A 56644-nucleotide genomic window follows, 5' to 3' on the forward strand; every position below is an offset into this window, starting at 1 on the left:
CCCGTCCGGCGACACATGCGCAGGCGCACCCCCACCGGCAACCGGCGGTATGTACTGCGTCGCGCCGTCGTCGGCGGGCGGCAACGGTGCCCCGAAGCTCCCGGATCCGGCGGGCGGCAGAGGCGCGGAGGCACCGGAGCCGTACGCGCCCGGGGCCGGGCTGCCGTAGCCATCGGCTGCCGCCGGGGGCTGGGCGGCGGGCTGGGCAGCCCCCGCATTCCCGTACGTCTGGGCACCGGCGTGCGGCGGCAGGGGTGCGCCCGCCGCCGGAGGGCCGTAGCCGGGTGTGGGCGGCTGCCCCGTACCGGGGGAGGGGGAGGCACCGTATCCGCCCCCCGGCGCGGGCGGATGAGCGCCCTGACCGCCGTCCAAAGCCTGGCCGTTCGGCGCGTACGACGACTCGGCGGACGGCGCGTGAGGGGTGTACGACGACTCGGCGGACGGCGCGTGAGGGGTGTACGACGACTCGGCGGACGGCGCCTGCGAGGTGTACGACGGCTGCTGTGCGCCCGGCGCCTCGGGTGCCTGCGCGGGCGATGTGTACGACGACTGGGGTGCCTGCGGGGGTGGCGTGTACGACGGTTGGGGTGCGGGCTCCGGCGGCGCATACGTCGGCTGCGCACCCGATCCCGGCGGCATCTCACCGCCGTATGCCGCCTCCTGCGCCGGCTGCGGCTGGGCCGGGATCGCGTGGGCCTGGTCCGGTGTGCCCCAGGCGGCCGGCGCCGTCTGCTGGTACGGCTCCGGGGAGCCCCAGCCCTCGGCGGGGCCGGAGCCCCAGCCCTGGCCCGACGGCGGGGGCGGGGACTGGTTCTGGTCGGGGCCCCAGGGGGTGCCCCACACCTGGCCCTCGGGCGGCGCCGAGGCGGGAGTCGGCGGGACGGGGCGGCCGTACTGCGGACCGCCCTGTCCGCCCGTCATGCCCGGCAGCAGGGGCTCGCCACCGTCCGATGGCAGCACGATGCCTTCGCGCGCTTGCCGCGGCGAGGGCTCCTCGCCCTGTCCACTCTGCGTCACCGGGACTCCTACGAATGGGGGACCTTCGGAATCGTCGGTTCACGCTACCGGGTCGCCTGAGCCCGGTGCCACGCAGCACAGGACCTGACCTCCTTCCCTGTGACCGCCATAACAAAACCGGCCCCTCATCCGCTTCGTACGCCCCTCCTTACGCCCCTCCTTCACCACCGGTGCCTTCGTTTCCCACGCGCCCCATCGCGGGCGTATCCGCTTCTTTCAGGCCGCCGCCTGCAAGTCCAGCCGCGCCCCGAACTCCCGTACCACGGGCTCGTCCCGGAACGGCTCCAGCCGCTGCTGGAAGTCCTCCAGATACTCGGCGCCGCGGTTGGAGCGCAGGGTCTCCAGCAACTCCACGGCCTTCAGTCCCGTGTGCACGGCCTGTTCGACCTCGCGCTGCTGGACCTGTGCGGTGGCCAGCAGGACGTAGCCGATCGCCCGGCGCCGCGCCCGCGACTCGGGCAGCCCGGACAGGCACTCCTCCGCCCGCCGTGCCGCCGCCTCGGCCTGTCCCAGGTCACGGTGGCAGTGCGCCAACTCGTCGGCCAGATACGCCTCGTCGAAGTGCGCGATCCACGCCGGGTCGTCGCCGGAGGACGGGTCGGCCGACTCCAGCGCGCTCACCGCACGCCCCGACGCCGCATGGGCGGCCCGCGCGTCCCCCATCAACGCATGCCCCCGGGCCTCGGCCGCGTAGAACATGGCCTCCGCGCGGGGGGTCACGCGCCCCCGCGCCCCCTCCTGCGCCGCCCGCGCCAACTGGGCGATCTCCCGCGGGTTTCCGAGCTGCGCGGCGAGATGGCTCATGGACGCGGCGAGCACATACCCGCCGTACGCCCGGTCGCCCGCCGCCTGCGCGAGCCGCAGCGCCTGGATGTAGTACCGCTGGGCCAGGCCCGGTTGGCCGGTGTCGATGGCCATATAGCCCGCCAGCTCCGTCAACCGGGCCACCGCGGCGAAGAGTTCACGCCCCACGGCCTCCCGGTACGACCCCGCCAGCAGCCCGGAGACGACGCTGTTCAGGTAGTGCACGACCACCGGGCGCACATGCCCGCTGCCGTACTGGTGGTCCAGGTCGACCAGCGCCTGGGTCATGGCCTTCACGGCCGCCACGTCGGACTCCCCCACCCGCGGGCCCGCCGAGCGCGCCACCTGCGAGTCGGGCGAGGAGATCAGCCAGTCCCGGCTCGGCTCCACCAGTGCGGACGCGGCGACGGAGGAGCCGGAGAGGAAGTCCCGCCGGCCGACGTCGCTGCGCCACAGCTCACAGACCTGCTCGATGGCTCCCAGTACCGTCGGCGAGAACTGGAGGCCGACGCCCGAGGCGAGGTTCTTGCCGTTGGCCATGCCGATCTCGTCGATCGTGACCGCGCGGCCCAGCTTGCGGCCCAGCGCCTCGGCGATGATCGCCGGAGCGCGTCCGCGTGGCTGCTGTCCGCGCAGCCAGCGGGCGACGGACGTCTTGTCGTAGCGCAGGTCGAGGCCGTGCTCGGCGCCGCACATGTTCACTCGGCGGGCCAGCCCGGCGTTCGAGCAACCCGCTTCCTGGATGAGCGCCTGCAGCCGTTCGTTCGGCTGCCGCGCGACGAGAGGCCTTGCGGCCATGGCGTACCCCCTGTGGCTGCGGTGCCTGCCCACGCACCGAGTTGATGTGTCTTCCCCGGCCGGGCGCCTCCCGATGAGCGAAAGGATCCGGCCGTGAAGATCAATGCCCCACGGTCATGACGAAAATGCGAGGCTTACGAGGATTGCCGGGGTAAAGGCGGAAGCCGACCCCACTCGTGGCTACCCCGCTGCGGCCAGGGATCCTCCTGCGCGCCCCCGCACATGCACCCATGCGCCCCAGTTGGGAAATCGATGCTCCTCCCCCGCGCGCGGGTCCTGTCGCCGGACTGGCTCCGTCCGCCCGGAGGGCGGGCCTCGCAGAAGTCGGTGCACAAGTCGGTGCACAAGTCGGTGCACAAGTCGGTGCAGAAGTCGGTCCGACGACAGGACCTGGCCGTAACCGGAGTTGGGTGCGGGAGTTGTGATGAGCGTGGAAGAGACGATCGCGAGCACCGAAGCCGCCCAGATTCCGAAGCAGCGCGGGGAATCGCTGCTGGAGACCGCCGTTCGCTACGCCGAGGAGCGCCATTGGGACGTCTTCCCGGGCACCTGGCTGGAAGCCGTCGACGGGGTGCAGCGCTGCTCGTGCGGCGACGTCGCGTGCGCCGCGCCCGGCGCGCACCCGACACGGCCGGACTGGGCGACGCAGGCCACGGGCAGTGCGACCGTCGCGCGCCGGATGTGGCAGAAGCAGTCGACGTCGTCGATTCTGCTGCCGACGGGGCGCACCTTCGACGCGATTTCCGTTCCGGAGACCGCGGGGTTCCTGGCGCTGGCCCGGATGGAGCGGATGGAGCTGACGCTCGGGCCGGTGACGCTGACTCCGGATCGGCGAATGGAGTTCTTCGTGCTGCCGGGCGCCGCGGTGAAGGTGCCCGACCTGGTGCGCAAGCTGGGCTGGGCGGTCGCCTCGCTGGATCTCGTGGCGCTCGGGGAGGGTGGATGGGTGGCCGCGCCTCCCACCCGGTTCGGGTCTCGCGGAGCCGTGCAGTGGGCCTGCCGCCCCACGCCGGCGAATCGATGGCTGCCGGATGCGGAGGAGTTGATCTCGCCGCTCGCCTATGCGTGCGGGCGGGACCGGTAGGCCGGCGGCTGCGGGTCGTCCGTGGCTGCTCGGGCCCATGCGGAGGAGCCGCACATCGATGCAGCCCCGCGCCTCTGAAGGGCGCTACCGCACTCTTGTCCAGTGCTCCACCCTTCAGGGCGGAGGTGTAGGACATCTTGACCCCCGCGGCCCGGAAAGGCGCAGCGCACTGCTGAAGCCGCCTTGTCCGACAACGTAGTTGGGCGACCTACCGCCGGACGGGCGGAAAGTGACGCCTGTGGAGGCCGTGTAAGACCGATCTCCCCGGAGACCGGCAGGCGTCTGTGAAGCAGGAACCCGTGGTGGTACCGCGAAGCGGTACGGACCGGAATCTCCAGCCTCGGGCTGGAGAGGGCGTCAATCGCGCCGAGAGTTCTGCCGTGACGCCCGCCGCGGGGGTGGTGCGGGCAGGACCACGCCCTTCTCGGGAGTCCCGCAGGAGGGCCTGGCGGCGGTGGGCAAGGGCTGAGGGGACCGCGGCAAGGGCGGGCGCGGCTTGGACAGCGTCCTCAGGGGGCGGGGGGTGGCTCCGCCGCGATGGGGGTCCCCCGGGTTCGAGCGAAGCCGCGAACTCGGGGGAGCGACCAGCCAAGCACCGCTCGCAGTCGCCGACGCGGGCAACCCGGCGGACGAGAAGCCGCTCGAAACTCACAGCGCGTTACTCACAGCGCGTTACTCACAGCGCGTTACTCACAGCGCGTTCAAGAACGGCTCGATCGCCGCACGCCACCCCTCCGGCTGGTCATAGTGGACGAGGTGCCCCGCATCGGCGATCTCCGCATACTCGCCGAGAGGCAACACGCGCACCATCTCCTGAGCCTCCGCGCGGCCGAGCTCCCCGTCGAGCCCACGGACGACAAGGGCCGGGCACCGCACCTGAGCCAGCTCCTCCCAGTGCGCGTCATACACCCACGTCGCCCGGGACTTGAGCATCTGGCCGGGTTCGAAGACGGGCCGCCAGCCGTCGGACGCCTCATGCATCGCCTCGGCGTAGAACTCGCCGCGGGACGGATTGGGCCGCTCCACCCAGGGGTCGTCCTCACCGAACCACTTGCGGACATCGGCGAGCGTGGCGAACGGCACGGGCCAGGACTTGAACCACTGGTCCCACTCCCGCTGCGAGGCCGAGCCGAGCGCGGAGGCCCGCATATCGCAGATGATCACTCCGCGGACCAGATCGGGGCGCTTGGCGGCGAGCTGCCAGGCGGTCAGTCCGCCCATGGCGTGGCCGATGAGGACGGCCGGCCCGAGGCCGAGTTGTTCGATGGCGGCCTCGGCGTCCTCGACGTATGCCTCGCGGGTGAAGGAGGCCTGTGGGGGCTTGTCACTCTGGCCGTGGCCGCGCTGGTCGAGCGCTACGGCGCGATGGCGTCCGGAGAGCCAGCGGGCGGTGGAGGCCCAGTGCGAGGCGCGGCCCATCAGGCCGTGCAGTAACAGCACGCCGGACATGCGGTCCTGTTCGCCGGGGCCGGGCGGCTGGCCCGTCGCGGGGTGTGGTGCTTGGCCGGTGTGCCCGCTCGTGTCCCGCGCCGGGTCGGGCTTGGGAGGGTCGCCGAACTCCCAGGCCGCCAGGCGTACGCCGTCCGCCCCGGTCACATCGATGCGTCGCGCCATGGATCCTGGCACCCCCCTAGCTCCGCTCGGACCGCTCGCTCCCGCTTGAGCCGACCGGTCCTGTGAACCGTGTCCTGCCTGCCGTGGTACCGATCTCTGCCGGGGCCCACCGGGGCCCTCGCTCGTCTGCCGACACGATGCCGCGCCTACTGGTGAAGCGCAGGTTCCGCATGCCGTGTCACCCTCAGGCTATCGAATACACATTCGAAGATGCGGGGTCTGCCGGTAACACCCCTCGTACGAGTGACCTCGGTCAGGGATTGACCGCCCGCGGCGAGGGGAGATCTTCTGCGGGAGGCGGACCGCTCGGGGAAAACGGTCCGAGGGGAATGACCCTGAGAGCTCGGGGCTCCGGGTCAGCACAGGGGAGGACAGGCCCCGGCGCCACACGGCGCCGGGGCCCTCTCCACGTCTACGCCCACTTCTCCTTCTACGGCACATCCTCCCGCCCCTCCCCGGCCGGACGACATCGCTGTCGCTTGTCGCTGTCGCACCACGGCCAAGAGCCCCTCAGGTCATATGCCTCATGCGACAGCCTCGCACGTGAACCGTCCGCGCGCTGCGATTCGGCTCAGTGAATCCTGGAACCGGCAAGATCACCGCGGCCCCGCGGACCGCCTCTCCACCCCCGGCAGGCGACCGCACCCGGCGCCGGTCAGCGCTTGGCGACGAACACGTGGGAGGCGACGTCCGACTCCAGCTCGGCCGCCTCGCCGCCGCTGCCCACCAGCACCCCGCCGGCCGCCTCCGTCACGCTCACCACCGACCCGGGCTGCACGCCCGCGCGACGCAGCGTGTACATCAGCTGCGCGTCCGTCTGGATCGGCTCGCCGATACGGCGCACGACGACCGTCTTGCCCTCCATCCCCGGATCCAGGTCGGCCAGCGACACCATGCCCTCGTCCAGGAACGGATCGGCGCCGTCCTTCTCGCCCAGCTCCTCCAGGCCCGGGATCGGGTTGCCGTACGGCGACTCGGTGGGGTGGCGCAGCAGTTCGAGCACCCGGCGCTCCACGGCCTCGCTCATCACGTGCTCCCAGCGACACGCCTCGGCGTGCACCTGCTCCCACTCCAGCCCGATCACATCGACGAGCAGGCACTCCGCGAGGCGGTGCTTGCGCATCACGCGCGTCGCCAGCCGGCGGCCCTCGTCCGTGAGCTCCAGGTGCCGGTCGCTGGCGACGGACACCAGTCCGTCCCGCTCCATCCGCGCCACGGTCTGGCTGACCGTCGGCCCGCTCTGGTCGAGCCGCTCGGCGATCCGGGCGCGCATGGGGACCACACCTTCCTCCTCCAGCTCCAGGATGGTGCGGAGATACATCTCCGTGGTGTCGATCAGTCCGGACATACGTGCCCCTCGATTAGCTTGCCGATTCCGCCGAAAGCACCAGGCTTCACGGCGCGTGCGCTGGCCCTGATTTCAATTCTGCCGGATACCACTGACAAGCGTGCCGTGCCGGTGAAACCAGGGGGTTGCGGCGGCGTATCCGGTGGGCTGACAAGCGTGCCAGGACGGTGATCTCGGCACTCGACGCGGCGACATCCGGTCGCATACCGTTCGGTAGTGGATGTGCGCTGCGCGCGGGTCCAGCTCGCGGCTGCCGGACGGTGAGGAGAGGTTCACGCCGAGTTTCCGGCGTGCAACGATTCTCTCAATCTTGCGGGAACTCGATGTGTGCTGCGTCACGTTCGAGTTGAATGATTGTTAGTGAGCGAACCGACGTGCCGTACGTGCGGACACAGCCTGCAGGGGGTCCAGGTGAGTGCTTCCCGGCGTAGTGGGACCACCGACGAGCTGGGGCCGGACGAGCCCGAACGGGACGGTCCGGAGGGCTCGGGCGGTTCCGATCTGCTGGCTGCGCTGCTCGACGGCATGGACGCGGCCCTGTGCGCCTTCGATGCCGACGGTGTCGTCACGCACTGGAACCGCGAGGCCGAGCGGATTCTCGGGTGGACCGCGGGCGAGGCGGTGGGCCGGCACGGGTTCGCCGGGTGGGCTGTACGGACGGCGGACGCGGAAGAGGTCGAGTCCCGGCTGATGGCCACCATGCACGCGCCGGGACGCCAGGTCCATGAGTTCGCGCTGCTCACCAAGGACGGCGGCCGGGTCCTCGTACGGACCCAGTCCGCGGCCGTCCGCGGCCCCGACGGAAAGCCCGCCGGACTGTACTGCGCCTTCAGCGAGGTGCACACGCAGATCGATCTCGAACGGTCCATCGCGCTGAGCGAGGCCCTCTTCGACGACGCGAGCTGGGGCGTCGTCCTCGTCGACGTCGACCTGCGGCCCGCCGTCGTGAACGCGCACGCGGCTCGCGCGCTGGGCATCGGGCGTACGTCGGTGCTCGGCAGACCGGTCGGTGAACTGCTCTCCCAAGGCGTCGAGGAGCTGGAGAGCGCCCTCACCCATGTGCTCGCCGAGGGCACGCCGCCCGCGCCCGCCGAGATCTGGGTCGGGGTACGCACGCCGGAGGGCGAGAAGCGGCGCTGCTGGCGCTGCGGCTTCGTACGGCTGGCCTCCCCGCTCGCCGAGGAACCGGTGCCGCTCGGCGTCGGCTGGCTGTTCAACGACGTCACGGAGGCCAAGCAGGCCGAGCAGGAGGCGGCGCTGCTGCGGTTCCGCACCAATCAGCTGCACCGTGCCGGGCGGGCCGCCGCGGAGTGCGAGGACCCGGCCGAGGCCGCCACCGTCCACCTGGACTTCGCGCTCGCCGGGTTCGCCGACCACGCGCTGATCGACCGCGCGGCGGGCGGCGCGATCACCGACGCGGAGGCCGCCGAGCCGGTACGGCTGGTGCGTATCGCCGCCACACCCGCGGGCACCCCCGGGCCGAGCCTGGTCACCGGCCAGGCCGGGCTGCCGGTCCGCTACGGCGAGGGACACCCCGCGTTGCAGTGCGTGGGGCGGGCCGGGTCCGTGCGGGCCAGCATCGGATCGGTACCGCCCGAGCAGGCGCGCGCATGGGCGCGGGCCCGCCAGTGGCCGCCGGACGCCGTGCACGCGCTGTGCGCGGTGCTGCGCAGCCGGGGGCGGACGCTGGGCGTCGTGACGTTTCTGCGCGGGGGCGGGCGCAGCGCGTTCGAACGGCCCGACGCGGCGTACGCGGAGGATGTCGCCGTACGGATCGCGGCGGCGCTGGATCTGGCGGGGACGGTACGCGGGGACTGGCCGCCGGGGACTTCCGCCTAGTCAGGCCGCCGGGGGGCGATGTGCGGCCTGCGCCCCGTGCGCGCCGCCGGGCGATGTGCGGCCTGCGCCCCGTGCGCGCGACCGGCCACGACGGCCCCGGCACGATCGACTCCGGCTCGACTCCGGCTCGACTCCGGCTCCAGCGGCGCGTTCAGCGGCCTGTTCGGTGGCAATAGAAGATCCGGTCCCCGTACTCCGCCATCACACGGCCGTTCCAGTCGTGGCCACCGTCGACGTTGCCGGAGCGCAGCAGAGGCGGTTCGACGCCGCGGGCGGCCAGGGCGGCGGCCGTTTCGGCCATGACCGCCTGGAGCAGGGCCGATGTGACGACCGTGGAGGCCGGGGCGAAGGGCGCCGGGACGGTGTCGAGGGTGAGTTCCGCGTCACCGACCGCGATCTTCGAGTCGAGGACGATGTCGCAGTGGTCCTTCAGATACGTCCCCGAGGAGTGCCGGGACGTCGTCTCCGACGCGTACGCCACCGAGGTCACGCCGATCACCTTCACGCCCAGGGCACGGGCGCTCATGGCCATCTCCACGGGCAGCGCGTTGCGCCCCGACAGCGAGATGATCACCAGGGCGTCGCCCTCGCGGACCGGGGACGTGTCGAGCACGGCGCTCGCGAGACCGCCGACCCGTTCCAGGGCGGAGCCGAGTGTGGCCGGAACGACATCGACTCCTACGACCCCGGGAACGGCCAGCAGGTTCATCAGCGCGAGGCCGCCGGCGCGGTAGACGACGTCCTGCGCGGCCAGCGAGGAGTGGCCGGCGCCGAAGGCGAACAGACGGCCACCGCAGACGACGGTGTCCGCGAGGAGCGACCCGGCCGCCGTGATCGCCTCGCCCTCCTCGTCCCGTACGCGTTGCAGCAGCCCGATCGCGGCATCGAAGAACTGACCGGACAGCTTGCTGTCGCTCATACGAGGTCCCTTCGGGCACGGACGTGGTGGCGTGCGCGGCGATGTGTCGCGGATCACGGTGCGGTCTGGACCAGTGCGGTGTCAATACGGCCGTTGCCGTGTGACGGTGCGTGTTGTGCTGGGTGGGTTGCGCGGTCCGGCGCCGCGTGACACTGCCCTTGCTTGGGGGGCGGACGGCGCCCATCGGCACGACTGCCCTGGGAGGGAGCCTCCATGCGAGCCGCGGTGATTCGACAGGCACGGCCTGATGACGCTTCAGCGGTCGCCGGCGTCCACGTGCGCTCCTTCCGGGTGGCCTTTGCCGGTGTGGTCCCGCAGGACTACCTCGACGCCATGGACCCGAGCCGTAAAGAGTCCGGCTGGCGGGCCGGCATCGCGGAGACGCAGTGGCCGCAGTCGGGAGTACTGGTGGCCGAGACCGAGGCGGGGATCGTCGGGTTCGCAGGCTTCGGCCCGTCCCAGGAGACCTCTTCCATCGCGGAAATCGGCTCGCTCTACACGCTGCCCGAGGTCTGGGGCACCGGCGTCGGAAAGCAGTTGATGCTGGTCACGCTGACGACTCTCGGCCAGGCCGACTACGCGCAGGCCACGTTGTGGGTCCTGGAAGCCAATCAGCGCGCGCGGCGCTTCTACGAGTCCGTCGGCTGGCATGCGGATGGCGCGGTCGTGGAGGACGCAACTGGCGGGGTCGCCCTGGACAAGTTGCGTTACCGGCGCGCGCTCGGTCGGCCCGGCCGGGGCCGGTGCCGTCAACATCTCGGAAAACCGGTTGATCCGTGACCAACGGCTTCTTAGTGTGGCTGCTACTTCGGAGAGGAGGTGGTTCGGCAGATGTATGCATACCGGACGGAAGAGGTGGCTGCGGGCTAGCGGCCCGTCACCACACCCAGTGCGGTGCCGGGCCGGCGTGTGAGAAGCACGCAGCCGGCCCAATCCAACGCAGTCACCCGACCCGCGAGCTCGCCGGTACGTCCGGCCGGCTCCCCCGCCGTGAGGCGGAGGGACCAGAGCTCGCGGGTCGTCTGCGTGCGGGGGCTATGCGGAGACTCAGTGCGCCATGTCGCCGTAGCCCTCGATCTCCCGCGGGTCTCGGGAACCCGGGCCGATGTAGCGGGCGGAGGGGCGGACCAGGCGGCCGGTGCGCTTCTGTTCGAGGATGTGGGCGGACCAGCCGGCCGTGCGGGCGCAGGTGAACATGGATGTGAACATGTGGGCCGGGACCTCGGCGAAGTCCAGGACGATGGCGGCCCAGAATTCGACATTGGTGGCGAGGACGCGGTCGGGGCGGCGGGCGTGCAACTCCGCCAGGGCGGCCTTCTCCAGCGCCTCCGCCACCTCGAAACGCGGGGCGCCCAGTTCGCGGGCGGTACGGCGGAGCACGCGCGCGCGGGGGTCTTCCGCGCGGTAGACGCGGTGGCCGAAGCCCATGAGGCGTTCGCCCTTGTCGAGGGCGTGTTTGACGTAGGCCTCGGCGTCGCCGGTGCGCTCGATCTCCTCGATCATGCCGAGCACGCGGGAGGGGGCGCCGCCGTGCAGGGGGCCGGACATGGCTCCAACGGCGCCGGAGAGGGCGGCGGCCACGTCCGCGCCGGTGGAGGCGATGACGCGGGCAGTGAAGGTGGAGGCGTTCATGCCGTGTTCCGCCGCGCTGGTCCAGTACGCGTCGACCGCCGCCACATGCTTGGGGTCGGGCTCGCCGCGCCAGCGGATCATGAAGCGTTCGACGACGGACTGCGCCTTGTCGATCTCCCGCTGGGGGACCATGGGCCGGCCCTGGCCGCGGGCGGACTGGGCGACGTAGGACAGGGCCATGACGGCGGCGCGGGCGAGGTCCTCGCGGGCCTGGGCGGAGTCGATGTCGAGCAGCGGCTTCAGGCCCCATACGGGGGCGAGCATGGCCAGTGCCGACTGGACGTCGACGCGGATGTCGCCGGAGTGCACGGGGATCGGGAACGGTTCGGCGGGCGGCAGGCCGGGGTTGAAGGCGCCGTCGACGAGCAGGCCCCAGACGTTGCCGAACGAGACGTGGCCGACCAGGTCCTCGATGTCGACGCCTCGGTACCGGAGTGCGCCGCCTTCCTTATCCGGTTCGGCGATCTCCGTCTCGAACGCGACGACTCCTTCGAGTCCGGGTACGAAGTCGGACATCAGGCGGCTCCTCGTGATGTGTGCGACGGGTGGCGTGTGTGGTGTGCCGTGTGCCGTGTGCCGTTGGTTCGTGGTGGTGTTCCGCCCGGTGGATCCGCGGTCGGTGCGCTGCGAGACTCGCGGTCCTGGGCGTTTTCCCTGTGATGCCCTGTGCGGCCGGCGGTCACCCAACCGGAACGACATCTGAACGATATCTCCGAGTGCCACCCTTGGGGAGGGTTCGCGGCACTCAGTGCCACTCAGTGATGAAGGACACCATGCCGAACGGCGCGCGCGGATACGGCAAGATGACCGCGTGAACGATCGTGACGCCGTGTCCGCCGTCCCCCTCGATCCCGCGTCGATGCGCAAGCAGTACCGGGCCGAGGGTCTGGCCGAGTCCGATCTGGCCGCCACGCCGGTGGCACAGTTCGCGCGCTGGTTCAAGCAGGCCGCGACGCAGGCCCATCTCTTCGAGCCGAACGCGATGGTCGTTTCGACGGCGGACGGCGAGGGGCGGCCCAGCTCTCGTACGGTGCTGTTGAAGCAGTTCGACGAGCAGGGTTTCGTCTTCTACACCAATTACGACTCCCGCAAGGGCCGTGACCTGTCCGAGAACCCGTATGTGTCGCTGCTGTTCCCCTGGCATCCGATGGCCCGGCAGGTCATCGTCTGCGGGGTGGCGCGGCGCACCGGCCGTGACGAGACGGCCGCCTATTTCCGTTCCCGGCCGCACGGTTCGCAGCTCGGGGCGTGGGCCAGCGCCCAGTCCTCGGTGATCGCCACGCGTGCCGATCTCGACGCGTCCTACGCCGAGTTGGCGGCCCGCTATCCGGAGGGCGAGCAGGTGCCGGTGCCTCCGCACTGGGGTGGTTTCCGGGTGGCTCCGCAGTCGGTGGAGTTCTGGCAGGGGCGCGAGAACCGGCTGCATGACCGGTTGCGGTATGTGGCGGAGGCCGACGGGAGCTGGCGGGTGGAGCGGCTCAGTCCGTGAGCACCTCCTCCAGTAGTACGGCCCACTGGGCGACCACTCGTTCCCGGCGCGGGCGGTCGTCGGTGAGCAGGTTGGCCAGGCCCAGGCCGCGAGCCATGTCCAGCAGCCCCTGAACCGTCTCCCGTACGCCGGCGCGCGACTCGTCCGCGTCGAGCAGTTCGATCGCGATGTGGTGGGTCTCGCGGCCGACGCGGGCTTCGAGTTCGGTGACGCGGGGGCGCAGCTGCTCTTCGTTGGACGCGGCGACCCACAGGTGGAGGGCGGCGCGGAACAGGGGACCGGTGTAGAGGTCGACCAAGGCTGCCACCACCGCGCGCCGGTCGCCCGCCGCGCCCTGCGGGAACAGCGCCCGCAGCGCCGTCGAGCGCTCCTCGGCGACGTACTCCACCGCCGCCGTGAAGAGGTCCTCGCGGGTCGGGAAGTGGTGCTGGGCGGCGCCGCGGGAGACGCCGGCGCGTTCGGCGACGACCGAGACGGTGGAGCCTGCCCAGCCGTGCTCGGCGAGGCAGGACACGGCGGCTTCGAGGAGCCGTCGCCGGGTGGCCCGGCTGCGGTCCTGCTTGGGTGCGCGGTCGACCGTGCTCACAGCGCCCATGGAGGTTCCCGTCGTTCCAGGAAGGCCGTCATGCCCTCGCGGGCGTCCGCGGAGGCGAACAGCCGGGCGGAGAGCGCGGTCAGGTCGGCCGCGTCCCGGTCGAAGGCCTCCAGCACCCTGGCCGTGAGCAGCCGTTTCGTCTCGGCCAGGGACTGTGGGGAGGCCCGGCGCAGGCCGTCGAGGACGGGTTCGAGTACGGCGTCGACGTCGTCGCCGGAAGCGGTCAGCAGGCCGATTCGGGCCGCCTCGGCCGCGTCGAAGCGCTCGCCGGTGAGGCAGTAGCGGGACAGGGCGCGCGGATCGGTCCGGGGCAGCAGCGGGAGGGTGATGGCGGCGGGGGCCACGCCGATCCGTACCTCGGTGAAGGCGAAGGTCGCCCCGGTCGACGCGGCGGCGATGTCGCAGGAGCCGAGCAGTCCGAGGCCGCCCGCGCGGACGTGTCCGGTGACGCGGGCGACGACCGGTTTGGGCAGTCCGACGATCTGCCGGAGGAGGCCGACGAGGGCATCCGGGGGCGGTGGGTCGCGCAGGTCGGCGCCTGCGCTGAAGGTGTTGCCGGTGTGAGTGAGGACGACGGCGCGAATGTCGCCGTCCTTGCCGCAGTCGGTGAGCGCGTCGGCGAGTTCGCCGACGAGGGCCGCCGACAGGGCGTTGCGGTTGTGCGGGGAATCGAGGCCGATCGTTTCGACGCCACGCGCGCGCGTACGGCTGATCAACGTCACGTGCGCTCCCTGAGTTCCCGGCGCAGGATCTTGCCGGTGGCGGCCCGTGGCACGCCGTCGATGAAGGTGACCTGCCGGACGCGCTTGTAGGGGGCGACGCGTTCGGCGACGTACATCATGACCTCTCCTTCGGAGAGGTCGGTGGCGGTGGGCCGGCGGACCACGTAGGCGTGCGGGACTTCGCTGCCGTCGTCGTTGAGGGCGCCGATGACGGCGGCGTCGGCGATGCCGGGGTGGGTGAGCAGGAGGGCCTCCAGTTCGGCGGGGGCGACCTGGAAGCCCTTGTACTTGATCAGTTCCTTGACGCGGTCGACGACGAACAGCCAGCCGTCGGCGTCGGCATGGCCGACGTCGCCGGTGTGCAGCCAGCCGTCGGGGTCGATCATCGCGGCGGTGGCGTCGGGGCGGCCCAGGTAGCCCTTCATGATCTGGGGTCCGCGGATGAGGATCTCGCCGGGTTCGCCGACGCCGAGGTCCTTGGCGGGGTCGTCGAGGGAGACGATGCGCATCTCGGTGCCGCCTATGAGCTTGCCGACGGTGCCGGGGGGCGCGTCGTGCATGGCGCTCAGGGGGACGACATGGCTGCCGGGCGACAGTTCCGTCATGCCGTAGGCCTGGCCGATCGGCGGCAGGTTCAGGCGCTGGGAGCAGGCCGCGGCGAGCTGGGCGTCGAGCGGGGCGGCGGAGCTGATGAGGTACTTCAGGGACGACAGGTCGTACTCGGCGACGAGCGGGTGCTTGGCGAGGGCGAGGACGATCGGCGGGGCGACGTACAGGCCGGTGATGCGGTGGTTCTGGATGGCGGCGAGGAAGGTCTCCAGGTCGAAGCGCGGCAGGACGACGACGGTGGCGCCGATCCGCAGGGGCCCGTTCATCAGCGCGGTGAGCCCGTAGATGTGGAAGAAGGGCAGGACGGCGAGGATGCGGTCGCCGGGGCCCGCGGCGATGGCGGGTTCGAGCTGGGCGAGATTGGTGGCGATCTGGCGGTGCGTGAGCATCACGCCCTTGGGGATGCCGGTGGTGCCCGAGGAGTACGGGAGGGCCGCGACGTCCGCTGCGGGGTCGATGTCGACCTGCGGTTCGGGGGCGGTCGAGGCGAGCATGTCGATGAGGGAGCGGTGCCCGGGCGCGCTGTCGCAGACGAAGATCTCCTCGACGCCGCCGGCCAGTTCGGCGGCCCTGCGGGCGGTCTCCAGCAGCGGCGAGACGGTGACGATCCAGCGGGCGGCCGAGTCCCGCAGCTGCTTGGCGAACTCCTCGGCGGTGGACAGCGGGTGCACGGTCGTGACGGACGCCCCCGCGCGCGTGGCGGCGTAGAAGGCGGTCGGGAAGGCGAGGGTGTTCGGGCTGTGCAGGGCGAGCACATCGCCCTTGCGGACTCCCGCCTCGGCCAGCGCGGCCGCGACACGCCGGTGGAACTGGTCCACCTGCGCATACGTGAGGGTCATGCCGTTGGTGCCGTCGATCAGCGCGGGCGTGTCACCGAACTCGGCGGCCCGGCCCAGCACGGCGTCGTGGATGGGCAGTTCGACGGGCGGGACGTCTGCGTACTCGCTACGGAACACGGTTCCTCCAAGACGGCGAGGGGCCCTCAGTACGACTTGGGCAGGCCCAGGGTCTGGTGGGAGACGTAGTTGAGAATCATCTCCCGGCTCACTGGAGCAATACGGGACACGCGGGCGGCGGTTATCAGCGAAGCGAGGCCGAATTCCCGGGTGAGGCCGTTTCCGCCGAGGGTGTGCACGGCTTGGTCGACGGCTTTCACGCACGCCTCCCCGGCCGCGTATTTCGCCATGTTGGCGGCTTCTCCCGCGCCGGCGTCGTCTCCGGCGTCGTAGAGGCAGGCCGCCTTCTGCATCATCAGGCGGGCGAGTTCGAGTTCGATGTGCGACTGGGCGAGGGGGTGCGCGATCGCCTGGTGGGCGCCGATGGGGGCCTTCCAGACGGTGCGCTCGCACGCGTAGGCGACGGCTCGGTCGAGGGCGTACCGGCCCATGCCGATCGCGAAGGCGGCCGTCATGATGCGTTCGGGGTTGAGACCGGCGAAGAGCTGGAGGAGCCCCGCGTCCTCGTCGCCGACGAGGGCGTCGGCGGGGAGCCGTACGTCGTCGAGGGTCAGCTCGAACTGCTTCTCGGCGGCGTTGAGTTCCATGTCGATCTGGCGCCGCGCGAAGCCTTCGGCGTCTGCCGGGACGATGAACAGGCAGGGTTTGAGGCTGCCGGTGCGGGCGTCTTCGGTGCGGCCGACGATGAGGGTGGCGTCGGCGATGTCGACGCCGGAGATGAAGACCTTGCGGCCGGTGAGCAGCCAGTCGGTGCCGTCTTTGCGTGCCGTGGTGGTGATGCGGTGGCTGTTGGAGCCGGCGTCGGGTTCGGTGATGCCGAAGGCCATGGTGCGTTTGCCTTCGGCGAGGGCGGGGAGCCATTCGCGTTTCTGGGCCTCGGTGCCGAAGCGGGCGATGACCGTGCCGCAGATCGCCGGGGAGACGATCATCATGAGGAGGGGGCAGCCGGCGGCGCCGAGTTCTTCGAGGACGATGGAGAGTTCGGCTGTGCCGCCGCCTCCGCCGCCGTGTTCCTCGGGGAGGTTGACGCCGAGGTAGCCGAGTTTCGCGGCCTCCGACCAGAGGTCTTCTCGGACGAAGTCGCGGCCGTGGCGTTTGCCGAGTGCGGCGACAGCCGCTCGGAGGGCTTTGTGTTCTTCGGTTTCGACAGTGGTCATGTCACTCCTTCGTCGATGGCTGGTCGCGCTCACACGGCGGAGCCGCATATCGATATCGATACGGCCCCCGCCCCTTCAGGTTTCTTCCACCACCGCCAGCAATTGGCCGACCGTCACCTGTTGTCCAGGTACTGCGTCCAAGGCGCTCAGCGTCCCTGTGACCGGCGCGGACACGCGGTGCTCCATCTTCATCGCCTCCAGCCACACAAGCGGCTCTCCGGCCCGTACAGCCGCTCCTACGGCCGCCCCCTCGGCGATCCGCACCACCGTGCCCGGCATCGGTGCGAGCAGGGACCCCGGCGGGTGCTGGGGCGTCGGGTCGGGGAAGCGGGGCAGGGCCTTGAGGGCGGTGGCACCGACGAAGATCTCGTCGCCGTACCGGGCCACCTCGAACTTGCGCTGTACGCCGTCCACTTCGAGTACGACCAGCCGGGCGTCGGCGCGGACGACCCGCACGCCGTCCGCGGCCAGGCCCGTCCTGGTGTGCCGGTAGCGGACCTCGTGTTCCTCGCCTGCCGTCTCGTAGCGCTTGGTCTGGGGCTGGGACGGGACGTTGCGGAAGCCGCCGAAGCGGGAGCGGGCGTGGGTGTCGGCCAGGGCCGCGGCGAGGGGGGCGTAGGGGTCGGGGGCGGGGGCGGTGAGTTCGGTGAGGTGGCGGTCGTAGAAGCCGGTGTCCATGCGGGCGGTGGTGAACTCCTTGTGCCGCAGGGAGCGGACGAGGAGGTCGCGGTTGGTGGGCGGGCCGTGGACGGCGGCGCGTTCGAGGGCGCCGGCGAGTCTGCGGACGGCCTCCGCGCGTGTGGGGGCGTGGGCGACGGCCTTGGCGAGCATGGGGTCGTAGTGGACGCCGATGTTGTCGCCGTCGGCGTAGCCGGTGTCCAGGCGGATGCCGTCGGGGACGGCGAGATGGTGCAGGGTGCCGGTCTGCGGGGCCCAGTCGCGGGCCGGGTCCTCGGCGTAGAGGCGGGCCTCGACGGCGTGGCCACGCGCGCGTGGGGGGTCGGTGTCGAGGGCGTGGCCTTCGGCGACGCGGAGTTGGAGGGCGACGAGGTCGATGCCGTACACGGCTTCCGTGACGGGGTGTTCGACCTGGAGGCGCGTGTTCATCTCCAGGAAGTGCGGTGTGTCACCGGCGACGAGGAACTCGACGGTGCCGGCGCCCGTGTAGCCGACGGCGCGGGCGGCGCGTACGGCCATCTCGTACAGGGAGTTGGTCAGTTCGGGTTTCAGACCCGGTGCGGGGGCCTCTTCGACGACCTTCTGGTGGCGCCGCTGGAGGGAGCAGTCCCGGGTGCCGAGCGCCCACACCGTGCCGTGCGCGTCGGCGAGGATCTGCACCTCGACGTGGCGGCCGTCCTCCACGTAGGGCTCGATGAAGACCTCGCCGTCACCGAAGGCGCTGTGGGCCTCGGCGCGGGCCCCTTCGAGTGCCGCGGGCAGGTCCGCGAGGCGGCGGACCACTCGCATCCCGCGGCCCCCGCCGCCCGCCGCCGCCTTCACCAGCACCGGCAGGTCCGCCTCGGTGACCTCGCGCAGGGGCTCGATGCCCATCAGCTCCTTGGCGCGTGTCTTGGACGCCATGGCCTCGATCGCTTCCGGGGGCGGGCCGATCCAGGTGAGGCCCGCGTCGATGACCGCGCGGGCGAAGCCGGCGTTCTCGGAGAGGAAGCCGTAGCCGGGGTGCACGGCGTCCGCGCCGGCCGCGAGCGCCGCATGCACGATTCTGTCGCCGCGCAGATACGTGTCGGAGGGCGCCGCCCCCGGCAGCCGTACCGCCGTGTCGGCCACGCGCGCGTGGAGGGCGTTTTCGTCGGCGTCCGAGTGCACGGCGACCGTCCGGATTCCCCACGCACGGCAGGTGCGGAAGACCCGGCAGGCGATCTCGCCCCGGTTGGCCATCAGGAGGGTTCTGATCACGAGGAGTGCATTCTCTTCCACTAGATCACCGCAGCCATCAATTGAGGAACCACCACGTCGAGCAACCAGGTCCGCGAGAGCGGCGGCGGTTTGGCCGCAAAGGACAGCGCCTCACATCCGGAAGACGCCGAAGCCGCCGCGGGCGCCCTCGAAGGGGGCGGTGTGGACGGCCGACAGGCACATGCCGAGGACGGTGCGGGTGTCGCGCGGGTCGATGACTCCGTCGTCGTACAGCCGCCCGGACAGGAACGCCGGCAGGGACTCGGACTCGATCTGCTGCTCCACCATCGCCCGCAGGGCCGCGTCGCCCTCTTCGTCGTACGGCTGCCCCTTCGCGGCGGCCGACTGGCGGGCGACGATCGACAGCACGCCGGCGAGCTGCTGCGGGCCCATGACGGCGGACTTGGCGCTGGGCCAGGCGAAGAGGAAGCGGGGGTCGTAGGCGCGGCCGCACATGCCGTAGTGCCCGGCGCCGTACGAGGCCCCCATGAGCACGGACAGATGCGGCACCGTCGAGTTGCTGACCGCGTTGATCATCATCGCGCCGTGCTTGATGATGCCGCCCTGCTCGTACTCCCTGCCGACCATGTAGCCGGTGGTGTTGTGCAGGAACAGCAGCGGGATGTCGCGCTGGTTGGCCAGCTGGATGAACTGGGCGGCCTTCTGGGACTCCTCGCTGAACAGGACCCCTCGGGCGTTCGCCAGCACCCCTGTGGGATAGCCGTGGAGCGTCGCCCAGCCGGTGACCAGGCTGGTCCCGTACATCGGCTTGAACTCGTCGAAGTCGGAGGCGTCGACGATCCGGGCGATCACCTCGCGCGGGTCGAAGGGGGTGCGCAGGTCGCCTGGGACGATCCCCAGCAGCTCGTCCGCGTCGTACTCGGGTGGCGCGGCCGGGCCCGGATCGCCGTACGCCTTGCGGTGGTTGAGGCGGGCGACGACGCGCCGTGCCTGCCGGAGCGCGTCCTGCTCGTCCACGGCGAAGTAGTCCGCGAGACCCGACACGCGCGCGTGCATCCCGGCGCCGCCCAGTGACTCGTCGTCGCTCTCCTCGCCGGTGGCCATCTTCACCAGGGGCGGTCCGCCGAGGAACACCTTCGCGCGTTCCTTGACCATGATCACGTGGTCGGACATGCCGGGGATGTACGCGCCGCCCGCGGTCGAGTTCCCGAAGACGACGGCGAGGGTCGGGATTCCGGCGGCGGACAGCCGGGTGAGGTCGCGGAAGACGGCGCCGCCCGGGATGAAGATCTCCTTCTGGCAAGGGAGGTCGGCGCCCCCGGACTCCACCAGGTTGACGCAGGGCAGCCGGTTGGCGAGCGCGATGTCGTTGGCGCGCAGGGCCTTCTTCAGGCTCCACGGGTTGCTGGCACCCCCGCGCACGGTCGGGTCGTTGGCGGTGATCAGGCACTCCACGCCCTCGACGACCCCGATGCCGGTGACGAGGGCGGCACCGACCGTGTAGTCACTGCCCCAGGCTGCCAGCGGCGACAGCTCCAGGAAGGGCGTGTCGGGGTCGAGGAGCAGCTCGATGCGCTCGCGGGCGAGGAGTTTTCCGCGTCCGCGGTGCCGCTCGACGTACTTCGGGCCGCCCCCCGCGAGCGCCTTCGCATGCTCGGCGTCCAGGTCGGCGAGCTTGGCGAGCATGGCCTCGCGGTTCGCCCGGTAGTCCGCGCCGTCGAGGTCGAGGGCCGTGCTGAGAACCGTCACAGGAGGGCCTCCGGGATGTCCAGGTGGCGGGAGCGCAGCCATTCGCCGAGGGCTTTGGCCTGCGGGTCGAAACGGTGCTGGGCGGCGACCCCTTCGCCGAGGATTCCCTCGACGACGAAGTTGAGGGCGCGGAGGTTGGGGAGCGGGTGGCGGGTGACGGTCAGCTCGCGGCTTTCGGGTATCAGCTGCCGGAATCTGTCCGTGGTCAGCTCGTGGACGAGCCATCGCCAGGCCTCGTCCGTCCGCACCCAGACACCGATGTTGGCGTTCCCGCCCTTGTCGCCGCTGCGGGCGCCGGCGACCAGGCCGAGAGGGGCACGTCTCCTGGGACCGTCCGACAGCGCCTCGGGCATGGGCGGGTCCGGTGCGGGGGCCTCTTCGTCGCCCTCTTCGTCGCCCTCTTCGTCGCGCTCTTCGTCGTCCTCTTTGTCGTCCTCGAACGCGGCGGTGTCGTGGGCCGGGGGCACAGGGATCAGGCGCCCGTCATGGAGGACGGCCATATGGGGAACGGCGCCATGGGGGACGTACACATCCTCGAAGACCCCATACGGCACGCCCTTTCCAGGTGGCGCGAGCACATGGAATCCGGGGTAGCTGGCGAGCGCCAGCTCCACGGCGGCACTGCTCAGCGCCCGTCCGACGGTCTCCTGGTCGGGGTCGCGCACGACGAGCCGGAGCAGGGCGCTCGCGGTCTCCTCGGTCGGGGCGTCGGCCCGGTCGGTGCGGACGAGGTCCCAACGGACATCGGCGGGCGGGGACTTGGCCAGGGCGTCCGTCATCTGCTCCCGCACCAGATCGGCCTTGGCCTCGATGTCGAGCCCGGTGAGGACGAAGGCGACCTCGTTGCGGAAGCCGCCGAGGTGGTTGACGCCGACCTTGAGGGTCGGGGGCGGAGCCTCGCCGCGTACGCCGTCGACACGGACACGGTCGGGGCCTTCCCGGGTCAGCCGTACGGTGTCCAGCCGGGCGGTGACATCCGGTCCCGCGTACCGGGCGCCGGACGTCTCGTACAGCAGCTGGGCCGTCACCGTGCCCACGTCCACGAAGCCGCCGGTGCCGGGGTGTTTGGTGATGACGGAGCTGCCGTCGGCGTGCAGTTCGGCGAGCGGAAAGCCGGGGCGGCGCAGGTCGTGGCCGCCGTCGCGGAAGAACGCGTAGTTACCGCCGGTGGCCTGTGCCCCGCACTCCAGCACGTGCCCGGCGACGACGGCGCCCGCGAGCCGGTCGTACTCCCCCGGCTGCCAGCCGAAATGGGCGGCGGCGGGCCCCATGACCAGGGCCGCGTCCGTCACCCGCCCGGTCACCACCACGTCGGCGCCCTCCCGCAGACAGGCCGCGATGCCGAAGCCGCCGAGGTAGGCGTGGGCGGCGAGGCTGCCGGGGTGCCGGGCGGTGAGGTCGTCGCCCTCGACATGCGCGACGCGGAGGGGGATGCCGAGCCGGTCCGCCAACTCCCTCACGGCGTCGGCGAGTCCGGCCGGGTTGAGCCCGCCCGCGTTGGTGACGATCCGGACGCCGCGCTCATGGGCGATGCCGAGGCACTCCTCCAGCTGGCGGAGGAAGGTGCGGGCGTAACCGGCGGCCGGGTCCTTCAGCCGGTCCCGTCCCAGGATGAGCATGGTGAGTTCGGCGAGGTAGTCGCCCGTGAGGACGTCGAGTTCACCGCCGGTGAGCATCTCGCGCATGGCGTCGAAGCGGTCGCCGTAGAAGCCGGAGGCGTTGCCGATACGCAGGCTCACGCGCCGGCTCCCTTCGGCGGGCGCCCGGCGCCGGACGGGCCCGCGAAGGCCTGGGCGATGTCCAGCCAGCGGTCGGCGTCCCGGCCCTCGGCCCGTACGGCGAGGTCGGCGCGGTGGGCACGCCGGGTGACCAGGAGGCAGAAGTCGAGGGCGGGGCCGGTGACGCGTTGCGGGGCGTCTTCGGGGCCGTAGGCCCACAACTCCCCGGAGGGGGCGAGGATTTCCACCCGGAACTCTTCGGCGGGTGCGGCCAGCCCGTGCACCGCGAAGGCATAGTTCCGGGCGCGCACCCCGATGCGGACCACATGCCGGAGCCGGTCCGTGGGTGGGCGGATCACACCCAGGGTGTCGGCGATGTCCTGCCCATGCGCCCAGGTCTCCATAAGCCGGCCGGTTGCCATAGAGGCGGCCGACATGGGTGGGCCGTACCAGGGAAAGCGCGTCCCCGTGTCGGCGGCACACAGGGTGCGGTCGAGTGCCTCGCGCCCGGACCGCCAGTCGGCGAGCAGCTCCGCGGGAGGCTTGGCCGCGCCCTCCCGCGCACCCTCGTCGACGAAGGTGTCCGACGCGGCGAACGCCTTCTTGACCTCGCGGCTGAAGGCGTCCGGGTCGGTCATGGCGAGCAGCGCACCACGGTCGGTCCAGGCGAGATGCGCGATCTGGTGGGCCACGGTCCAGCCGACGGCGGGAGTGTCCAGTGCCCACTCCCCCTCGGTCAGCTCCCCCACGAGCCGGTCGAGTGCCTCGCTCTCCTCACGCAGGTCGTCGATCACAGGCGTCGGATCAGACACGGTGCGCTCCCCTCGGGCACAGCGATGTGCGGTGGGTGGGCTGTGGCGCGGTGGCATGCGGGCCGGAGCCACGCGGTACGGTGCGCCACGCGGTGCGGTGCGCTTCGGAGCATGGCAGCGACGCAAAAAACAAGCAAGCGTGCTTGCATTAATTCACCGCTCGCCTCCCGCAACTGCGCATCCATGCGCATGGATGCGCACGTGGAGCCAGGTCGGGCTGGTGTTGCGGAGCCGGCTGCCGAGTGTCCCCACTCAGTTCCCCGCGACCCCGGCCTTCCCCCGCCCCACCTGAGTCCGGACCGCCCCCATGCTCGCGGTGATGACCAGGGCGATCGCGGCGGCCTCGGTGGCGGAGAGGGCCTGCTGGAGGACGAGGAAGCCGGCGGTTGCGGCGACGGCGGGTTCGAGGCTCATCAGGATGGCGAAGATGGAGGCGGGCAGGCGGCGGAGGGCGAGGAGTTCGAGGGTGTAGGGGAGCACGGAGGAGAGGATCGCGACGGCGGAGCCCAGTGCGACGGTCGTGGGGTCCAGGAGCTTCGGGCCCGATTCGGCGATCCCCAGCGGCAGGAACAGCACCGCCGCGACCGCCATCGCGAGGGCGAGCCCATCGGCCTGCGGGAAGCGTCGGCCCGTACGGGCACTGAAGACTATGTAGGCCGCCCACATGGCGCCGGCGCCCAGGGCAAAGGCCACACCTATGGGGTCCAGGCTGCTGAAGCCTCCACCGCCAAGCAGGAAGACACCGGTGACGGCGAGCCCGGCCCAGATGAGGTTGACGGCCCGGCGGGAGGCGAGGACCGAGAGGGCGAGCGGGCCGAGCACCTCAAGGGTGACGGCGGGGCCGAGGGGGATGCGGGCGACGGCCTGATAGAAGAGGCCGTTCATCGCGGCCATGGTGATTCCGAAGACGACGACCGTGCCCCAGTCGGTACGCGAGTGGCCGCGCACGCGCGGGCGGCAGATCAGCAGCAGCACCAGCGCCGCCGCCAGCAGCCGAAGGGTCACCACACCCAGCGCCCCCGCCCTCGGCATCAGACTCACCGCCAGCGCACCGCCGAACTGCACCGAGACACCCCCGGCCAGCACCAGGCCCACCGGCCCGAGGGCCCCCCAGCGGCGCGGGGCGCCCGCCGGAACGGCTCCGTGATCCGCCGCGGGAGCGACAGCCGAGGTCGGCTCGGACGGGGCGGCGGCGCTGGGGGTGCTCACGGGGCCTTCCAAGGTCTCGGCTCAGGGTTCGTGCATCACGATGCACTGCACAGTCCAGGGTAGTGGACTTCGTCAGGCGTGTGAACCCGTTATGCAACTGACCTGGTAGACGGGGTGAGCCTCAGCGGCGGGACATATACATATCCAGCGCCTTGTGCAGCAGCCGGTTGACCGGAAAGTCCCACTCCCCCAGGTACTCCACGGCCTCCCCGCCTGTGCCGACCTTGAAGCGCAGCAGGCCGATCAGGTGGTTGGACTCCTCCAGGGTGTCGGTGATGCCGCGCAGGTCGTACACGGCAGCTCCGAGCTCATGGGCGTCGCACATCATGCGCCACTGCATCGCGTTGCCGGGCTGGACCTCGCGCTTGCGGCCGGTGGAGGCGCCGTAGGAGTACCAGACGTGCTCGCCGACCGTCAGCATCGTGGCGGCGGCGAGGACGTCGCCGTCGTGGTGAGCGAGATAGAGCCGCATGCGGTCGGGGTATTCGGCGGTCAGCGCGGTCCGCATGCGCTGGAAGTAGGGCAGGGGGCGTGGGAGGAAACGGTCGCGCTCGGCGGTCTCGGTGTAGAGGTCGTAGAAGGCGGGCAGGTCGTCGTAACCACCGCGCACCACCTTCACGCCCGCCTTCTCGGCCTTCTTGATGTTGCGGCGCCACTGTTGATTGAGGCCGCGATGGATGTCGTCCAACGACCGCCCGGCAAAGGGGATTTGGAAGACGTACCGCGGCTGTCCGGCGGCGAAGCCCTCCTCGCCGCCCGGCTCGGTCTGCCGCCAGCCCGCGCGGCGCAGACGGTCGGCGAGGTCGACGGCACACGGTTCGTACGATGTCGCCTCCGCGTCGCGCAGCCGCCGGACCGCCGGGTCGGCGATGGCCGCCTTCACCGCGTCGGCACTCCACCGCCGTACGACAACAGGCGGGCCCATCCTGACCGAGAAGGCGCCCTGTTGCTTGAGGTGGGCCAGCATCGGCGCGAGCCAGCGCTCGCAGAGGCCGGGGGCGTGCCAGTCGATGAGCGGGCCCTCGGGCAGGTAGGCGAGGTACCTCTTCAGCTTCGGGATCGGCCGATACAACACCAGCCCGGCACCGACCAGCCGTCCGCCCTGCCCCTCGTCGAACCACCCCAGGCTCTCTGCCCGCCAGTCGGGCTTCACCCCACCCCAGGACGGCACCTGCATATGGCTGGCGGAGGGCCGGGACGCGACAAACGCCACGTGCTCGTCGCGGGTGATGGGTTGGAGGCGGAGGGGCATACCGGAGGGCTCCTGTCAGTGGCCGGGCAAGCCTGGTGAACCACCACCCTATGCACGGCTCGACCGCCTCTCCGCGCCACGCGGTCAGAGGTCGTCAGGCAAGAGCCGGAAGTGCGGGTACCTGCCATCGAGAGGGCGTATGGCACGGAAGTCACGTCGGTCGACGGTCAGGACCAGGTCTGTGTCGTGGTCGGCGGCGAGCACCACGGCCATGGCGTCGGCCAGGTCCAGGTCGAGCCTTCCGTACTGTTCACGCACTCCTACGGCCCGGGTGAGGAGTTTCGGCGTCGTCTCGGCGATCTGGAGGCGCCCGGCCTCGTAGCGGGACGCGATCGCCGTGACGTACCGGTCGGCGACGGCACGTCCGGCGCGTGAGGTGGCGACCTGGTGGATCTCGGTGACCGCCGATGGAGGGACGATGACCAGCCCTGCCGTGGTGACCGCGTGCAGAGCGCCGACATGGTCCTTGTCGTCGCGGTTGAGCGCGGCGAGGAGCCCGCCGGAGTCGGCGATGACGATCACGCGCTCGTCTCCGCCTTCCGGCTCGTGCTCTGCCGACGGGCGGCACGGATGTCGTCGTGAGTCACCGGCCCTCCGAGACCGGTGATCTCGTCGTCAGCGAAGAAGGGTTCGTCCCAGGTCCGCACGGAGAGGGCGGCGAGGTGGATGCCCCGACGGATTATCTCCGCCTCGGACACGCCGAGGCGAGCGGCACCCTCCTTGATGAGTGCCAGGTCATCAGCGTCGGCGTACACGTTCGTCCTCTGCATCGTCACATGTCCAAACCTAGCACATGTACCACGCGTGCACACAGGGGGGTGGCGACGCGGTACAGGGCGGAGTCGTCGGTCATGCCCCACCCTGCACCGCGTGCGGCTCAGTTCTCGTCGGCGGACTCGAAGTGGACCGGGATGTACTGGTCGTAGAGCCGGTTGTCGGTGGCCGTGAAGTCGGCCCGCGTGACGATCGCGCACTGCACGGTGACGTCGCACACGACCCCGTCCGCGATCTCGGGCTTGAGGTTGAGGGTCGTGGTGAACCGGCCGCCCTCCTCGTAGGGGATCGTGACGCCGGGCGTGCCCGTGCCCTGGTCGGTGATGCGGCGGGCCGAGCCGTCCGTGGACTCCCGGCCGCCGAGGCAGGGGGTGGGCAGCGTGGTGTACGTGGCGGGATCGCCGACGCGGACGGTGTCAGGGATCACGCAGAACGTCAGGAAGATGCCCTGACCGCGGTTGTATCCCGAGCCCGTGACGCCGACCGTGGCGCCCTCCGCGGGCAGCACCGTGGACTCGGCCTTCAGCCGCAGGTGGAAGTCCTGGCCGTCGGCCGTGGTGACGGTGCGGTGGGCGTACCCGGCGACCGGCGCCCCGGACGGGGACGCGAACGCGGTCCCGGCCAGGGGAAGTATCGCGGCCAGTCCCGCGGCCGTGGCCGCGAGCGTGCCGCGCAGGATCGTCTTGGTGGGGGGTTTCATGGAGCCGATTCGTCCTTTTCATCTGGGCCATATGTGTGTTCACTGTGAATTGCCTGATCACATGCCCTCGAACATGAATGATTGGCAATCAACAACCCTTAACACACTTACACTTCACCCGCCGCAGCACCCCCCAGCGCCTCGGCCAGCACCTCCGCCAGATGCCTCCCCCGCACCCCGGCCAACTGCTCCAGCTGGGTCCGGCAGGAGAAGCCGTCGGCCAGCACCACCGCCCCCTCGCCCGCCTCCCGCACCGCCGGCACCAGCTGCTCCTCCGCGCACGCCACCGACACCCCGAAGTGCCCCTTCTCAAAGCCGAAGTTGCCGGCCAGCCCACAGCACCCGCCGCTCAACTCACCTGTCAGCCCGGCCGCTTGGCGAAGCCGCCGGTCGGCCGCGTCCCCCAGCACCGCGTGCTGGTGGCAGTGGGTCTGCCCGACCGCCGGACGGTCCACGCGAGGCGGTGTCCAGTCGGGCGCCAGACGCTCCAGCGCCTCCGCGAAGGTCAGGACGCGGTCGGCCAGCCGGCGGGCGCGGGGGTCGTCGGGGAGGAGTTCCGGCACGTCGCAGCGCAGGGCCGCCGCGCAGCTGGGCTCCAGGACGATGACGGGTACCGGACGGTCCAGGTCCAGCAAGGGCTCCAGAAGATCCAGCGTCCGGCCCAACACCTGCCGCGCCCGGTCGAGTTGGCCCGTCGACACATACGTCAGGCCGCAGCAGACCCGCCCCCGGCGGCCCGCCATCGTCCGCGTCGGCGGCGGCACCGCAGAGATCCCCGCCGCCTCCAGGACCCGTACGGCCGCCTGCCCCACCGTCGGCGACAGATGCTCGGTGAAGGTGTCCGGCCACAGCAGGGCGACCGTGTGGAGGCCGTCGCCGAAGGAGGCGTCGCCTTCCCGTACGGGCCGCAGCACCCGTCCGGCCCGCTCCTCGACCCGGCGCCCCCACCACCGGCTGAACGTCTCCGTCGCCACCCGCGGAATCTCCCGTTCGGGCGCGATCCCGCCCAGCCGTTTCGCCACCCGGGCCAACGGCCATACCGAAGCGAGGGCGTTGACCAGCCCTCCGGTGCGGGTACGCGCCACCGCCCGCAGCCACACCGGCAGCCATCCCATGCTGTAGTGCGCGGCCGGGCGGCGCCGCCCCGCGTAGTGGTGGTGCAGGAACTCCGCCTTGTACGTGGCCATGTCCACCTCGACCGGGCAGTCCGACCGGCACCCCTTGCAGGACAGGCACAGATCCAGCGCGCCCCGGACCTCCTCCGAGCGCCAGCCGTCCGTCACCAGTTCGCCCGCCAGCATCTCGTGCAGCAGCCGGGCACGCCCGCGCGTGGAGTGCTGCTCCTCGCCGGTCGCGCGGAAGGACGGGCACATGACGGAAGGCCCCGACACCGAGGTCGTACGGCATTTCGCGACCCCCACGCACCGCCGGACCGCCGCCGAGAAGTCGCCGCCGTCGGACGGGTAGCCGAAGACGACGTCCACCGGCTCGCGCGGCAGGACGGAGAAGCGGAGATTCGCGTCCAGTGCCGCAGGCCGCACCAGCATGCCCGGGTTGAGCAGGTCGTCCGGGTCCCACACCCCCTTCGCCCGCTCGAACAGCCCCACCATCTGCTCCCCGTACATCTTCGGCAGCAGCTCAGCCCGCGCCTGCCCGTCCCCGTGCTCCCCCGACAGCGAGCCGCCGTGCGCCACGACGATCCCGGCCAGCTCCTCCGAGAAGCGCCGGAAGCGGCCGATCCCCGCCTCGGAGAGCAGGTCGAAGTCGATGCGGACGTGGATGCAGCCGTCCCCGAAGTGCCCGTACGGCGTCCCGCGCAGCCCGTGGGCGTTCAGCAGCCCTCTGAAGTCCCGCAGATACGCGCCCAGCCGGGCCGGCGGCACCGCGCAGTCCTCCCAGCCCGGCCAGGCCTCGCTGCCGTCCGGCATCCGGGTCGCCGTGCCGCTGGCGTCCTCCCGGATGCGCCACAGCGCCCGTTGCCCGGCCGGGTCGGTCACGACCAGGGAGTCCACGACATCGGCCGCCCGTACGATCGCGTCCGCACGCGCGCGTGCCTGCGCCGCGTCCGACCCGCCCGTCTCCACGAACAGCCAGGCCCCGCCCCGGGGCAGCGCGGCGGCCGACGGCACCAGGTCCGCCGCCATCCCCTCCACCGTCAGCGGCCGGTACGGCAGCAGCCCGGCCGCCGCCTGGGCGGCAGCGCTCTCGTCGGCGTACGCCAGCACGGCCAGCGCACGCGCGCGTGGCGCCTGGACCAGTCGTACGACCGCTTCCGTCAACACACCCAGCGTGCCCTCACTCCCGCAGAAGGAACGGGCCGCATCGGCGCCCTTCTCGGGCAGCAGCGCGTCCAGCGCGTATCCGGAGATACGGCGGGGCAGGTCGGGGAATCCGGTCCGCAGCCGCGCCAACTCCCCGTCCACCAGGGCCCGTAGTCCCTCCGGCGCCCCGGCCCACCCCGGCCCGAGCCGCAGTCGTTCGCCGCGCGCGGTGAGCACGGACAGTTCCCGCACGCTGTCCGCGGTGGTCCCCCACGCCACGGAGTGCGAGCCGCAGGAGTTGTTGCCGATCATTCCGCCGAGCGTGCACCGGCTGTGGGTGGAGGGGTCGGGCCCGAAGCGCAGTCCGTGCGGGGCGGCGGCCTCCTGGAGGCGGTCGAGGACCAGGCCGGGCTGGACGACGGCGGTGCGTGTCGCCGGGTCGAGTGACACGACACGGTTCATGTGCCGGGTGAAGTCCAGCACGACACCGGTGCCGGTCGCCTGCCCGGCGATGGAGGTGCCGCCGCCCCGCGCGACGACCGGCACCATGTGGTCCCGGCACACCTCCAGCACGGCCGCGACGTCGTCGGCGTCATGTGGTGCCACCACACCCAACGGGACACGTCGGTAGTTGGAGGCGTCCATGGTGGTCAGCGCCCGCGAGGTGACGTCGAAGGCGACCTCACCCCGGACGACCTTGCGCAAACCGGCCTCTAGATCAGTCATGCGTCCACACTCTCAGCCCGTGCCGAGGGCTCAGCCCGTGCGCGGCGGTTGGGGCGGCCGCTGGGGGCGGCGGCTGAGGGCGGCGCCAGCCCCCACGGACCCGGCCACCACGGCCACGACGGCGTCTCAGCCGACGGACTACGTTTCGACCACGTTTCCCCCACCGGCTACCCTCCAGTCGTGGCTGAGATCCAGATTCCCGCTGACATCAAGCCCGCCGACGGACGTTTCGGCGCTGGCCCCTCCAAGGTGCGGACGGAAGCGCTGGACGCGCTGGCCGCGACCGGTACCTCCCTCATGGGCACCTCCCACCGCCAGGCCCCGGTGAAAAACCTGGTCGGCAAGGTGCGCGAGGGCATCCGCGAACTGTTCCAGCTCCCCGACGGCTACGAGGTGGTCCTCGGCAACGGCGGCTCGACCGCGTTCTGGGACGTCGCGACCCACGGAATGATCGAGCACAAGTCCCAGCACCTCACGTTCGGCGAGTTCTCCTCCAAGTTCGCCAAGGCCGCCAAGCTCGCCCCCTGGCTCGCGGAGCCGGACGTCATCTCCGCCGACCCCGGCACGCACCCCGAGCCGGTCGCGGCGGAGGGCGTCGACGTCTACGCCTTCACCCACAACGAGACCTCCACCGGCGTCGCCATGCCGATCAAGCGGGTGGCCGGTGCCGACGAGGGCGCGCTGGTCCTGGTCGACGCCACCTCGGGCGCCGGCGGCCTCCCGGTGGACGTGTCGGAGACGGACGTCTACTACTTCGCCCCGCAGAAGTCCTTCGCCTCCGACGGCGGCCTGTGGATCGGCGTCTTCTCCCCCGCCGCGATCGAACGCGCCGAGCGCGTTCACTCGTCCGGCCGCCACGTGCCGGAGTTCTTCAGCCTGCCCACGGCGATCGACAACTCCCGCAAGAACCAGACGTACAACACCCCGGCCCTCGCCACCCTCTTCCTCCTCAACGAGCAGCTGGAGTGGATCAACGGCCAGGGCGGCCTGGACTGGGCGGTCCGGCGCACCGCCACCTCCGCGCGCACCCTGTACGGCTGGGCCGAGGACATCAAGTACGCCAACCCGTTCGTCGCCGACCCGGCCAAGCGCTCGGCGGTCATCGGCACGATCGACTTCACGGACGAGATCGACGCCGCCGCCGTCGCCAAGGTCCTGCGCGCGAACGGCATCGTCGACACCGAGCCCTACCGCAAGCTCGGCCGCAACCAGCTCCGCGTCGCGATGTTCCCGGCGATCGACCCGGCGGACATCGAGGCGCTGACCAAGTGCGTCGACTACGTCATCGAGAAGCTGTAGGCGGTACGACACAAGGGGCGCCCGGAACTGTCCGGGCGCCCCTTGTGTCGTATGAGGGGTCATCAGCCCTGAGCCTGAGCCGAATCAGCGGCTCAGCTTCTGGAACCGCCGGACGGCGAGCGGCAAAAAGATCAGTGTGAGGATCACCGGCCACACCCCCGCCATGAGCAGCGCGTGCTGCTCGACCCAGGAGTCGCCGGTCGCGCCCGGTGCGCCGAAGAGGTCGCGGGTGGCCGCCGCCGTGGAGGAGATGGGGTTCCAGGCGGCGACCCAGCCGAGCCAGTCGGGCATCAGCTGCGGGGCGACGAAGATGCTGGAGATCATCGTCAGCGGGAAGGCGACCGCGAAGAGTCCGCCCGCCGCCTCGGGGTTGGGCACGAGCAGGCCCAGCCAGACACCGATCCAGATCAGCGCGAACCGCAGCCACAGCAGCAGGCCGAAGGCCGCGAGGAAACCGAAGCCGCCGTCCGGCCGCCAGCCCATCGCGAACGCCGTCAGCATCATGATGCCGAGTTCCGCGCAGGCCACGAGCAGGTCGGTCACCCCGCGCCCGGCGACCACCGCGGACGAGGCCATCGGCATGGAGCGGAACCGGTCGATGACGCCCTTGGTGGAGTCGTACACCACGACGGTGGCCGTGTTGATGAAGCCGAACGCCATGGTCATCACGAACATGCCCGGCATCAGGAAGTCCTGGTAGTCCCCACCGCCGGGCACCGTCATGGCGCTGCCGAAGACATAGCCGTAGAGGAGGACGGACAGGATCGGGAAGCCCAGCTGCCAGGCGATGTTGACGGGCTGGCGCTGGTAGTGGGTGAGGCCGCGGCGGACGATGTTCCAGCAGTCGGCGAGCACCCAGTAGGTGCGGCTTCGGGTGGGGTGCCCGGTCAGGTCCAGGGCGCTCACTTCGCGGCCTCCTTCTCGGTCGTCTCCGTACGGTGCCCGGTCAGCCGCAGGAACACGTCGTCCAGGCTGGGCCGGCGCAGGCCTATGTCCTCGACCGGCACACCTTCGTCCTGGAGCGTGCGGGCGACCTCGGTGAGTGCCGACACGCGGTCGGTCACCGGCGCGTGCACGCGCAGTTCGGTCTCGTCGGTCTCGGGTTCGCCGTCGGAGACGCGGGCGACGACCTTCACCGCGCGGGGGATGTCGGCGCGTTCGCTGAGCACGACCTCGATGCGGTCGCCGCCGACCCGGTTCTTCAGCCCGTCCGGGGAGTCGTCGGCGATGGCCCGGCCCTGGTCGATGACGGTGATGCGGGAGGCCAGCTTGTCGGCCTCCTCCAGGTACTGCGTGGTCAGCAGCACGGTGGTGCCGCCCGCCACCAACGCCCGTACGGATTCCCAGACTTCGCCCCGGCTGCGCGGGTCGAGTCCTGTCGTCGGCTCGTCCAGGAAGAGGACGGCCGGGGCGAGGATCATCGACGCGGCGAGGTCGAGGCGGCGCCGCATGCCGCCGCTGTAGGCGCCGACGCCCTTGTCGGCGGCGTCGGCGAGGGCGAACTGCTCCAGCAGCTCGGTGGCGCGCAGCCGCGCCCGCTTCCCGCCCAGGTGGAACAGCCGGCCGAACATCTCCAGGTTCTGCCGACCGGTGAGCACCTCGTCCACGGCGGCGTACTGCCCGGTCAGCCCGATCCTGGCGCGCACGTCGCGCGGCTGTCGTACGACGTCCAGGCCTGCCACCGTCGCCCGCCCGCCGTCCAGTCGCACAAGCGTGGACAGGATGCGGACGGCGGTGGTCTTGCCGGCGCCGTTCGGCCCGAGCAGGCCGTGCACGGTGCCTTCGCGCACGGTGAGGTCGAAGCCGTCGAGGGCGCGTTTCTCGCCGTACCGCTTCTCCAGCCCCTCCGCCCGGACCGCGTAACCGTCACTCATGTAGTCCCCCTTCTCCTCAACCGAGTACACCGTACCCCATTGTGCGTACGCCGTACTCAATTTTTCGCCGAGGACCTAAGCTGAACGGCATGACAAGCGGCAAGGGCGGTACCGGCTCCACGGAGACCAGCGGCAGCGGCGACATCGCGCGCACGCTCGAACTGCTGTGGGACACCGGCCGGCGCCCCAGCCGCGGCCCGAAGCCGGGGCTGAGCCTGGACCAGATCGTGGAGGCGGCCGTCCGGATCGCGGACACGGAGGGCCTGGAGGCGCTCTCCATGCGCCGTGTCGCCACCGAACTCGGCACCGGCGCCATGTCCCTCTACCGCTATGTCCCCGGCAAGGGCGAACTGCTCGACCTGATGCTGGACCGCGTCCAGAAGCCGTCCGAGGACCCGGCCGGCGACGGCGGCTGGCGCCCGGCGCTTCAGGCCCTGGGCCGCGCCACCCTCGCCCTCTACCGGCGCCACCCCTGGCTGCTCCAGGTCAACCAGACCCGCCCGATCCTCGGCCCGAGCGCGCTCGACGGCATGGAGAAGGTGCTCACGCTCATCCGGCCGATGGGACTCACCGACCCCGAGCTGGTCTCGGCGATCATCACGATCGAGGGGTACGTGGTCGGCGCCGCGCGCACGCAGCTGTACCAGCAGGAGGCGGAGCGCCGGACCGGCCTGACGGACGCGGAGTTCTGGCAGGCCCAGGTGCCCACGCTGGAAAAGGCCATGGCATCGGGCCACTACCCGGTGATGGCCTCCCTCTCCGAGGACGCCTTCGGCCCCGACTTCGACCACTTCGAGTTCGGGCTGCAGCGGATCCTGGACGGGCTGGAGGTGCTTGTCGCGGGCCGCGCGGAGGCGGCATCAGCACGCGGCGAGTGAAGGCGACTGAAGAAGTACCCCTTCGCGCATACGACTACGACCGGCTACGACCGGCGCAGGATCCGCCTGAACCAGAGGCCCACGCCGAGCGTGACGACGACCGCGATGGCACCGACCTTCAGACCTTCGCTGTCGCCCTCACCCCCACCGCTCGCCGCCGAACCCCCGTTCCCGGAGGACGAGTCGGACCCGTCGGGACGGTCGGGCGCGTCCCTGGCCTCCACCTCGCTGTTCACGCCCTCGCTCCCCAGCATCAGCTTCGTCCCGTCGACGCTGTAGGTGACGGACTCCCCCTGGCCGATGGGCACGCTGATCCGCTCCTGCCGCTTGATCTTCCCGCCGTTCCAGTCGTAGGAGATCCCGCCGAAGTATCCGCGGACGGCGAGTTGCTCGCCGTCGGGTGAGAAGGCGGCGTCGGTGGCCCAGAGGTCGACGGCGGCGGTCGGCTTGAAGACGTTGGTGCCGGAGGCGGAGAGCTTGGCCGGGCCCTCGTACAGATGCCCGCCGTCCTCCTGCTTGTCGATGATGTAGACGCGCCCGGTCTTCGGATGGACGATCATCGACTCGGCGTCGCGGGAGCCGTCCGAGTACTTCACGACGTACTGCGTGGCCCGGACGGTCTGGTCGGTGAGGTTCTTGGGCTCGGGCAGCTGGTAGATCCACACATAGGACCAGGTGACCCCGTCGTTGTCGCCGATGTCGCCGACGTAGATCTGGTTGTCCGGCCCGATGGCGATGGCCTCGACGTCGCGCGGCATGCCCACACCGGTCATGGTGATCCTGGCGACGGTCTTGCCGGTGCTGCTGTCGACGGCGTAGAGGTAGGCGCCGTCGTCCTGGTCGTTGTGCGTCCAGTAGATGCCCGGGTGCTGGCGTGAGGCGGCGAGGCCACTGGACTCGGTGATACGGGAGTCGCTGATGGTGAAGGTCTCGTCGCCGTCGGCGGCGGAGGCGGGCAGGGCGAACACACCCACGAGGAGGAGAACCCCGGCAAGGAACGCGAGCGATCGGCGCATGCCCCCAAGACTGCCATCCCGAGCCCTCGTTCACGGAGCGTGTCGGGCTTCACATCCCACGGACGCCGGTGATCGTCCATCATGAGCGGATGCTCAGGTTCATGCCCGTCGGCGATTCCATGACCATCGGAAGCGCGGGCGAACACACATGGCGTCACCGGCTGTGGCAGCACCTGCGCGAGACGTACGGCGGCCCGTTCGCGCTGGTCGGCCCGCGCGAGACGCTGTACGACCAGGCCACGGGCACCCCCACGTCGTACGAGTACGCCGACCCCGGATTCCCCCGCGCCCATCTCGCCGGCTGGGGCGAGGGCTGGCTGCACATGACCCCGCTGATCGGCGACGCGGTGCGGTCCTGCCGGGCGGATGTGCTGCTGGTGGCGCTGGGCCTGATCGACCTGGGCTTCTACACGAACGCCGAGCAGACCGCGGAGAACGCACGGGCCTTCGTGGCGGCGGCGAGGGCGGCGAAACCGCGGGTGCGGATGGTGGTGCTGCCGGTGATCCCCAACATACGGGCGGAGCAGGACGCGGATTTCGCAGCGCAGGTGACCCGCTTCAACGAACTGCTGGCAAAGGCGGTGGCCGACCTGGACGAGCCGCGCTCACCACTCCTCCTGGCCTCCCCGCCACTGCCGTACGACATCAACCTCGACACCTACGACGGCACGCACCCCAACGCGAGCGGCGAGCACAAGATCGCGGCGGCGTTCGCGGACGCGATCTATCAGGCGTGGGACGTGGGGGAGCCGTACCAGGACATGTGAGGTTGCTCTCCGTGCCCTGGTCACCGTGCGTATCGTTGTACTGCGCGGCTGCACCTGTCCGTGGGGCAGCCGGGGAGGAGCGCCACGATGACCCTCGTAGACGACAGGATCGCCATGGCCGAGGCCGACGCCAACACCAAGCGTTTGGACGAGTGGTTCGAACGCCTTGAGCGGATGCCCGTCCCCGAAGGATTCAGGGTCGAGATCGTCGGGGGCAACGTCTACATGACGCCGCAGCGGAACACGCACTGGCAGGTCATTCGCCGGATCCTATGGGCCCTTGAGGACAGGTTCGGGAGGGAGGTCAAGGTGTTCTCGGACGTCCGCATCGACTTCCCTGGCCACGAGAACGGCTTCTGCCCTGACGTCGCCATGCTCAAGGACTCGGCGAAGATGGATGCCGCGGGCCACTGGCGTTACCAGGATGTCCAGTTCGTCGCAGAGGTCATCTCCAAGGGCACGGCCGAAAACGACTATGTCCACAAGAGGCTCGCGTACGCGGAGGCCGAGGTCCCCCTCTACGTCATCGCCGATCCCTACCAGCGCCGGTGCCACGTCTACACCAACCCCAAGAGCGGCGACTACGAGGACCCGCAGCGGGTGGACTTCGGCACCGACATCGATCTGACCGGCACGGTGATCGACCTCGTCCTCAAGACCGACGGCTTCCCCCGGGACTGATGGGATGGTGGGGGCATGGCTCTCATCCACCACACCACCGTCAAGCCGACCAAACTGGAACTGCTGACCGCCTGGCTGCCGACTCGCCCGTGGTACGTCGGCGGCGCGGGTGGACCGGTGCTGACGAAGGCCGGGGGCTTTCGGCTGGATGACCCCGAGGGCGAGGTCGGCATCGAGTTCATGGTGGCCACCGACACGTCCGGCCCGCACCCCACGCCCTACCTCGTGCCGCTCACCTACCGCGGCGCCCCGCTCGGCGGCGCCGAGCACGCCCTCGTCGGCACGATGGAGCACGGTGTGCTGGGCAGGCGCTGGGCCTACGACGGCTGCCACGACCCGGTGCTGGTCGCCCAGTTGCTCGCCCTGGTCGAGGGCCGCGTCCAGGCCCAGGCGCAGGGCGTCAGCGACACCCCGGACCGCGAGGTCGCCCGCTCCTGCACCGGCCCCGCCCTCCCCTCCACCGCCACAGCCGCCGACGACGACCAGGACGGCACCGCGCTCCGCCTCTCCGACGGCACGTCCGTACTCCGCCTGCACCGGCGCCCGCGGCCCGGCACGGAGGCGGCGCCCGAGGGCTCGCTCGGCCACATCACCGGCGCCTGGGAGCTGCCGGACGGCACGCGAGCACGGGGTCTGTTCGCGGCGCTGCGCTGACGCCGGTCACGCCGCGCCCCGGACCGCCTCCCACAGCGACTCCCCCACCACGAACCGCGGGGACGCGACGTACGCCAGAGTGCCGTCACAGCCGAGGCTGTCCGGGAGGGGATGCCGAGCGGGTCCGCGACGAGATGCGGGGCTTCGACTGGCTACCGACACCCGACGAAGCATGGGACCGTGCCGTGGAGGTCCAGTCCCCGTCGTCGACAAGGGCAACCGGAAAGCCCTGTCAGTCTCCGACCTGATCATGCCCGCGCTGGACCTCCGTCGGGCAGGGCTCGGCCCGGCCCGGTTCCTCGCCGCTGACCGCGGCTTCGTATGCGAGCAGTGTGTCGACGAAGAGCTGCCGCTGATCCGGCGTCAGGGGAGCCAGTGCCTTGCGCCAGGCGGACGCGCCCGGGGCGAGCCATGAGGTGATCGCAGGTTGTTGGTCGGCCGCGATGCCGATGATCCGCCGGCGCCGATCCGCCGCGTCCTCGCGCCGCTCCAGGATTCCTTGCCGGCTCAGGTCACCCACCAGCAGGCTCACCGTCGTGGGAGCGACCTGAAGTCGAGCAGCCAGCTCGTTCACGGTCATCGGCCCGTCAAAGAGCAGGTAGGAGAGCAGGGAGAGGTGACGCGGCGCCAGCGAGAAGGACCGCAGCGCCTCGGGCACGGGGATCCTCTTGACCCGGCCCACCATCCGGGGCATGAGCAGCAGCAGCGCCCTGACGGTGTCATCGACTCCGTTCTCGTCGCCCTCGTCGGCATCGTGCGCCCTGGGTGTTGACATTACACACACCTCCCCACTTACCTTTACCTTTAAAGATATTTCGCTTTGCTTCCAAAGTGAAATTTCTTCATGGTACCCACCAGTGCGAACGGAGACCCCACCATGCCGCACTTCATCATGCACATCCGCGAAGAAACCCTCGACGGGGCGGTCGAACCGAAGCTGATCAGCGCCTTGACCGACGCGGTCGGCGCCGTATACGGCGAGGAGCTCCGCCGCCTGGTCAAGGTGGACCTGATCGGCATCCCGCAGCACCGCCGGGGCGTCGGCGGCGTACCCGCCGAAACCGACGCCCTGCTCGTCACCCTCAGCATGCGCGAGGCGGCTTTTCACCTTCCGGAGATCCCGGACGCTCCCGCCCGCCTGGTCGCCACCACCACCGACGCGCTGGCAGGCGTCCTTGGCGAGGGCATCCGCAAGCAGATCATCGTAACGATCGTCGGCGTCCCGGACGGTCGCACCGGAGTTGGCGGCACGGTGGCCTGACGCACGTGTGTGGGCAGGGACCGCCGGTGCCTGCCCACACCCCACACAGCCGTCGACAACCCGGTGAACCTGTGTGACAGCACTAAGGGCCCTGCGGAGGAGCGGCGGCCTTGGGCACGGCGGCCCGGTTGGTCACCAGGCGAATGCCTCCGGGGATGGCCCCGGGCCGGGGAAGATCTCGTCGAGAGCCGACAGAAGTTCCTCCGACAGCTCCAGTTCGGCCGCTCGCAGCGCGGAGTCGAGTTGCTCGGCGGTGCGCGGGCCGATGATCGGTCCGGTCACGCCGGGCCGGGTGAGCAGCCAGGCCAGGGCGGCCTCGCCGGGTTCGAGCCCGTGCTTGTCGAGCAGGTCCTCGTAGGACTGGATCTGCGCGCGGACGGCCGGATCGGTGAGCGCGTCGGCGGTCCGGCCGCTCGCCCGGCGCCCGCCCTCGACCTCCTTCTTGATGACGCCGCCCAGTAGCCCACCGTGCAGCGGCGACCAAGGGATGACGCCGAGCCCGTAGTCCCGGGCGGCCGGGATGACCTCCATCTCGGCGCGGCGCTCGTAGAGGTTGTAGAGGCACTGCTCGCTCACGAGGCCGATGGTGCCGCCGCGGCGGGCGGCGATCTCGTTGGCCTGGGCGATCTTGTATCCAGGGAAGTTGCTGGACCCCACGTAAAGGATCTTGCCTTGCTGGACGAGGACGTCGATAGCCTGCCAGATCTCCTCGACGGGAGTGTTCCGGTCGATGTGGTGGAACTGGTAGACGTCGATGTAGTCGGTCTGCAGTCGCTTGAGTGAGGCGTCGACGGCCCGCCGGATGTTCACCGCCGACAGTTTGTCGTGGTTCGGCCACGCCTCGCCGTCCGCGCCCATGTTGCCGTACACCTTGGTCGCGAGGACGACCTTGTCGCGGCAGTCGCCGCGTTTGGCGAACCAGTTGCCGATGATGCTCTCCGTGCGGCCCTTGTTCTCGCCCCACCCGTACACATTGGCCGTGTCGAAGAAATTCAGCCCCGCGTCGAGCGCGGCGTCCATGATGGCGTGACTGTCGGCTTCGCCGGTCTGCGGTCCGAAGTTCATGGTTCCGAGGACGAGCCTGCTGACCTTGAGTCCCGTACGTCCGAGCTGCGTGTACTTCATGAGCCCCCAGCCAACGCCTTCGAGCCCACTCAAGGCAAGAGTTCCACTCGGCACTTCATCGCCGAGATCGCGATCGCCCCGCAGTACGGCGGTGGGCGGTACCTCGTCCTTCGGCACCGCACACCGGGATGCTGGGAGAGGTTCCGGCCGCGGCAGGGGCAGTGGCGCTCGCGCTGGCACAGCTACCGGACTCCGTCGGCCCGGCGGTCGCGGGGTCCACCGGCAGGCCCGACTGACCGTGCCCTAATTCTCTCGCTCCGCTCTTCGCCTTTCCATACCCATCTGTTCCACCGACCGGAAACCGGTGAGACCGCGGCCCGGCGGGTCACCCAGCACCGGCCTCCACGCCTGGGTGCCGCGGAGGACCTACGGCCGGGCGACAACCTGCGTACGGACCCCGTCCTGGTCCACAACTCCGGGTGCAGGATCCTGGTCCTCGGCGTGGGGGTACACGTCGCGGCGGTGCGCGGAGTGTGACAGTTTTCTAATCTAAAAGCCGTCACACTCCGCGCAGGTCGAGGCCATCCTGCCGGGCGGCGTTCCGTTCACCGGCTGCTGGATGTCGGGAGTCACGGGCGTGATGTGCGACAACAGAAGTTCGACCTCGCCGTGGCTGGCGTTCCACGGAGTGGGAGATGGCCAGCTGGCGACATATCGCGCTGCCCTACTGACCGAGCGCCGCCGCCAGCGCCACCACCACGAACATCAACACAAGCGCACCGGCCATGATCCGGTTCCGGGTTTTCGACTTCACGTGTCGAGACTAACCGGCCCCTGCGAGCGGCCGGCGGGCGACCACCTCGTAGCGCGGCTGCTCACCCGGTACACCCGATTTCGGCAGGTTGCTGCGGATGAGTGCCAGTTCGTTCACCGTCCAGGTCCGGCTGGTGAACCGTTCGAGGGACTCGACATAGGGCCGTACGTCCACCGCGTCCCGGCTCCGCGCCACCGTCAGGTGGGCCTTGTACCGGCGGTGCTCCCCCATCGGCACGCCCGCCTTCCGCGCCGCCGCCTCGGCCCGGTCCGCCAGCCGCCGCAGCGCCCCCACGTCCCCCTCCGCCCCCACCCACAGCGCCTTGCCCCGCCCGAACTGCCCCCCGCCCCGCATCGCCAGCGGGAACGGCTCACCGCGGTGCGCGGCCCGCTCCAGCCTCGCCGAGAGTTCCGGTACGAGGTCGTCGTCGACCTCCCCGTAGAACGCGAGCGTGAAGTGCCACCCGGCCCGCCCGGTCCAGCGCAGCCTGTCCGCGCCCGGCAGCTTCCGCAACTCGTCGATCTCGGCGGCGAGTTCGCGGACGACGTCGTCGGGCGGCAGCACCGCGGCGAAGAGTCTCATGGTGTCCAGACTGTCACCACCGGACTGTCACCATGGGGGCATGGAGATCCTCATCAGAGAAGGCGGCCCCGACGACCTTCCCGCGATACTCGGCATGCTCGACAGCTGTGTGGAGTGGCTGGTCGCGCAGGGCCGCCCGGGGCAGTGGGGGACGAAGCCCCTGTCGGAGAGCCCTGGGACGGTGGAGTCGGTGGTCCGGAACATGGACGAGGGCGAGGTCTTCATCGCCGAGGTCGCCGGCGTACCGGCCGCCACCCTCACCCTCACCGACTCCCCCGGCCCCTATCTGTCCCACCTCCCGCCGCCCGGCGAGCCCGAGCGCTACATCCACTGGCTCGCCTCCGACCGCCGCTTCACGGGCCACGGCGTGGGCAGCGCCCTGCTCGCGCACGCCGCCGAGGTGACCCGCCGGGCGGGCGTCTCCCTGCTCCGGGTGGACTGCTACGCGGGCGACGACGGCAGGCTCGTCCGCTACTACGAGGCCAACGGCTTCGTCCGCACCGAGGCGTACCGGGGGAAGGGCGACTGGCCGGGGCAGGTGCTGGCCCGGCGGGTGTAGCTCCACGCCCGGACGTGACCCGGTCACCGTGCGTATCGTTGTACTGCGTGGCTTTCCGTACCGAGCGGCAGCCGGGGAGGAGCGCCACGATGACCGTCCTTGACGACAGGATCGAGATGGCTGAGGAATTCGGCGAGCTGACTCTGGACGTCATGTTCGAGTGGCTTGAGAAGATGCCCATCCCCGAGGGAACGAAGGTAGAGATCGTCGGGGGGAACATCTTCATGTCACCGCAGCGGCAGACCCACTGGGAGATCATCTTCGACCTCGCGGAACAGTTGCGCACCAAGTACCCGCGTAAGCGATTGGCGTCGGACGTGCGGATCGACTTCCCCGGTCATCTGAACGGCTTCGCCTCTGACCTGGTGGCGATGGCCGAGCGGTCGGTGAAGGACGGCAAGGGCCGCTGGCGCTATCAGGACGTCGAATTCGTGGCCGAGGTCATCTCCAAGGACACTGCGGCCAACGACTACGGGCCGAAGAGGGACGCCTACGCCACGGCCGAAGTACCGGTGTACTTGATCGTGGACCCGTACACCGGCGAGTGGCATCTGCACGGCCTGCCCAAGGACGGCAAGTACCACAGCGTCGTCAGCTTCGCCTTCGGTGACGAGATCGATCTGACCGGGACCGCGGTCGGCCTGGTCCTCAAGACCGACGAGTTCCCCCGCGACTGACCCGGCCGTCCCTCCTACGCCACCGTCGCCAGCTCCTCCTACGCCACCGTCGCCAGCTCCTCCTACGCCACCGTCGCCAGCTCCTCCTACGCCACCGTCGCCAGCTCTTCCCGCTCCCTCGGTACGAAGCGGACGACCGGATGCCCCCGGTTCCAGCCCACCGACAGCCGCAGGCCGCCCGCGCGGGCCAGGATGAGGCCGATCACCGTGGCGGCCGTGGCGGCGATCGTCCCGCCGACCGCGAAGCCCACCCGCGCTCCGTACGTGTCCGTGATCCAGCCGACGATCGGTGCGCCGACGGGTGAGCCGCCGAGGAAGACCATCATGAAGAGGGACACGACCCGCCCGCGCATGGCCGGATCGGTCGCCATCTGGATGCTGGTGTTGGCGGTGACGTTGACCGTCATCGCGGTGATGCCGAGCGGGGCCATCAGCAGGGCGAACAGCCACACGGACGGGGCCAGCGAGGCCACCACTTCCAGCACGCCGAAGGCCACGGCCGCCGCGATCAGCACGCGCATCTTCGCCGTGCCCCGGCGGGCCGCGAGCAGCGCGCCCGCCACCGAGCCGACGGCCATCACGGTGTTGAAGAGGCTGTAGGACCCGGCGCCCGCGTGGAAGACGTCGTCCGCGAAGGCCGACAGATACACGGGGAAGTTGAAGGCGAACGTGCCGGTGAAGCCGACCAGGACGATCGGCCAGATCAGGTCGGGACGGCCCGCGACATACCGCAGCCCCTCACGCAGCTGCCCCTTGCCGCGCGGGGCGCGCTCGACGACGTACAGCTCACGCGGCCGCATCAGCAGCAGGCCGGTGATGGGCGCGACGAAGGACAGGCCGTTGAAGAGGAACGCCCAGCCGGTGCCGACGCCGGTGATCAGGACACCCGCGACGGCGGGGCCGATCAGGCGGGCGGACTGGAAGTTGGCGGAGTTCAGGCTGACCGCGTTCTGCAGCTGGTCGGGGCCGACCATCTCGGAGACGAAGGACTGGCGGGCCGGGTTGTCGACGACGGTGGCCAGGCCCATCGCGAAGGCGGCCACGTAGACGTGCCAGACCTCGACATGGCCGGTGATCGTGAGGAACGCGAGCGCCAGGCCCGTCAGGCCCATCGCTGTCTGCGTGACGAGCAGCGTGGGGCGCCTGGGCAGGCGGTCGACGAGGACGCCGCCGTACAGGCCGAACAGCAGCATCGGGAGGAACTGCAGCGCCGTCGTGATGCCTACGGCCGTGGAGGAGCCGGTGAGGCTGAGCACCAGCCAGTCCTGGGCGATGCGCTGCATCCAGGTGCCGGTGTTGGAGACGACCTGGCCCATGAAGAAAAGGCGGTAGTTGCGCACCTTCAGGGAGCTGAACATCGAGGACTTGGGCTCGACGGGGTCGTCAGGGGTGGTGTCGTGGGTGTTCGGTGCGGGGGCGGAGTCTGCTCCGGGTCCCGTACTCAAAAGGGTTCGCCTCCTCGCGAATGCGGATCACGCGGATCACACGGATCACACGGATCACAGTGGACTGCGGTGGATCACAGCCGGTTACAGATGTGCGAGCTTCTCCAGGACCGGGGCGGCGGCGCGCAGCTTCGCCCACTCGTCGTCGTCGAGGCCCTCGGCGAGGGAGGCCAGGAACGCGTTGCGCTTGCGGCGGCTCTCCTCAAGCATCGTCACGGCCTGCTCGGTCTGGGTGACGACCTTCTGGCGCCGGTCCTCGGGGTGCGGCTCAAGCCGGACCAGCCCCTTGGCTTCGAGCAGCGCGACGATGCGGGTCATCGAGGGTGGCTGCACATGCTCCCTGCGGGCGAGTTCACCCGGGGTGGCCGCACCGCAGCGGAAGAGGGTGCCGAGCACCGACATCTCGGTGGGGCTCAGCGATTCGTCGACCCGCTGGTGCTTGAGCCGACGGGACAGCCGCATCACGGCGGATCGCAGGGAGTTCACGGCGGCAGCGTCGTCGCCATGGGTAAGGTCCAACATGTCTTTAGCGTAACTCATTACCCTCGCTAAATACCACTGCCGCGCGCCATAATTGCCCGTGACCCCGCCCCCTGAACCCTCACATCACCCATACGGGTGAGTTGGTTCCGGAAAGTGACGCGGCGCCCGGTTCGGTCCGGCAACCCTCGTACGCATGGGGACCAGCGTGCTCAGCCTGCGGATAGACGGGGAGCTGCTCGAACGGCTCCGGGACCATGCGGCGAAAAGGGGAATGAGCGTCCAGGACTATGTGATCCGGACGCTCATCCGGGACGACTTCGACGAACGGTTCCAGGCCGCCGTCGAGGAGACGGAGAGGTTCTACGGGGTTACGTGAGCGGCGTGAGCACGGAGTTACCTGAGCGGCGTGATCATGTGAGCCCCAGCGCCGGCATCAGGTAGTAGAACGCGAACACCGCCGAGACGACGTACATCGCGACCGGGATCTCCCTGCCGCGTCCGGCCGCCAGGCGCAGGACGACGAAGGTGATGAAGCCCATGCCGATGCCGTTGGTGATCGAGTAGGTGAACGGCATCATCAGCATCGTCACGAAGGCCGGGACGGCGACCGTGTGGTCCGCCCAGTCGATCTCCTTGACCGAACCGGCCAGGATCAGGAAGCCGACCGCGAGCAGCGCCGGGGTGGCCGCCTGTGACGGGACCATCGTGGCGACCGGCGTCAGGAACAGGGCGACGGCGAACAGCGTGCCGGTGACGACGTTCGCGAAGCCGGTGCGGGCGCCCTCGCCGACACCTGCCGTCGACTCCACGAAGCAGGTGGTGGCCGAGGAGGAGCTGGCGCCGCCCGCGGCGACCGCGATGCCGTCGACGAAGAGGACCTTGTTGATGCCGGGCATATGGCCCTGCGCGTCGGTCAGCCTGGCCTCGTCGCTGACGCCCATGATCGTGCCCATCGCGTCGAAGAACGTCGACAGCAGGACCGTGAAGACGAAGAGGGTGCCGGTCAGGACGCCGACCTTGGAGAAGCCGCCGAACAGGCTGACCTCGCCGATCAGGCCGAAGTCGGGGGTGGCCACCGGGTTGCCGGGCCAGGACGGGGTGGTCAGGCCCCAGGAGGGGATGTCCGCGACCGCGTTGACGACGACGGCCAGCACCGTCATCGCGACGATCGAGATCAGGATCGCGCCGGACACCTTGCGCACGATCAGCGCCAGCGTGAGCAGCGTGCCGAGGACGAAGACCAGCACCGGCCAGCCGGTGAGGTGACCGGCGCCGCCCAGCTGGAGCGGCACGGTGGTCTGCGCGGCGTCCGGGATACGGGAGATGAAACCGGAGTCGACCAGGCCGATCAGCATGATGAACAGGCCGATACCGATGGCGATGGCCTTGCGCAGGCTGTAGGGCACGGCGTTCATGACGCGCTCACGCAGCCCGGTGGCCACCAGCAGCATCACGATGAAACCGGCCAGCACCACCATGCCCATCGCATCCGGCCACGACATCCGCGGGGCGAGCTGGAGCGCGACGACCGAGTTCACGCCCAGACCGGCGGCGAGCGCGATCGGTACGTTGCCGATGACGCCCATGAGCAGCGTGGTGAACGCCGCCGTCACGGCCGTCGCGGTGACCAGCTGGCCGCCCGCGAGCTGGTTGCCGTACATGTCCTTCGCGCTGCCGAGGATGATCGGGTTCAGCACGATGATGTAGGCCATCGCGAAGAAGGTGGCGAAACCGCCGCGGATCTCGCGCGGCAGGGTGCTGCCCCGCTCGGAGATCTTGAAGAAGCGGTCGAGTGCGCCGTAGCCGGGCCGCGGGCCCGGCCCTTCGGACGCGGGGGCCTTGGCGGGGGCCGAGATGGACATGCGGTTCCTCATCACCAGCGGACTCGACCAGCGGGCTCCCCCATGCCCGGTTTGGCCTTTCCTACGAACAGAAACGGAACAGAAACGGTCAGAGACAAACCGTTTCAGTATGAACGTATGACTCGATCGAAGCTATCTCCGCGCGTAGATGTACCCACCTCGTAAGCTGTCCCCCATGGCGAAGTGGACCCCAACGCACGAGGCGCCGGAGCCCCTGGAGGGCCCCGTGGTCGGCACCATCACGGGCGGCACGATCCTCTGGTTCGTCCTCTTCCTGGCACAGCTGCCCTTCTACGGCTGGTTCGACGACCACGGCCACACCTGGTGGCTGTGGACGTGCCTGGCCGGCGGAGGGCTCGGGCTCATCGGTATCTGGTACGTCCGCAGGCGCGATGCGGCGCTCAAGCGGGCGGCCCTCGAACAGCCCAGGGAAACGGCCGGCGAACCCCAGTCGTCGTGATGCGCCAAGGGCCCTGCCTGACGTATCAGCACCCTGTCTGATGTGTCAGCGCCTACAACCCACGCACGACACCCATCCTCCCCAAGTCGGAACTTCCGTGCACTCAGCGGGTGAAGGCGTAAATCCGCACGTACCGTCGATTGCATGACGCACATCGACGCGGGCGCCGAACTCGAATCCGCGCAGCCGGTACCCACCGGCGTGGCAGTGACCGGGCTCACCGCCGTCGAGGTGGCCGAGCGGGTCGCGCGCGGTGAGGTCAACGACGTTCCGGTGCGCAGCAGCCGGTCGATGCCCGACATCGTCCGCGCGAACGTGTTCACCAGGTTCAACGCGATCATCGGCGTGCTCTGGGTGATCACGCTGGTCGTCGCGCCGTTCCAGGACAGCCTGTTCGGTCTTGTGATCCTCGCCAACACCGTGATCGGCATCGTCCAGGAGTGGCGGGCGAAGAAGACCCTCGACTCCCTCGCGGTGATCGGCGAGGCCCGGCCGACCGTACGGCGGGACGGGGTGGCCCTGGAGGTCAGCACCTCGGACATCGTCCTGGACGACCTGATCGAGATCGGGCCGGGCGACAAGGCCGTGGTCGACGGGGTGTGCGTCGAGGCCGACGGTCTTGAGATCGACGAGTCGCTGCTCACCGGTGAGGCCGATCCGGTCGTCAAGCACCCCGGCGACCAGCTGATGTCCGGCAGCTTCGTGGTCGCGGGCGGCGGCGCGTTCAAGGCGACCAAGGTGGGCCGCGGGGCCTACGCCGCCCAGCTCGCCGAGGAGGCCTCCCGCTTCACGCTGGTCCACTCCGAGCTGCGCACCGGTATCTCCGAGATCCTCAAGTACGTGACGTGGATGATGGTCCCGGCCGCGATCGGCCTGGTCATCACCCAACTGGTCGTCAAGGAACGCGACCTCAACGACTCCGTCGCCCGCACCATCGGCGGCATCGTCCCGATGGTCCCCGAGGGCCTGGTCCTGCTCACCTCCGTCGCCTTCGCGATCGGCGTGATCCGCCTCGGCCGGCAACAGTGCCTCGTCCAGGAACTCCCCGCCATCGAAGGCCTCGCCCGCGTCGACACCGTCTGCCTCGACAAGACCGGCACGCTCACCGAGGGCGGCATGGACGTCACCGAGGTGAGACCCCTCCAGGGCGCCGACGACACCTACATACGGCAGGTGCTCGGCGCCCTCGGCGAGTCGGACCCCCGCCCGAACGCGTCCCTCCAGGCCATCATCGAGGCCTACCCGGACGCCGACGAATGGCGCTGCACCGAGTCCCTCCCCTTTTCCTCCGCCCGCAAGTACAGCGGCGCCTCCTTCAGCGAGGGCAACGGCGAGTCCAGCACCTGGCTGCTCGGCGCACCGGACGTCCTCCTCGCCGACGACGACCCCACGCTCACCGAGACGGACCGGCTCAACGAGCAGGGTCTACGAGTCCTGCTGCTGACCCGCGTCAACCGCGACCTCGACGACCCCGAGGTCGCCCTGAGCGCCCGGCCCACCGCCCTGGTCGTGCTGGAGCAGCGGCTGCGCCCGGACGCCGCCGACACCCTGCGCTACTTCGCGGAACAGGACGTACACGCCAAGGTCATCTCCGGCGACAACGCGGTGTCGGTCGGCGCGGTCGCGAGCAAGCTGGGCCTGTCCGGCACGACGGTCGACGCCCGCCGGCTGCCCTCCGAGCGGGACGGCATGGCGGACGCGCTCGACGAGGGCACCGTGTTCGGGCGGGTCACCCCGCAGCAGAAGCGGGACATGGTGGGCGCGTTGCAGTCCAAGGGGCACACGGTCGCGATGACCGGCGACGGCGTCAACGACGTACTCGCCCTGAAGGACGCCGACATCGGCGTGTCCATGGGGTCGGGCTCGGAGGCCACCAAAGCGGTCGCGCAGATCGTGCTGCTGAACAACAGCTTCGCCACGCTGCCGTCGGTGGTGGCGGAGGGCCGGCGGGTCATCGGCAACATCACGCGCGTCGCGACCCTGTTCCTCGTCAAGACGGTCTACTCGGTGCTGCTGGCCGTCCTGGTCGTGTGCTGGCAGGTCGAGTACCCGTTCCTGCCCCGCCACTTGACCCTGCTGTCGACGCTGACCATCGGCATCCCGGCGTTCTTCCTCGCCCTCGCGCCCAACAACGAGCGGGCGAAGCCCTATTTCGTACGGCGGGTGATGCGGTACTCCATCCCGGGCGGGATCCTGGCAGGTGTGGCGACCTTCGTGACGTACCTGATCGCCGGTCACCACTACACCGGCGAAGGCGCGTTGGACGCGGAGACCAGCGCGGCGACGCTGACGCTGTTCCTGATCTCCATGTGGGTCCTGGCGATCGTCGCCCGCCCCTACACCTGGTGGCGGGTTCTTCTCGTCGCGTCCATGGGCGCCGGCTTCCTGGTGGTGCTGGTCGTGCCCTGGTTGCAGGAGTTCTTCGCGCTGAAGCTGGTCGGCGTCACGATGCCGTGGATGGCCGTCGGTGTCGCGGTGGTGGCGGCGGTCGCCCTGGAGTTCCTGTGGAGATGGGTCGACCGCCGCTTTCCCGTTTAGCGCCGGGCTCCTCGCGCCCTGAAGGGCGCGTTCGTTACTGCGCGTCTACTGCACGTCTACGAAATCGCCCGCGACCGTCGTCGGCGCCGTGGTCGCGGTACCCGCGAAGGTGAAGCGGTAGTACCCGTCCGAGGAGGCCGTGACCGTCGTCTTCAGGGCGCCGGTCGAGGTCGACGTGATGCCCTTGACGTTGGTGTAGTTGGTCGTGCCCTTCTTGCGGAACTGCAGCACGACCTTCTGGCCGCCGTACCCCGCGTAGGCGTTGGTGTCCCAGTTGGCCCGGCTCAGCTTGCCGGTGACCGTGATGGTCCTGCCCTTCCTGACCGGCTCCGGGGCGGCGTTGACAGTCAGCCTGGCGGCGCGGAGGACCTTGGTGGTGCCGAGGTCGCCCTGCCACTTCGCGTCCTCGTCGGCGGTGACGGCGAGACCGCCCGCCTTCCAGGTGCCGGCGTCGGAGTTCCACAGGTCGCCGTCGGCCGGGCGGATGTTGATCACGCCCGAGCAGTTGAGGACCGTGGACGAGACGGCGGTGCAGGTGCCCGGGTCGTCGCTGATGAGCACGTTGGTCGCCGACTCCACCGAGGAACCGCGGTAGATGAGCGGACCGTTGGCGAAGTTGTCGGCACTGATGTCGAGGTCGGCGGCGTGGGTCAGGGTGTACGTGACGGGCACGGCGACCTTGGCGGTCGTGCCGACCGTGATCCGCTTGCCCTTGTTGACCTTCATGTTGGAGAAGGTGACGTCCAGCTCGGCGGCTGCGGTGGCCGTCGTGCCGGCCGAGCTGAGCGGGAGCCTGTCGGAGGGCGAGTCGGCGGCCTGGGCAGCCGGGACGACGAGAGCGGAGAGGGCCAGGGCGCCGGTGACGGCGGCCACGGTGGCTCGAATGCGCATGCGTTCCCCAAGTGGAGAAAGGGGGCCCCGGCACTGGTCGTTCCTACGGCTCGTCGTCGGCACGGGGCCCAAATGATCGTGGAGTCTGTTGACTCAGGTGAAGAGAGCGGTGGCAGTCGTGAAAGGTTGTACGGATGCGGTGAAGTTGTTCACGAATTCACGGCAAGTGAACGGGAGTTGGCCGGGAGTTGGCCGGGAAAGGATGTCGTGAGCGAACGAAGGAGGGCTGATCGGGCAGGTCCGCGCCGGGCCGGGAACGTTCGGTCTGGACGGCTCCTACCACCCGGCCACCACGTTCCTCACAGCTTCGTCTGGCCGGTGCTCATCCTTCGCTCAGCCCCGCGGTGCCGATTCCGGCGCGGGGGAAGCGGACCCCGCCCAGCGGGGCGTGAGGGCGCCGTCGGGGATGCCGGCGGCGCCCTCACGTAAGGCTCAGTCGAACCAGCGGTCCCGCGCCAGTTCGTTCGTTCGTGACGGATCCTCCAGCAGCGCGGCCACCTCGAAGCGCCGGGGCCACTGGCCCGCTGCCCAGGCGAGTCCGGCGGCGACGCCTTCAAGGGTCGATGCGTGCAGGACGCTGTCGTCCGTCAGCCGCCAGTCGATCTCGACGCCGTCGACGACGAGTTCCTCGTGTTCGACGTACGTGTCCGGGGTGCGCGGGCCGAGGAGGATCCGTACCGAATCCGGGACGGCGTGCTCAGCCCCCTCGGAGTCCACCGAACCCGTCACGGACTCGCTCAGGCGCCGTACCTGGAACAGTTCGGCCAGCTCCGCGGCGCGGGACGGGCGGACGGGCAGCAGGGGGACGCCGTCGGTGAAGGGCAGCAGGTCGGGGGAGTCGACCACGACCGCGTCGGCCGCGTCCACGACGACCACGTCGCCGTCGACGACGGCCCGCAGGTCGTCCGGCAGGGTCACCTGCTCGGGGTCGAGGTCGGCCAAGGCGCTGTAGAGGGCGTGGAGTTGGGCGCCGGTGACCTCGCGGTCGGGGTCGGCGAGGCGGTCCAGCAGCTCTGCCGCGCCGCCCGGCTCGTCGAGCAGCGCGGCCACCGATGTCCGTACGCCCAGCGCCCGCAGTACCTGCTCGTCCTCGAAACCGGTCGCGTCGGCCTCGTCGTACAGGCCGCGCAGGAGGGGATCCCCGCCCGCGGCGAGCAGGCCGGCCGGGCGGCGGCCGTCGAGGACCGGGTGCCCGCGCAGCCACCACGCGGTGTAGGGGCGTACGACCTCATGCGTGCCGTCCGGCAGCAGGATCCGGACCTGCTGGACGATCGCGTCACGCAGCGGGGGCTGCGAGAGCAGGGCGAGGGCCTGGGGCCAGCGGTCGTCGTCGATCAGGTCCAGGTCGCGTACGGCTACCAGCTCCGTGGCGACCGGCGGGACCGGCGTGTCCGGGAAGCGGTCCAGGATGTCCTCGCACCAGACGTCCACGGCGTCCAGCAGCCCCGCGTCGTCGGGCTCGGCGAAGTCGCCCTCGCGCGGCTCCAGTTCGTCCGGGTCCAGGACCACGTCCGTGGCCCGTACGAGTGCGAAGCCGGCCAACGCGCCGCAGGCCGCCAGCGGCTGCTCGCCCCACTTCTCGGCCAGCTCGGCGTCCACGGTGGCCAGTTCGCCCTCCCGCATGACCTGGTGGAAGGGGCTGCCGGGGAAGACGAGTTCACCGGCGGGCACCAGCTCCCCCTCCTCGTCCGGCAGCGCCAGCGCGCCGAGCCACGGCTCGTCACCGGGCTGAAGTCCCGCGTCCCGGACGAGCGCGAGGACGGTGTCGGCCAGCTCCTCGGCGTCGAGAGCGGCGTCCTCCTCCCAGGACATGCCGCCGTCCTCGTCCAGGGAGGCGGCGACGGCGGCCCGCACCTGGGGGGTGGTGAGCACGGCGCGCGGGGTCGCGGGCAGCGCGCCCAGCTTCTCCAGGAGCGGATGCGCGCCGTCCGGGTGGGCGACCTTCAGGCCCAGCCGGGCGAGCACCTCCGGGTCGGCCCGGGAGGCGTCCGGGGTGGGGAGCAGGATCTGGCGGGGGCCGATCGTCGTACGGCCGTCGGCGAGCGGCACGGGCAGGCCCGAGAGACGGTCCGGGTCGACGCCCGCGAGACTGTCGTACAGCCGCCGCCACCAGTCCGGCTCCTTCTCCAGCCCGGCCAGGCGGTCGATCGCGTCGGTCAGCGGAACCCGCGCGACGCCCAGGGTCCGCAGTTCCACCCGCCGTTCGAGCCCGGCGGGCAGCAGCGTGGGCAGCACCTCGGCCAGCACGCGCACGGTGTCGGCACCGGCGCCCTCGACGATCTCGGCGTCACGGGGGCGCAGGGACTCGGGCAGCTCCTCGTCATCGCCCTCGGCGGCCGGGGGCAGGAAGGACGTCCGGGGCAGGCGCTGGAGGATCGCCTGGCGCAGCGCGCCGTCCAGTTCGCCCTGGCCGAGCGGGCCGGGGACGAGGCCGATGATGCCGGTGCCCACCGGGCGCCAGTCGGCGAGCAGCTCGGCGTACGCGTCCGCCGCCTGCTCCACGAGGAAGTCGGTCAGCGGGCCGGGGGCCGCGTGGCGCCGGGTCGTGTCGAGCGGGAAGGAGGCGATGAGCAGGGCGGGGACGCCGAGCGGCTCGTCGCTGGGGGTGGGGGCGTGGACGACGGCGCTGGTGCGCGGGCGGGCCGGGGTGCCGTCGGTGTCGACCGGGACGGCCCAGGTCACGGACCAGTGCGGGCGGAGGCGCTCTTCGGTGGGCCGGTCGGCGAGGAGTTCGGGCGCGAGGGGCCCGTGCGCGGAGACGGTACGCCACCCCGTCGTGCCCTCCTTGGAGTCCGCTACGACCGTCAGGGCGCCCTCGGTGCGGCGGCGCAGGGTGCGGACGTCCGCGGTCTCGATCACGACCTCTTCGAGGCCGGGCAGGGCGAGGAGGAGGGCGTCGTCGACGGCGTGCAGCAGGCGCTCGGCGAGGTCGGCGGCGGCCGCGTCCCGCAAGGGGAGGATGACGACGGTGTCGTACGGGTCGGGGGCGGTGCCCTCGGCGGCGAAGGGGAGACGGAGGAGGGGGACGTGGCCGTCGCGCCGGCGGATCTCGTCCCCCAGGCCGGGACTGTGCCGTGCGGTCTGGGTGGACAGCTCGCGTGCCTCGGCGAGGGACCAGCGGACGCCGCCGTGCCGGCCGACGACCGCGGGCTCGTCGGTGACGGCGAGTACGGCGGCGAAACCGACGCCGAAGCGGCCGACCGCCGTTTCGCCGGTCTCGCGTTTGGCGGAGGCGCGGAGAGTGGCGAGGGACTCGACGCCGGCCGCGTCGAGGGGGGCGCCGGTGTTGGCGGCGAACAGGACGCCGTCGCGGAGGGTGAGCCGGAGCCGGCCGGGTACGCCTGCCCTGGCGGCGGCGTCGGCGGCGTTCTGAGCCAGCTCGACTACGAGGCGGTCGCGGTATCCGCCGAGGGCGAGGTCTTCCTCGGCGTTGGCGTCCTCGCGGAAGCGGGCCGGGCTGGTCGCCCACGCGTCCAGCACTCCGCGGCGGAGGCGGGTGGTCCCGAAGGGGTCCGCGCCTTCGGCGGCCGGCCGCACGAACTTGGTCACGTTCACTCTCCTCATCGGCGTGAGGAGAAGGTATCGCGCTGGGGAGCGTGGTGTTTTTCGCCCCCGCCGCCCCTACCCGTCCCATCCTCCAGGGGCTCCGCCCCTTCAACCCCACCACGGGGCTCCGCCCCCTGCACCGCCGGGGCTCCACCCCTTCGCCCCCACCAGGAGACTCCCGCCCCTGCACCCCGAGGCTCCACCCCCACACACCACCGGGACTCCGCCCCCCTGCACCCCGGGACTCCGCCCCTTCAACCTCACCAGGAGACTCCGCTCCCTCCACCCCCGAGGCTCCACCCCCACACACCACCGGGACTGCGCCCCTTCAACCCCACCAGGAGCCGCCCGGCACCCCCGAGGCTCCACCCCCGCACACCACTTGGACTGCGCCCCTTCAACCCCACCAGGAGACTCCCGCCCCCTCCACCCCGCGAGGCTCCACCCCCCACTCCCCCGGGGCTCCGCCCCTTCAACCCCGCCAGGAGGCTTCCGCACCCTCCACCCCCGCGGGGCTCCGCCTCCGCACACCACCGGGGCTCCGCCCTTGACCCCCGTCGGCCTACGGCCTCGTCCTCAAACGCCGGACGGGCCGGGATGCTCGTGTGGGGCTACGAGTGGCCCAGTTCCACGGATTCCTCGTCCGCGCCAACCGGCACCGATCCGGAATCCGGGGACGGCCGTAGGGGGAAGGGGTCGAGGCGGGTCTCGTCGATGACAGGGGGGGCCGGGCGGGGGGGCTTGGGCATCACTGCTGCCTCGGAGTGGCCACCGCAGCCGTACGCGAGGGACACGATCCGGCCGTCCGCGGGGGAGAACTCGTTCGCGCAGACGCCGAAGGCCTGTCCCATCGTCCCGCCGATGGGTGCGAGGAAGCCGCAGGTCACGCAGGACGCGGGGGCCGCCTGGGCCATGGCGGTCTTGGGGCCGTAGGCCTCCTCCCAGCGGTCGGCGGCGACATGGAGGCCGTAGCGGGACAGGACGCGGGCCCGGCGCATGCCGAGTTCCTCCGCGACCGCGGCGATCGAGCCGCGCGAGGGAGCCACGGTGAGGTTCGCCGGCGGGCCCGCCGTCACCTCCGCGTCCTCCGCCTCGACCAGCTCCGCCATCTCGTGGGACACGGCGGAGTTGGGCAGCGGCTCGTCCTCGCCGGAGTAGCCGGGCTCCAGGCGCAGATCCTCCGCGTCGGTGGGGAGCAGATCGCCGGGGCCCATGTCGCCGGGGCGCAGCCGCTCACTCCACGGCACCCACTCAGGGGCCAGCAGCGCGTCCGGGCCGGGGAGCAGCACCACCTCGTCCAGCGTGACGAACTTGGCCCGGGAGGCACGGGCGACCGTCACGGCCCACCGCCAGCCGCGGTACCCGGGCTCCTTGCACTCGAAGTAGTGCGTGATGACGCGGTCACCCTCCGAGACGAGTCCCGCGTGCTCGCCGACGACTCCTGGCGCGGCGGCCTCCTCGGCGGCGGCGCGGGCGAGGTCGACGGCCTCGGCACACAGGCGGTCGGGGGTGCGGCTTCGCGTGGTCGCTGCGCTCACAGGTATCGCTTCTCTCCTACGCCGTCTCTCGGGTGCGCCCTTGCCTGACGACGGTCGGGCGGGACGGAGCGGACCTCGGGGCCGCGTCGACGTCCATGCCCGATCGTGCTCGGGCGCACCTGCTCCATCCATTCTGCGGGATGACCGAGAGGCGCGCGGCCGAGAACGTTCGCCATGACGCGCTACGCACGCTACCTGTTCGCCGCCGCTGGGCCTACACCGACGTTGGGTTTCCGTCGGCTCTTCCGAGCAGGGGTGTTCGCGGGGGTGTTCGCGGGGGTGCTCCATGCGCCTTCCGCTGATCGATACAGCTTCGCGTCCCTTTGGGGGGCGCTGCTGCGACCGTCGCTGCGCAAAAGTGCGGCGTATCCGGACCGTATACGCACTACGCACGCCCATCTCGGGGCACTATGGCGGAATGGCAGGCACAAGGACGCCCCACGGTTCCACGCGTGTCGGTGGGGTCAAGGGGAGCATCCGACGCAGCGGGTCCAGCCGGGTGGGCGGGCCGTTGCGTTCGGTCGGGCGTGCCCTGCATCTGCCGGTGACAGGCACAGCCCGCGGTATCCGCAAGGCGACGCATGCGCACGGTGCGGGCGAGTCCGGCCTCGGCAAGCTGATCGAGCTGCACGCGGTGAACGGCGCCGGCGACGTCATGATCACCGTGGCCCTCGCCTCCACCGTCTTCTTCTCGGTGCCGACCGACGAGGCCCGCGGCCGGGTCGCGCTCTACCTCGGCATCACCATGGCACCGTTCGCCCTCCTCGCCCCGGTGATCGGCCCGCTGCTCGACCGGATCCCGCACGGCCGCCGCGCGGCGATGGCGACGGCGATGCTCGCCCGGGCGCTGCTCGCGCTGATCCTGGCCGGCGCCGTCAGCTCCGGCTCCCTGGAGCTGTACCCGGCGGCGCTGGGCGTACTGGTCGCGTCCAAGGCGTACGGCGTGGTCAGAAGTGCCGTCGTGCCCCGGCTCCTGCCACCCCGTTTCTCCCTGGTGAAGGCCAACTCACGGGTCACCCTCGGCGGGCTCCTCGCCACCGGCGTGGCCGCGCCGGTCGGAGCGGGCCTGCAGTCCATCGGGGACCGCTGGCCCCTCTACGGCGCCTTCGTGATCTTCGTCGCCGGTACGATCCTCTCCTTCTCCCTGCCGCCGAAGGTCGACTCGTCGAAGGGCGAGGACACCGCCCTGCTCGCCGCCGACGAGGAGCATCTGCACGGCCCGCGCCGCAAGTACGCCAAGCGTCCCGGGCTGCGCACCGTCGGTATCGCCGTCACCCACGCCCTCGGCGCCAACGCCGCCCTGCGCTGTCTCTCCGGCTTCCTGATCTTCTTCCTGGCGTTCCTGCTGCGCGAGCATCCGCTGACCGGTGAGAGCGCGGCGGTGTCGCTGGGCATAGTGGCGGTCTCGGCGGGCGCGGGCAACGCGATCGGTACGGCGGTCGGGGCGGGGCTCAGGTCACGCGCACCGGAGATCATCATCGTGACGGTGGTGGCGTTCGTGCTCGGCGTGGCGATCACGGCGGCGATCTTCTTCGGCGCGGCTTTCGTGGCGTGTCTGACGGCCGCCGCCGGGTTCGCGCAGGCGCTGTCCAAACTGTCCCTGGACGCGCTGATCCAGCGAGACGTACCGGAGACGGTCCGCACCTCCGCGTTCGCCCGTTCCGAGACGGTGCTGCAGGTGGCGTGGGTGTTCGGCGGTGCGGTCGGCATCGTCCTCCCCCTCAATGGCACCTTCGGCCTCTCGGTGGCCGCCGCCATCGTCGCCGCCGGCTGGCTGACCACGGTCCACGGCCTGCTCCGCTCGGCCCGGCAGGGCGGCACCCCGCGGACGCGCGTGGCGTGAGGTCCATCAGTCACGTGAGGGCCATCAGCCACGTGAGAGCCACGAGCCCGTGAGAGCCACGAGCCCGTGAGGTCCGCGAGCAGCGGCACGCCGTACCCCCGCATGGCAGCCCGGCAGGACGTGCCCGATAGCCTTCGCCCATGACCATGCAATCCGCTGTGCGACGCCGCCGCGCCGTCGCCGCCGCCGGCGCCGTTTCCGCCGGACTGCTCGTCCTGTCGGCCTGTGACAAGCCGACCCCGATGTCCA

Annotated in this window: 48 protein-coding genes and 2 pseudogenes (1 of these 50 cut by a window edge); 18 read left to right on the forward strand and 32 right to left on the reverse strand. The window is 70.9% G+C overall.

Annotated features, from left to right (window positions below; genetic code table 11):
- Both GFH49_RS28740 and GFH49_RS28745 read right to left on the reverse strand, forming a co-directional pair.
- Window positions 1-1017: pseudogene (locus GFH49_RS28740) on the reverse strand (hypothetical protein); the annotation flags it as partial.
- Between the two features lie 216 nt (window positions 1018-1233).
- Complete coding sequence (locus tag GFH49_RS28745) at window positions 1234-2619, reverse strand: NsdA family TPR-like regulatory protein (protein ID WP_155058971.1); 1386 nt, start codon at window positions 2617-2619, stop codon at window positions 1234-1236.
- 421 nt (window positions 2620-3040) lie between these two features.
- Between GFH49_RS28745 and GFH49_RS28750 the strand changes: the two genes are divergently transcribed.
- Entirely contained in the window at window positions 3041-3703 is a 663-nt protein-coding gene (locus GFH49_RS28750; protein WP_155058972.1) for a bifunctional DNA primase/polymerase, read from the forward strand.
- Between the two features lie 690 nt (window positions 3704-4393).
- Here GFH49_RS28750 and GFH49_RS28755 read toward each other — a convergent pair.
- Together GFH49_RS28755 and GFH49_RS28760 are read right to left on the reverse strand one after the other, a co-directional pair.
- Window positions 4394-5317: an alpha/beta fold hydrolase gene (locus tag GFH49_RS28755; protein WP_155058973.1), complete on the reverse strand. Its 924-nt coding sequence runs from the start codon at window positions 5315-5317 to the stop codon at window positions 4394-4396.
- 655 nt (window positions 5318-5972) lie between these two features.
- The gene (locus GFH49_RS28760) at window positions 5973-6665 is read right to left on the reverse strand and encodes an iron-dependent transcriptional repressor DtxR (RefSeq protein WP_155058974.1); all 693 of its coding nucleotides are present in this window, start codon (window positions 6663-6665) and stop codon (window positions 5973-5975) included.
- Window positions 6666-7076: 411 nt separating this feature from the next.
- On the opposite strand from GFH49_RS28760, the gene GFH49_RS28765 reads away from it, so the two are divergent.
- On the forward strand, window positions 7077-8504 hold the full coding sequence (locus tag GFH49_RS28765; RefSeq protein ID WP_155058975.1) for a PAS domain-containing protein: 1428 nt from the start codon (window positions 7077-7079) through the stop codon (window positions 8502-8504).
- A gap of 151 nt (window positions 8505-8655) precedes the next feature.
- On the opposite strand, the gene GFH49_RS28770 is transcribed toward GFH49_RS28765, so the two are convergent.
- Complete coding sequence (locus GFH49_RS28770) at window positions 8656-9423, reverse strand: SIS domain-containing protein (RefSeq protein ID WP_155058976.1); 768 nt, start codon at window positions 9421-9423, stop codon at window positions 8656-8658.
- A 213-nt stretch (window positions 9424-9636) separates the two neighbouring features.
- Here GFH49_RS28770 and GFH49_RS28775 point away from each other — a divergent pair, with 213 nt between their 5' ends.
- The gene (locus GFH49_RS28775) at window positions 9637-10203 is read left to right on the forward strand and encodes a GNAT family N-acetyltransferase (RefSeq protein ID WP_155058977.1); all 567 of its coding nucleotides are present in this window, start codon (window positions 9637-9639) and stop codon (window positions 10201-10203) included.
- Between the two features lie 267 nt (window positions 10204-10470).
- Here GFH49_RS28775 and GFH49_RS28780 read toward each other — a convergent pair whose 3' ends face one another.
- Window positions 10471-11571 (reverse strand): citrate synthase 2, encoded by a 1101-nt coding sequence (locus GFH49_RS28780; protein WP_155058978.1) that lies wholly within the window; start codon window positions 11569-11571, stop codon window positions 10471-10473.
- 295 nt (window positions 11572-11866) lie between these two features.
- On the opposite strand from GFH49_RS28780, the gene pdxH reads away from it, so the two are divergent.
- Window positions 11867-12544 (forward strand): pyridoxamine 5'-phosphate oxidase, encoded by a 678-nt coding sequence (gene pdxH, locus GFH49_RS28785; protein WP_155058979.1) that lies wholly within the window; start codon window positions 11867-11869, stop codon window positions 12542-12544.
- On the opposite strand, the gene GFH49_RS28790 is transcribed toward pdxH, so the two are convergent.
- The 14 genes from GFH49_RS28790 to GFH49_RS28855 form a co-directional block, all read right to left on the reverse strand.
- Window positions 12534-13139, reverse strand: coding sequence for a TetR/AcrR family transcriptional regulator (locus tag GFH49_RS28790; RefSeq protein WP_155058980.1), 606 nt, complete (start codon window positions 13137-13139; stop codon window positions 12534-12536). The genes pdxH and GFH49_RS28790 overlap by 11 nt on opposite strands.
- Window positions 13127-13861 (reverse strand): enoyl-CoA hydratase family protein, encoded by a 735-nt coding sequence (locus GFH49_RS28795; protein WP_155058981.1) that lies wholly within the window; start codon window positions 13859-13861, stop codon window positions 13127-13129. Before GFH49_RS28795 ends, GFH49_RS28790 begins: the two co-directional genes overlap by 13 nt.
- On the reverse strand, window positions 13858-15426 hold the full coding sequence (locus GFH49_RS28800) for a 4-coumarate--CoA ligase family protein (protein ID WP_155058982.1): 1569 nt from the start codon (window positions 15424-15426) through the stop codon (window positions 13858-13860). Before GFH49_RS28800 ends, GFH49_RS28795 begins: the two co-directional genes overlap by 4 nt.
- 26 nt (window positions 15427-15452) lie before the next feature.
- Window positions 15453-16583 (reverse strand): acyl-CoA dehydrogenase family protein, encoded by a 1131-nt coding sequence (locus GFH49_RS28805; RefSeq protein WP_155058983.1) that lies wholly within the window; start codon window positions 16581-16583, stop codon window positions 15453-15455.
- Window positions 16584-16658: 75 nt separating this feature from the next.
- On the reverse strand, window positions 16659-18482 hold the full coding sequence (locus GFH49_RS28810) for an acetyl/propionyl/methylcrotonyl-CoA carboxylase subunit alpha (RefSeq protein WP_408055966.1): 1824 nt from the start codon (window positions 18480-18482) through the stop codon (window positions 16659-16661).
- 129 nt (window positions 18483-18611) lie between these two features.
- Complete coding sequence (locus GFH49_RS28815; RefSeq protein ID WP_155058985.1) at window positions 18612-20210, reverse strand: acyl-CoA carboxylase subunit beta; 1599 nt, start codon at window positions 20208-20210, stop codon at window positions 18612-18614.
- Window positions 20207-21895 (reverse strand): acyclic terpene utilization AtuA family protein, encoded by a 1689-nt coding sequence (locus GFH49_RS28820; protein ID WP_155059097.1) that lies wholly within the window; start codon window positions 21893-21895, stop codon window positions 20207-20209. Before GFH49_RS28820 ends, GFH49_RS28815 begins: the two co-directional genes overlap by 4 nt.
- Before the next feature lie 50 nt (window positions 21896-21945).
- Window positions 21946-22740, reverse strand: a complete 795-nt coding sequence (locus tag GFH49_RS28825; protein WP_155058986.1) for a TIGR03084 family metal-binding protein — start codon at window positions 22738-22740, stop codon at window positions 21946-21948.
- A 252-nt stretch (window positions 22741-22992) separates the two neighbouring features.
- Entirely contained in the window at window positions 22993-23949 is a 957-nt protein-coding gene (locus tag GFH49_RS28830; RefSeq protein WP_155058987.1) for an EamA family transporter, read from the reverse strand.
- 121 nt (window positions 23950-24070) lie between these two features.
- Window positions 24071-25201: a lipid II:glycine glycyltransferase FemX gene (locus tag GFH49_RS28835; RefSeq protein WP_155058988.1), complete on the reverse strand. Its 1131-nt coding sequence runs from the start codon at window positions 25199-25201 to the stop codon at window positions 24071-24073.
- Between the two features lie 84 nt (window positions 25202-25285).
- Window positions 25286-25723: a type II toxin-antitoxin system VapC family toxin gene (locus GFH49_RS28840; RefSeq protein WP_155058989.1), complete on the reverse strand. Its 438-nt coding sequence runs from the start codon at window positions 25721-25723 to the stop codon at window positions 25286-25288.
- Window positions 25720-25977: a ribbon-helix-helix domain-containing protein gene (locus GFH49_RS28845; protein WP_230396551.1), complete on the reverse strand. Its 258-nt coding sequence runs from the start codon at window positions 25975-25977 to the stop codon at window positions 25720-25722. Before GFH49_RS28845 ends, GFH49_RS28840 begins: the two co-directional genes overlap by 4 nt.
- A gap of 101 nt (window positions 25978-26078) precedes the next feature.
- Entirely contained in the window at window positions 26079-26675 is a 597-nt protein-coding gene (locus GFH49_RS28850) for a hypothetical protein (protein ID WP_155058990.1), read from the reverse strand.
- 107 nt (window positions 26676-26782) lie between these two features.
- Window positions 26783-29662 carry an FAD-binding and (Fe-S)-binding domain-containing protein gene (locus GFH49_RS28855; protein WP_155058991.1) on the reverse strand — a complete coding sequence of 960 codons (2880 nt, stop codon included), beginning with the start codon at window positions 29660-29662 and terminating at the stop codon, window positions 26783-26785.
- 180 nt (window positions 29663-29842) lie between these two features.
- Between GFH49_RS28855 and serC the strand changes: the two genes are divergently transcribed.
- A complete protein-coding gene (gene serC, locus GFH49_RS28860; protein WP_155058992.1) occupies window positions 29843-30961 on the forward strand; it encodes a phosphoserine transaminase in 1119 nt (372 codons plus the stop codon).
- Window positions 30962-31045: 84 nt separating this feature from the next.
- Here serC and GFH49_RS28865 read toward each other — a convergent pair whose 3' ends face one another.
- Window positions 31046-31867, reverse strand: a complete 822-nt coding sequence (locus GFH49_RS28865; RefSeq protein ID WP_155058993.1) for an ABC transporter permease — start codon at window positions 31865-31867, stop codon at window positions 31046-31048.
- Window positions 31864-32835 (reverse strand): efflux ABC transporter ATPase subunit, DrrA-related, encoded by a 972-nt coding sequence (locus GFH49_RS28870; protein WP_155058994.1) that lies wholly within the window; start codon window positions 32833-32835, stop codon window positions 31864-31866. Before GFH49_RS28870 ends, GFH49_RS28865 begins: the two co-directional genes overlap by 4 nt.
- A gap of 89 nt (window positions 32836-32924) precedes the next feature.
- On the opposite strand from GFH49_RS28870, the gene GFH49_RS28875 reads away from it, so the two are divergent.
- Window positions 32925-33713: a TetR/AcrR family transcriptional regulator gene (locus tag GFH49_RS28875; protein ID WP_155058995.1), complete on the forward strand. Its 789-nt coding sequence runs from the start codon at window positions 32925-32927 to the stop codon at window positions 33711-33713.
- 44 nt (window positions 33714-33757) lie between these two features.
- Here the strand turns inward: GFH49_RS28875 and GFH49_RS28880 are convergent, their stop codons facing one another.
- The gene (locus GFH49_RS28880) at window positions 33758-34729 is read right to left on the reverse strand and encodes a WD40 repeat domain-containing protein (protein ID WP_155058996.1); all 972 of its coding nucleotides are present in this window, start codon (window positions 34727-34729) and stop codon (window positions 33758-33760) included.
- A gap of 89 nt (window positions 34730-34818) precedes the next feature.
- On the opposite strand from GFH49_RS28880, the gene GFH49_RS28885 reads away from it, so the two are divergent.
- The 3 genes from GFH49_RS28885 to GFH49_RS28895 all read left to right on the forward strand — a co-directional run bounded on the left by GFH49_RS28885 (window position 34819) and on the right by GFH49_RS28895 (window position 36831).
- Window positions 34819-35496, forward strand: a complete 678-nt coding sequence (locus GFH49_RS28885; protein ID WP_155058997.1) for a GDSL-type esterase/lipase family protein — start codon at window positions 34819-34821, stop codon at window positions 35494-35496.
- 87 nt (window positions 35497-35583) lie between these two features.
- Window positions 35584-36177 (forward strand): Uma2 family endonuclease, encoded by a 594-nt coding sequence (locus tag GFH49_RS28890; RefSeq protein ID WP_155058998.1) that lies wholly within the window; start codon window positions 35584-35586, stop codon window positions 36175-36177.
- A 15-nt stretch (window positions 36178-36192) separates the two neighbouring features.
- Complete coding sequence (locus tag GFH49_RS28895) at window positions 36193-36831, forward strand: maltokinase N-terminal cap-like domain-containing protein (RefSeq protein ID WP_155058999.1); 639 nt, start codon at window positions 36193-36195, stop codon at window positions 36829-36831.
- Window positions 36832-37063: 232 nt separating this feature from the next.
- Here GFH49_RS28895 and GFH49_RS28900 read toward each other — a convergent pair whose 3' ends face one another.
- Entirely contained in the window at window positions 37064-37606 is a 543-nt protein-coding gene (locus GFH49_RS28900) for a MarR family transcriptional regulator (protein ID WP_155059000.1), read from the reverse strand.
- 102 nt (window positions 37607-37708) lie between these two features.
- Here GFH49_RS28900 and GFH49_RS28905 point away from each other — a divergent pair, with 102 nt between their 5' ends.
- On the forward strand, window positions 37709-38092 hold the full coding sequence (locus GFH49_RS28905; protein ID WP_155059001.1) for a hypothetical protein: 384 nt from the start codon (window positions 37709-37711) through the stop codon (window positions 38090-38092).
- Window positions 38093-38224: 132 nt separating this feature from the next.
- Here GFH49_RS28905 and GFH49_RS28910 read toward each other — a convergent pair whose 3' ends face one another.
- The gene (locus GFH49_RS28910) at window positions 38225-39217 is read right to left on the reverse strand and encodes an aldo/keto reductase (protein WP_155059002.1); all 993 of its coding nucleotides are present in this window, start codon (window positions 39215-39217) and stop codon (window positions 38225-38227) included.
- A 104-nt stretch (window positions 39218-39321) separates the two neighbouring features.
- Between GFH49_RS28910 and GFH49_RS41640 the strand changes: the two are divergent.
- Window positions 39322-39453, forward strand: a pseudogene (locus GFH49_RS41640) (DUF6193 family natural product biosynthesis protein); the annotation flags it as partial.
- 527 nt (window positions 39454-39980) lie between these two features.
- Here the strand turns inward: GFH49_RS41640 and thpR are convergent.
- Entirely contained in the window at window positions 39981-40553 is a 573-nt protein-coding gene (gene thpR, locus GFH49_RS28915) for an RNA 2',3'-cyclic phosphodiesterase (protein WP_155059003.1), read from the reverse strand.
- A 40-nt stretch (window positions 40554-40593) separates the two neighbouring features.
- On the opposite strand from thpR, the gene GFH49_RS28920 reads away from it, so the two are divergent.
- Both GFH49_RS28920 and GFH49_RS28925 read left to right on the forward strand, forming a co-directional pair.
- Complete coding sequence (locus GFH49_RS28920) at window positions 40594-41112, forward strand: GNAT family N-acetyltransferase (RefSeq protein WP_155059004.1); 519 nt, start codon at window positions 40594-40596, stop codon at window positions 41110-41112.
- Between the two features lie 89 nt (window positions 41113-41201).
- Window positions 41202-41789, forward strand: a complete 588-nt coding sequence (locus GFH49_RS28925; protein WP_155059005.1) for a Uma2 family endonuclease — start codon at window positions 41202-41204, stop codon at window positions 41787-41789.
- A gap of 86 nt (window positions 41790-41875) precedes the next feature.
- Here GFH49_RS28925 and GFH49_RS28930 read toward each other — a convergent pair whose 3' ends face one another.
- Window positions 41876-43234 carry an MFS transporter gene (locus GFH49_RS28930; RefSeq protein ID WP_155059006.1) on the reverse strand — a complete coding sequence of 453 codons (1359 nt, stop codon included), beginning with the start codon at window positions 43232-43234 and terminating at the stop codon, window positions 41876-41878.
- An 84-nt stretch (window positions 43235-43318) separates the two neighbouring features.
- Window positions 43319-43756 (reverse strand): MarR family winged helix-turn-helix transcriptional regulator, encoded by a 438-nt coding sequence (locus GFH49_RS28935; RefSeq protein WP_155059007.1) that lies wholly within the window; start codon window positions 43754-43756, stop codon window positions 43319-43321.
- 154 nt (window positions 43757-43910) lie between these two features.
- Between GFH49_RS28935 and GFH49_RS28940 the strand changes: the two genes are divergently transcribed.
- On the forward strand, window positions 43911-44093 hold the full coding sequence (locus GFH49_RS28940; protein ID WP_155059008.1) for a ribbon-helix-helix protein, CopG family: 183 nt from the start codon (window positions 43911-43913) through the stop codon (window positions 44091-44093).
- A 34-nt stretch (window positions 44094-44127) separates the two neighbouring features.
- On the opposite strand, the gene GFH49_RS28945 is transcribed toward GFH49_RS28940, so the two are convergent.
- The gene (locus GFH49_RS28945; RefSeq protein WP_155059009.1) at window positions 44128-45579 is read right to left on the reverse strand and encodes an NCS2 family permease; all 1452 of its coding nucleotides are present in this window, start codon (window positions 45577-45579) and stop codon (window positions 44128-44130) included.
- 175 nt (window positions 45580-45754) lie between these two features.
- On the opposite strand from GFH49_RS28945, the gene GFH49_RS28950 reads away from it, so the two are divergent.
- Window positions 45755-46039 (forward strand): DUF2530 domain-containing protein, encoded by a 285-nt coding sequence (locus GFH49_RS28950; RefSeq protein ID WP_155059010.1) that lies wholly within the window; start codon window positions 45755-45757, stop codon window positions 46037-46039.
- 144 nt (window positions 46040-46183) lie between these two features.
- The gene (locus GFH49_RS28955; RefSeq protein WP_155059011.1) at window positions 46184-48577 is read left to right on the forward strand and encodes an HAD-IC family P-type ATPase; all 2394 of its coding nucleotides are present in this window, start codon (window positions 46184-46186) and stop codon (window positions 48575-48577) included.
- Window positions 48578-48622: 45 nt separating this feature from the next.
- Here GFH49_RS28955 and GFH49_RS28960 read toward each other — a convergent pair whose 3' ends face one another.
- From GFH49_RS28960 to GFH49_RS28970, 3 genes are all read right to left on the reverse strand, one after another.
- A complete protein-coding gene (locus GFH49_RS28960; RefSeq protein WP_155059012.1) occupies window positions 48623-49468 on the reverse strand; it encodes a hypothetical protein in 846 nt (281 codons plus the stop codon).
- A gap of 432 nt (window positions 49469-49900) precedes the next feature.
- The gene (locus tag GFH49_RS28965; protein ID WP_155059013.1) at window positions 49901-53017 is read right to left on the reverse strand and encodes a sacsin N-terminal ATP-binding-like domain-containing protein; all 3117 of its coding nucleotides are present in this window, start codon (window positions 53015-53017) and stop codon (window positions 49901-49903) included.
- 608 nt (window positions 53018-53625) lie between these two features.
- Window positions 53626-54552, reverse strand: coding sequence for a DUF3027 domain-containing protein (locus GFH49_RS28970; RefSeq protein ID WP_155059014.1), 927 nt, complete (start codon window positions 54550-54552; stop codon window positions 53626-53628).
- A gap of 418 nt (window positions 54553-54970) precedes the next feature.
- Between GFH49_RS28970 and GFH49_RS28975 the strand changes: the two genes are divergently transcribed.
- Entirely contained in the window at window positions 54971-56395 is a 1425-nt protein-coding gene (locus tag GFH49_RS28975) for an MFS transporter (RefSeq protein ID WP_155059015.1), read from the forward strand.
- Between the two features lie 140 nt (window positions 56396-56535).
- Window positions 56536-56644, forward strand: the beginning of a protein-coding gene (locus GFH49_RS28980) for a DUF2771 domain-containing protein (protein ID WP_408055965.1). It continues 377 nt past the right edge of the window; the window shows 109 of its 486 coding nt (coding positions 1-109); the start codon lies at window positions 56536-56538; its stop codon lies off the right edge, out of view.

Origin of the sequence: Streptomyces blattellae, from assembly GCF_009709555.1 — a bacterium.
Taxonomy (GTDB): Bacteria; Actinomycetota; Actinomycetes; order Streptomycetales; family Streptomycetaceae; genus Streptomyces; species Streptomyces blattellae.

What these genes read in the sequence shown, in the direction of transcription:
- GFH49_RS28905 (WP_155059001.1), top strand. Translation starts at nt 37,709, where the DNA reads ATGCCGCACTTCATCATGCACATCCGCGAAGAAACCCTCGACGGGGCG.
- GFH49_RS28760 (WP_155058974.1), bottom strand. Translation starts at nt 6,665, where the DNA reads ATGTCCGGACTGATCGACACCACGGAGATGTATCTCCGCACCATCCTG.
- thpR (WP_155059003.1), bottom strand. Translation starts at nt 40,553, where the DNA reads ATGAGACTCTTCGCCGCGGTGCTGCCGCCCGACGACGTCGTCCGCGAA.
- GFH49_RS28900 (WP_155059000.1), bottom strand. Translation starts at nt 37,606, where the DNA reads ATGTCAACACCCAGGGCGCACGATGCCGACGAGGGCGACGAGAACGGA.
- GFH49_RS28755 (WP_155058973.1), bottom strand. Translation starts at nt 5,317, where the DNA reads ATGGCGCGACGCATCGATGTGACCGGGGCGGACGGCGTACGCCTGGCG.
- GFH49_RS28745 (WP_155058971.1), bottom strand. Translation starts at nt 2,619, where the DNA reads ATGGCCGCAAGGCCTCTCGTCGCGCGGCAGCCGAACGAACGGCTGCAG.
- GFH49_RS28805 (WP_155058983.1), bottom strand. Translation starts at nt 16,583, where the DNA reads ATGACCACTGTCGAAACCGAAGAACACAAAGCCCTCCGAGCGGCTGTC.
- GFH49_RS28820 (WP_155059097.1), bottom strand. Translation starts at nt 21,895, where the DNA reads ATGCGCGAGATGCTCACCGGCGGTGAACTCGACGTCCTCACGGGCGAC.
- GFH49_RS28945 (WP_155059009.1), bottom strand. Translation starts at nt 45,579, where the DNA reads ATGTCCATCTCGGCCCCCGCCAAGGCCCCCGCGTCCGAAGGGCCGGGC.
- GFH49_RS28950 (WP_155059010.1), top strand. Translation starts at nt 45,755, where the DNA reads ATGGCGAAGTGGACCCCAACGCACGAGGCGCCGGAGCCCCTGGAGGGC.
- GFH49_RS28940 (WP_155059008.1), top strand. Translation starts at nt 43,911, where the DNA reads ATGGGGACCAGCGTGCTCAGCCTGCGGATAGACGGGGAGCTGCTCGAA.
- GFH49_RS28890 (WP_155058998.1), top strand. Translation starts at nt 35,584, where the DNA reads ATGACCCTCGTAGACGACAGGATCGCCATGGCCGAGGCCGACGCCAAC.
- GFH49_RS28855 (WP_155058991.1), bottom strand. Translation starts at nt 29,662, where the DNA reads ATGACTGATCTAGAGGCCGGTTTGCGCAAGGTCGTCCGGGGTGAGGTC.
- GFH49_RS28960 (WP_155059012.1), bottom strand. Translation starts at nt 49,468, where the DNA reads ATGCGCATTCGAGCCACCGTGGCCGCCGTCACCGGCGCCCTGGCCCTC.
- GFH49_RS28835 (WP_155058988.1), bottom strand. Translation starts at nt 25,201, where the DNA reads ATGCCCCTCCGCCTCCAACCCATCACCCGCGACGAGCACGTGGCGTTT.
- GFH49_RS28780 (WP_155058978.1), bottom strand. Translation starts at nt 11,571, where the DNA reads ATGTCCGACTTCGTACCCGGACTCGAAGGAGTCGTCGCGTTCGAGACG.
- GFH49_RS28925 (WP_155059005.1), top strand. Translation starts at nt 41,202, where the DNA reads ATGACCGTCCTTGACGACAGGATCGAGATGGCTGAGGAATTCGGCGAG.
- GFH49_RS28775 (WP_155058977.1), top strand. Translation starts at nt 9,637, where the DNA reads ATGCGAGCCGCGGTGATTCGACAGGCACGGCCTGATGACGCTTCAGCG.
- GFH49_RS28850 (WP_155058990.1), bottom strand. Translation starts at nt 26,675, where the DNA reads ATGAAACCCCCCACCAAGACGATCCTGCGCGGCACGCTCGCGGCCACG.
- GFH49_RS28920 (WP_155059004.1), top strand. Translation starts at nt 40,594, where the DNA reads ATGGAGATCCTCATCAGAGAAGGCGGCCCCGACGACCTTCCCGCGATA.
- GFH49_RS28885 (WP_155058997.1), top strand. Translation starts at nt 34,819, where the DNA reads ATGCTCAGGTTCATGCCCGTCGGCGATTCCATGACCATCGGAAGCGCG.
- GFH49_RS28770 (WP_155058976.1), bottom strand. Translation starts at nt 9,423, where the DNA reads ATGAGCGACAGCAAGCTGTCCGGTCAGTTCTTCGATGCCGCGATCGGG.
- GFH49_RS28910 (WP_155059002.1), bottom strand. Translation starts at nt 39,217, where the DNA reads ATGAAGTACACGCAGCTCGGACGTACGGGACTCAAGGTCAGCAGGCTC.
- GFH49_RS28790 (WP_155058980.1), bottom strand. Translation starts at nt 13,139, where the DNA reads ATGGGCGCTGTGAGCACGGTCGACCGCGCACCCAAGCAGGACCGCAGC.
- GFH49_RS28875 (WP_155058995.1), top strand. Translation starts at nt 32,925, where the DNA reads ATGACAAGCGGCAAGGGCGGTACCGGCTCCACGGAGACCAGCGGCAGC.
- GFH49_RS28975 (WP_155059015.1), top strand. Translation starts at nt 54,971, where the DNA reads ATGGCAGGCACAAGGACGCCCCACGGTTCCACGCGTGTCGGTGGGGTC.
- GFH49_RS28870 (WP_155058994.1), bottom strand. Translation starts at nt 32,835, where the DNA reads ATGAGTGACGGTTACGCGGTCCGGGCGGAGGGGCTGGAGAAGCGGTAC.
- GFH49_RS28880 (WP_155058996.1), bottom strand. Translation starts at nt 34,729, where the DNA reads ATGCGCCGATCGCTCGCGTTCCTTGCCGGGGTTCTCCTCCTCGTGGGT.
- GFH49_RS28895 (WP_155058999.1), top strand. Translation starts at nt 36,193, where the DNA reads ATGGCTCTCATCCACCACACCACCGTCAAGCCGACCAAACTGGAACTG.
- GFH49_RS28810 (WP_408055966.1), bottom strand. Translation starts at nt 18,482, where the DNA reads ATGGCCAACCGGGGCGAGATCGCCTGCCGGGTCTTCCGCACCTGCCGT.
- GFH49_RS28935 (WP_155059007.1), bottom strand. Translation starts at nt 43,756, where the DNA reads ATGTTGGACCTTACCCATGGCGACGACGCTGCCGCCGTGAACTCCCTG.
- GFH49_RS28955 (WP_155059011.1), top strand. Translation starts at nt 46,184, where the DNA reads ATGACGCACATCGACGCGGGCGCCGAACTCGAATCCGCGCAGCCGGTA.